The 57,671-nt window shown below is 63.8% G+C and carries 51 protein-coding genes (2 of these 51 only partly in view); 19 read left to right on the top strand and 32 right to left on the bottom strand.

Going from position 1 to position 57,671, the window contains the following annotated elements:
* Window positions 1-55: the 3' portion of a thiamine pyrophosphate-binding protein gene (locus KUW18_RS04850; protein ID WP_315900645.1), read on the top strand. It extends 1,640 nt beyond the left edge of the window; the window shows 55 of its 1,695 coding nt (coding positions 1,641-1,695); the start codon falls outside the window, past its left edge; its stop codon occupies window positions 53-55.
* A gap of 36 nt (window positions 56-91) precedes the next feature.
* Here KUW18_RS04850 and KUW18_RS04845 read toward each other — a convergent pair whose 3' ends face one another.
* Entirely contained in the window at window positions 92-1,099 is a 1,008-nt protein-coding gene (locus KUW18_RS04845; RefSeq protein WP_222484146.1) for a LysR family transcriptional regulator, read from the bottom strand.
* Window positions 1,100-1,487: 388 nt separating this feature from the next.
* Here KUW18_RS04845 and dctP point away from each other — a divergent pair, with 388 nt between their 5' ends.
* The 4 genes from dctP to KUW18_RS04825 all read left to right on the top strand — a co-directional run bounded on the left by dctP (window position 1,488) and on the right by KUW18_RS04825 (window position 5,107).
* Complete coding sequence (gene dctP, locus KUW18_RS04840) at window positions 1,488-2,501, top strand: TRAP transporter substrate-binding protein DctP (RefSeq protein ID WP_206941931.1); 1,014 nt, start codon at window positions 1,488-1,490, stop codon at window positions 2,499-2,501.
* Window positions 2,502-2,514: 13 nt separating this feature from the next.
* Complete coding sequence (locus KUW18_RS04835; protein WP_206941929.1) at window positions 2,515-3,042, top strand: TRAP transporter small permease; 528 nt, start codon at window positions 2,515-2,517, stop codon at window positions 3,040-3,042.
* A 3-nt stretch (window positions 3,043-3,045) separates the two neighbouring features.
* Window positions 3,046-4,350, top strand: a complete 1,305-nt coding sequence (locus tag KUW18_RS04830) for a TRAP transporter large permease subunit (protein WP_206942559.1) — start codon at window positions 3,046-3,048, stop codon at window positions 4,348-4,350.
* Between the two features lie 94 nt (window positions 4,351-4,444).
* Window positions 4,445-5,107: an RraA family protein gene (locus tag KUW18_RS04825; RefSeq protein ID WP_206941927.1), complete on the top strand. Its 663-nt coding sequence runs from the start codon at window positions 4,445-4,447 to the stop codon at window positions 5,105-5,107.
* A gap of 236 nt (window positions 5,108-5,343) precedes the next feature.
* Here the strand turns inward: KUW18_RS04825 and ahpF are convergent, their stop codons facing one another.
* The 27 genes from ahpF to KUW18_RS04690 form a co-directional block, all read right to left on the bottom strand.
* Complete coding sequence (gene ahpF, locus KUW18_RS04820) at window positions 5,344-6,900, bottom strand: alkyl hydroperoxide reductase subunit F (RefSeq protein WP_222560923.1); 1,557 nt, start codon at window positions 6,898-6,900, stop codon at window positions 5,344-5,346.
* 264 nt (window positions 6,901-7,164) lie between these two features.
* Window positions 7,165-7,728 carry an alkyl hydroperoxide reductase subunit C gene (gene ahpC, locus KUW18_RS04815; RefSeq protein ID WP_206941923.1) on the bottom strand — a complete coding sequence of 188 codons (564 nt, stop codon included), beginning with the start codon at window positions 7,726-7,728 and terminating at the stop codon, window positions 7,165-7,167.
* A gap of 181 nt (window positions 7,729-7,909) precedes the next feature.
* Window positions 7,910-8,611, bottom strand: a complete 702-nt coding sequence (locus tag KUW18_RS04810; protein ID WP_206941922.1) for an RNA polymerase sigma factor FliA — start codon at window positions 8,609-8,611, stop codon at window positions 7,910-7,912.
* Window positions 8,612-8,633: 22 nt separating this feature from the next.
* The gene (locus KUW18_RS04805) at window positions 8,634-9,044 is read right to left on the bottom strand and encodes a flagellar protein FlhE (protein WP_206941920.1); all 411 of its coding nucleotides are present in this window, start codon (window positions 9,042-9,044) and stop codon (window positions 8,634-8,636) included.
* Entirely contained in the window at window positions 9,041-11,122 is a 2,082-nt protein-coding gene (gene flhA, locus KUW18_RS04800; RefSeq protein WP_222484132.1) for a flagellar biosynthesis protein FlhA, read from the bottom strand. Before flhA ends, KUW18_RS04805 begins: the two co-directional genes overlap by 4 nt.
* 43 nt (window positions 11,123-11,165) lie before the next feature.
* Window positions 11,166-12,344 carry a flagellar biosynthesis protein FlhB gene (gene flhB, locus KUW18_RS04795; protein ID WP_206941916.1) on the bottom strand — a complete coding sequence of 393 codons (1,179 nt, stop codon included), beginning with the start codon at window positions 12,342-12,344 and terminating at the stop codon, window positions 11,166-11,168.
* A 229-nt stretch (window positions 12,345-12,573) separates the two neighbouring features.
* The gene (gene cheZ / locus KUW18_RS04790; RefSeq protein ID WP_206941914.1) at window positions 12,574-13,230 is read right to left on the bottom strand and encodes a protein phosphatase CheZ; all 657 of its coding nucleotides are present in this window, start codon (window positions 13,228-13,230) and stop codon (window positions 12,574-12,576) included.
* Between the two features lie 26 nt (window positions 13,231-13,256).
* Window positions 13,257-13,646, bottom strand: coding sequence for a chemotaxis response regulator CheY (gene cheY, locus KUW18_RS04785; protein WP_206941913.1), 390 nt, complete (start codon window positions 13,644-13,646; stop codon window positions 13,257-13,259).
* Window positions 13,647-13,685: 39 nt separating this feature from the next.
* Window positions 13,686-15,377, bottom strand: a complete 1,692-nt coding sequence (locus tag KUW18_RS19875) for a methyl-accepting chemotaxis protein (RefSeq protein ID WP_222560922.1) — start codon at window positions 15,375-15,377, stop codon at window positions 13,686-13,688.
* Between the two features lie 42 nt (window positions 15,378-15,419).
* On the bottom strand, window positions 15,420-16,478 hold the full coding sequence (locus KUW18_RS04775) for a chemotaxis response regulator protein-glutamate methylesterase (protein WP_224907888.1): 1,059 nt from the start codon (window positions 16,476-16,478) through the stop codon (window positions 15,420-15,422).
* A 55-nt stretch (window positions 16,479-16,533) separates the two neighbouring features.
* On the bottom strand, window positions 16,534-17,370 hold the full coding sequence (locus KUW18_RS04770; protein ID WP_222238046.1) for a CheR family methyltransferase: 837 nt from the start codon (window positions 17,368-17,370) through the stop codon (window positions 16,534-16,536).
* Between the two features lie 44 nt (window positions 17,371-17,414).
* Window positions 17,415-19,565: a methyl-accepting chemotaxis protein gene (locus tag KUW18_RS04765; RefSeq protein ID WP_222486861.1), complete on the bottom strand. Its 2,151-nt coding sequence runs from the start codon at window positions 19,563-19,565 to the stop codon at window positions 17,415-17,417.
* Between the two features lie 92 nt (window positions 19,566-19,657).
* Window positions 19,658-21,397 (bottom strand): methyl-accepting chemotaxis protein, encoded by a 1,740-nt coding sequence (locus tag KUW18_RS04760; protein ID WP_315900644.1) that lies wholly within the window; start codon window positions 21,395-21,397, stop codon window positions 19,658-19,660.
* Between the two features lie 65 nt (window positions 21,398-21,462).
* Entirely contained in the window at window positions 21,463-21,966 is a 504-nt protein-coding gene (gene cheW / locus KUW18_RS04755) for a chemotaxis protein CheW (protein WP_206941909.1), read from the bottom strand.
* Window positions 21,963-24,122, bottom strand: coding sequence for a chemotaxis protein CheA (gene cheA, locus KUW18_RS04750; RefSeq protein ID WP_222560921.1), 2,160 nt, complete (start codon window positions 24,120-24,122; stop codon window positions 21,963-21,965). The genes cheW and cheA overlap by 4 nt, the downstream gene beginning before the upstream one ends.
* Before the next feature lie 17 nt (window positions 24,123-24,139).
* Window positions 24,140-25,111 (bottom strand): flagellar motor protein MotB, encoded by a 972-nt coding sequence (motB, locus tag KUW18_RS04745; RefSeq protein WP_206941907.1) that lies wholly within the window; start codon window positions 25,109-25,111, stop codon window positions 24,140-24,142.
* Window positions 25,108-25,980 (bottom strand): flagellar motor stator protein MotA, encoded by an 873-nt coding sequence (gene motA / locus KUW18_RS04740; protein ID WP_206941906.1) that lies wholly within the window; start codon window positions 25,978-25,980, stop codon window positions 25,108-25,110. The genes motB and motA overlap by 4 nt, the downstream gene beginning before the upstream one ends.
* 285 nt (window positions 25,981-26,265) lie before the next feature.
* Window positions 26,266-26,844 carry a flagellar transcriptional regulator FlhC gene (gene flhC / locus KUW18_RS04735; RefSeq protein WP_222486859.1) on the bottom strand — a complete coding sequence of 193 codons (579 nt, stop codon included), beginning with the start codon at window positions 26,842-26,844 and terminating at the stop codon, window positions 26,266-26,268.
* Window positions 26,845-26,846: 2 nt separating this feature from the next.
* Window positions 26,847-27,167, bottom strand: coding sequence for a flagellar transcriptional regulator FlhD (locus KUW18_RS04730; protein WP_206941902.1), 321 nt, complete (start codon window positions 27,165-27,167; stop codon window positions 26,847-26,849).
* A gap of 293 nt (window positions 27,168-27,460) precedes the next feature.
* Window positions 27,461-27,745, bottom strand: a complete 285-nt coding sequence (locus KUW18_RS04725; RefSeq protein ID WP_222560920.1) for an EscU/YscU/HrcU family type III secretion system export apparatus switch protein — start codon at window positions 27,743-27,745, stop codon at window positions 27,461-27,463.
* On the bottom strand, window positions 27,735-29,024 hold the full coding sequence (locus KUW18_RS19870) for a flagellar hook-length control protein FliK (RefSeq protein ID WP_222486857.1): 1,290 nt from the start codon (window positions 29,022-29,024) through the stop codon (window positions 27,735-27,737). Before KUW18_RS19870 ends, KUW18_RS04725 begins: the two co-directional genes overlap by 11 nt.
* Window positions 29,021-29,419, bottom strand: coding sequence for a flagellar protein FliT (locus KUW18_RS04715; protein ID WP_261396422.1), 399 nt, complete (start codon window positions 29,417-29,419; stop codon window positions 29,021-29,023). Before KUW18_RS04715 ends, KUW18_RS19870 begins: the two co-directional genes overlap by 4 nt.
* A 16-nt stretch (window positions 29,420-29,435) precedes the next feature.
* Complete coding sequence (gene fliS / locus KUW18_RS04710; protein WP_206941896.1) at window positions 29,436-29,852, bottom strand: flagellar export chaperone FliS; 417 nt, start codon at window positions 29,850-29,852, stop codon at window positions 29,436-29,438.
* Between the two features lie 53 nt (window positions 29,853-29,905).
* The gene (fliD, locus tag KUW18_RS04705) at window positions 29,906-31,309 is read right to left on the bottom strand and encodes a flagellar filament capping protein FliD (RefSeq protein ID WP_222560919.1); all 1,404 of its coding nucleotides are present in this window, start codon (window positions 31,307-31,309) and stop codon (window positions 29,906-29,908) included.
* A gap of 126 nt (window positions 31,310-31,435) precedes the next feature.
* The gene (locus KUW18_RS04700) at window positions 31,436-33,187 is read right to left on the bottom strand and encodes an HD domain-containing phosphohydrolase (RefSeq protein ID WP_222560918.1); all 1,752 of its coding nucleotides are present in this window, start codon (window positions 33,185-33,187) and stop codon (window positions 31,436-31,438) included.
* A gap of 104 nt (window positions 33,188-33,291) precedes the next feature.
* Complete coding sequence (locus KUW18_RS04695) at window positions 33,292-37,278, bottom strand: bifunctional diguanylate cyclase/phosphodiesterase (protein WP_222560917.1); 3,987 nt, start codon at window positions 37,276-37,278, stop codon at window positions 33,292-33,294.
* 403 nt (window positions 37,279-37,681) lie between these two features.
* On the bottom strand, window positions 37,682-41,074 hold the full coding sequence (locus tag KUW18_RS04690; RefSeq protein ID WP_222560916.1) for a tetratricopeptide repeat protein: 3,393 nt from the start codon (window positions 41,072-41,074) through the stop codon (window positions 37,682-37,684).
* Between the two features lie 286 nt (window positions 41,075-41,360).
* Between KUW18_RS04690 and KUW18_RS04685 the strand changes: the two genes are divergently transcribed.
* Window positions 41,361-42,446: a FliC/FljB family flagellin gene (locus tag KUW18_RS04685; protein ID WP_222162344.1), complete on the top strand. Its 1,086-nt coding sequence runs from the start codon at window positions 41,361-41,363 to the stop codon at window positions 42,444-42,446.
* A 559-nt stretch (window positions 42,447-43,005) separates the two neighbouring features.
* The gene (gene fucP / locus KUW18_RS04680) at window positions 43,006-44,352 is read left to right on the top strand and encodes an L-fucose:H+ symporter permease (RefSeq protein WP_315900643.1); all 1,347 of its coding nucleotides are present in this window, start codon (window positions 43,006-43,008) and stop codon (window positions 44,350-44,352) included.
* Between the two features lie 219 nt (window positions 44,353-44,571).
* Here the strand turns inward: fucP and KUW18_RS04675 are convergent, their stop codons facing one another.
* The gene (locus KUW18_RS04675; RefSeq protein WP_222162345.1) at window positions 44,572-45,300 is read right to left on the bottom strand and encodes a FadR/GntR family transcriptional regulator; all 729 of its coding nucleotides are present in this window, start codon (window positions 45,298-45,300) and stop codon (window positions 44,572-44,574) included.
* A gap of 201 nt (window positions 45,301-45,501) precedes the next feature.
* Between KUW18_RS04675 and KUW18_RS04670 the strand changes: the two genes are divergently transcribed.
* From KUW18_RS04670 to KUW18_RS04655, 4 genes are all read left to right on the top strand, one after another.
* On the top strand, window positions 45,502-45,936 hold the full coding sequence (locus KUW18_RS04670) for an RbsD/FucU family protein (protein ID WP_222560915.1): 435 nt from the start codon (window positions 45,502-45,504) through the stop codon (window positions 45,934-45,936).
* Window positions 45,936-46,727, top strand: coding sequence for an amidohydrolase family protein (locus tag KUW18_RS04665; RefSeq protein WP_222560914.1), 792 nt, complete (start codon window positions 45,936-45,938; stop codon window positions 46,725-46,727). The genes KUW18_RS04670 and KUW18_RS04665 overlap by 1 nt, the downstream gene beginning before the upstream one ends.
* Window positions 46,724-47,722, top strand: coding sequence for an aldo/keto reductase (locus KUW18_RS04660; RefSeq protein ID WP_222560913.1), 999 nt, complete (start codon window positions 46,724-46,726; stop codon window positions 47,720-47,722). Before KUW18_RS04665 ends, KUW18_RS04660 begins: the two co-directional genes overlap by 4 nt.
* A 175-nt stretch (window positions 47,723-47,897) precedes the next feature.
* Window positions 47,898-49,673: an EAL domain-containing protein gene (locus tag KUW18_RS04655; RefSeq protein ID WP_222560912.1), complete on the top strand. Its 1,776-nt coding sequence runs from the start codon at window positions 47,898-47,900 to the stop codon at window positions 49,671-49,673.
* A gap of 139 nt (window positions 49,674-49,812) precedes the next feature.
* Here the strand turns inward: KUW18_RS04655 and KUW18_RS04650 are convergent, their stop codons facing one another.
* The 3 genes from KUW18_RS04650 to flgA form a co-directional block, all read right to left on the bottom strand.
* On the bottom strand, window positions 49,813-50,262 hold the full coding sequence (locus tag KUW18_RS04650) for a flagella synthesis protein FlgN (RefSeq protein ID WP_206941883.1): 450 nt from the start codon (window positions 50,260-50,262) through the stop codon (window positions 49,813-49,815).
* A complete protein-coding gene (gene flgM / locus KUW18_RS04645; protein WP_206941881.1) occupies window positions 50,259-50,561 on the bottom strand; it encodes a flagellar biosynthesis anti-sigma factor FlgM in 303 nt (100 codons plus the stop codon). The genes KUW18_RS04650 and flgM overlap by 4 nt, the downstream gene beginning before the upstream one ends.
* Window positions 50,562-50,713: 152 nt before the next feature.
* On the bottom strand, window positions 50,714-51,493 hold the full coding sequence (gene flgA, locus KUW18_RS04640; protein WP_222560911.1) for a flagellar basal body P-ring formation chaperone FlgA: 780 nt from the start codon (window positions 51,491-51,493) through the stop codon (window positions 50,714-50,716).
* Between the two features lie 192 nt (window positions 51,494-51,685).
* Between flgA and flgB the strand changes: the two genes are divergently transcribed.
* The 8 genes from flgB to KUW18_RS04600 all read left to right on the top strand — a co-directional run.
* Complete coding sequence (gene flgB, locus KUW18_RS04635; protein ID WP_222560910.1) at window positions 51,686-52,102, top strand: flagellar basal body rod protein FlgB; 417 nt, start codon at window positions 51,686-51,688, stop codon at window positions 52,100-52,102.
* A 39-nt stretch (window positions 52,103-52,141) separates the two neighbouring features.
* Entirely contained in the window at window positions 52,142-52,546 is a 405-nt protein-coding gene (gene flgC, locus KUW18_RS04630) for a flagellar basal body rod protein FlgC (protein WP_206941873.1), read from the top strand.
* A gap of 4 nt (window positions 52,547-52,550) precedes the next feature.
* The gene (gene flgD / locus KUW18_RS04625; RefSeq protein ID WP_206941871.1) at window positions 52,551-53,246 is read left to right on the top strand and encodes a flagellar hook assembly protein FlgD; all 696 of its coding nucleotides are present in this window, start codon (window positions 52,551-52,553) and stop codon (window positions 53,244-53,246) included.
* Window positions 53,247-53,366: 120 nt separating this feature from the next.
* Complete coding sequence (flgE, locus tag KUW18_RS04620; protein ID WP_222162353.1) at window positions 53,367-54,620, top strand: flagellar hook protein FlgE; 1,254 nt, start codon at window positions 53,367-53,369, stop codon at window positions 54,618-54,620.
* A 62-nt stretch (window positions 54,621-54,682) separates the two neighbouring features.
* Entirely contained in the window at window positions 54,683-55,438 is a 756-nt protein-coding gene (gene flgF / locus KUW18_RS04615; protein WP_206941867.1) for a flagellar basal-body rod protein FlgF, read from the top strand.
* A 60-nt stretch (window positions 55,439-55,498) separates the two neighbouring features.
* Entirely contained in the window at window positions 55,499-56,281 is a 783-nt protein-coding gene (gene flgG / locus KUW18_RS04610; protein WP_206941865.1) for a flagellar basal-body rod protein FlgG, read from the top strand.
* A 174-nt stretch (window positions 56,282-56,455) separates the two neighbouring features.
* A complete protein-coding gene (locus tag KUW18_RS04605; protein ID WP_224851953.1) occupies window positions 56,456-57,109 on the top strand; it encodes a flagellar basal body L-ring protein FlgH in 654 nt (217 codons plus the stop codon).
* A 10-nt stretch (window positions 57,110-57,119) separates the two neighbouring features.
* A protein-coding gene (locus KUW18_RS04600) for a flagellar basal body P-ring protein FlgI (protein ID WP_261396095.1) crosses the window boundary here: on the top strand, window positions 57,120-57,671 show its beginning. The gene runs 588 nt beyond the window's last position; the window shows 552 of its 1,140 coding nt (coding positions 1-552); the start codon lies at window positions 57,120-57,122; the stop codon falls past the right edge of the window.

Raw genomic sequence — 57,671 nt, 5'->3', positions numbered from 1 at the left:
CATCGCCCCCGGCAAACGGCTAAGCGCGATTCGCGAGGCGGCCCTGAGCCGGTGATAGCCCCGCTTATCGCCCCGCTTATCGCGCAGATGGCTAGCCTGGCTCGTCGGGGCTGAGCGAGGCGGCGAGCGGAGCCAAAGCGGCATCGGCCATGTCGATACCGGTCGTCAGCCGAGCTTCCATCGGCACCTTGGCCATGCAGGTCTGAAAGAACTCGATGAAGGTCGTCTCGGCAACACTGGCGCGACCTTCACGATGCCACATCACGTGCAGGTCGATGTCGGCCACGCCGGCGTAGGGCGGCAATGGCCACAGGTCGCCGTCCGCGACCTCTCGGGCGACCAGGTGTTCCGGCAGACAGCCGATGCCCCATCCCGCCATGACCATGCGTTCGATCTCCTGCAGGCGACTGGACTGGCCTACCACCGGGCCCTTGAGACCGTGCTGGGCGCGAAACACGGCCAGCGGCGACAGCACTCCGTCGAGCTGTTCGCTACCGAAGGATACGTAGGCCTCACGCTGGAGTTCGTCCATCGGCAGGTTGTCCCTGCCGAACAGCCGATGGCTGCGGCCACAGAACAGGCGATAGCGCTGACGGGCCAGAATCTGGCTGTCGAGATTATCCGGGCAGCCCTGGGCCAGACAAATGCCCAGGGCGCTCTGGCGCTGGGACAGCACATGCTGCACCTCCTGACTGGACATGTCCTCGATCTCGAAGGTGATCTGCGGATAGCGACGATGGAAGGCGGCCAGCACGCTGTCGAGAAAGCGACATTGAATGCCGGTGATAAACGCCAGTGAGACGTGGCCGGCGACCTCGGGATCCGCCTCTCCCACCGATGCCGCCAGGCGCGCTACGTTGGCGTAGATATCCACCGCCTCGCGATACACCAGCTGGCCCGCCTGGGTCACCCGAAAGCGATGGCTGTCGCGCTCGATCAGCTTTTGCCCGAGCCGCTCCTCCAGGCGTTTCAGCGACAGGCTGACCGCCGGCTGCGACAGATACAGGCGCACGGCGGCCTTGCTGACGCTTTCTTCCTGCACGATGACGATGAAGGTACGTAGCAGATTCCAGTCCAGAGTATCGTGAATCGGCCGCATCGCTGGCTCCTTTCGCTATGGTGGGCGTTGTTGTTGATATTGGGCTTGTCATCGCTGCTGGCATCGCTGTTGTTGCTGTTGTGAGCGATGCCGAGGGCACGGACACCAGGCGTGGCATGACGCCCTGGCGCATCGGTTGCACCTTTTTGGTGATTTTTCCGCTGTGGCTCAGCTTAAAATGCGCCGTTACTTCTAGCGAGTTTATGTGTGTATTTTTTTGCATAAATCACATAAATTCTAAGTATTAAAAATCGAAAAACTCCGTGGCCTGATAGTCGTTGACCCTGGCGTCGTGCCCTGACTAGATTGAAAAGGTATCCAGGAACCTTTTGCCAGGCACCTCCCGCCTCGGCCACGGATGATAACAACCATAATCGCGAGGAAACCCATGAATCGCTCCCTGTCCCGACTCTCCCGCTCTCTGCTGACCGTGTCAGCGCTGTCGCTTTCAAGCCTGACCCTGTCCGCCGTTTCGACGCCTGCCGAGGCGACCGACCTGCGTATGCTGTCGAGCTATGATCTGACGTCGGCCTACACCCGTGAAGTCGCCCAGCGCTACATCGACAAGGTCCAGAGCGCCAGCGATGGCGACGTCAACATTGCCCTCAATGGACCCGATGTGGTGCCGCCCTTCGAACAGCTGCAGCCGGTCTCGGCAGGGGTGTTCGACCTGCTCTACACCCATGGCGCCTACCACACGAACACCACTGGCGTCGGTGCCGCCATGGACGGTGTCTTCGTCGACCCTGCCAAGACTCGTGAATCCGGGCTGTGGGACTTTATCGACAGCGAATACAACGCGTTGGGCCTGAAGCTGCTGGCCATTCCCCCGCTGGGCTCCAGTGGCTTCCAGTACATCCTCAAGGATCCCATCGATGGCACGCCGGGCCTGGAAGGGCGACGCCTGCGCGGCAGCCCCACCTACACCAACGTGACCCAGGGCCTGGGGGGCACCCCGGTACTGATGTCCAGTGGTGACGTCTATTCCTCCCTGGACCGTAACGTCATCGACGGTGCTGCCTGGGGTCTCAACGGCGTCGAGGACCTGGGCTGGCATGAAGTGGCGGGGTATTTCTCCAAGCCGACCTTCGGCCAGACCTACACCTACCTGCTGATGAACCTCGATACCTTCAACGGACTCGACGACGCTGAGCAAAGCGTGCTGCTGGCCCAGGGCGAAGCGCTCGAGGCTGAGATCGCCGGAATCCTCGACCAGCTGGCCGTGGAAGAGTGGGAGCGCCTGAAGGAGCTGGGCATGCAGGAGACCGAGTTTGCGCCGGAAGACGCCGAGCGGCTCGACGCCCTGGTGACCGAAGGCATTTGGCAGCTCGGACTCGACAAGTCCCCCGAAGCGGTCGCCAAGATGCGTGAGATCGCTGAAAGCAACGACATGACCCCCTAAGCGGATGGCACCCATGCTGGCTACCCTTGCCCGTTGGCACGATGGCCTCACGCGATTCGGCTTTTACCTCGGCGGTGCCACCTTGTGTGGCATCGTCGTGTGCTTCTGGATCGAAGTGGTGGCCCGCTACTTTTTCAATGCTCCGACCCTGTGGTCGAGTTCCATCGTCGCCTACTGCCTGTGTCTTTCCGCCAGCCTGGCCATGCCTGAGCTAGCTCGCACTCGCGGTCATATCGCGATCAGCGTCGTTCAGGACAGCCTGCCGGCGGCGCGCCAGCAGGGCTTCGAGCGCGTGACGGCGCTGCTGACCGCTGCGGTCTGTGGACTGGCGGCGTGGATGCTGATCAGCGAAAGCGCCCGCCAGCTGGCGAGTGGCACCACCACGGCCATGGGGCTCGACATCCCCAAGGTCTGGGTATCGAGCTTTATCGGCTACGGCTTCACCAACACGGCGCTGCATTTTCTGCGACGCGCGGTGTTTCCCGCCACCGTCGAGTGGCCCAGCGACACCCACGGCGACAGCCCACAGCAGGAGAGCTAGGTGATGGAGTGGTATGTGACCCTGGGCGTGGCCATCGCCCTGCTGATGGGATTGTTTGCCTTGGGCGTGCCGGTCTTCGTGGCGTTTCTGGCGATCAATGTGGCCGGCACGTTCTGGCTGATGGGCAGCGCCGGCTTCGGCATGTTCGCCAACAGTGTGTACGACACCGTCACTTCGGAGACGCTGACGACCATCGCACTGTTTGTGTTGATGGGGGAGCTGCTGTTTCGTTCAGGCTCCATAGACGTCATCTTTGACTCGCTGGACACCCTGATGGGGCGCATTAAGGGACGTCTCTATTTCTTTGTCGTGGCACTGTCCACCTTGTTTGGTGCCCTGTCGGGGTCGGCCCTGGCGGTGACGGCCATGCTCAGCCGTTCAGCGCTGCCGACGATGCAGCAGCGCGGCTATGACGACCGCCTGTCGATCGGCCTGATTCTAGGAGGGGCCGGCCTTGCACCGATCATTCCGCCGAGCCTGCTGGTCATCATCATTGGCTCCATGGTCGATGTTTCCATCGCGCGTCTGCTGATCGCTGGCATCATCCCGGGGATGCTGCTGGCCGGGCTGTTCGTCACCTATGTGGTCGTGCGCATGCTGCTGGACCCGTCGCGGGCCCCCGCGGTGGATGACTCAGGTGGCGGTAACTGGCGACAGCGAGGGCGTGCCCTGGCCAACATGGCGCCGTTCTCGATCATCATCTTCTCGGTGCTGGGGCTGATGATGCTGGGGGTGGCGACACCTTCTGAGTCCGCTGCCACGGGGGTGCTCGGTGCCATTGTGGTGGCCATCTACTACCGCAAGTTCAGTCTCAAGATGGCGGGCCAGGCGTTGCTGTCGTCGTTGTCCATCAGCGCCATGATCATCACGATCCTGGCCTGCTCCAAGCTGTTCAGTCAGCTGTTGTCCTTTACCGGGGCAACCTCGGGACTTGTCGCCGCGGCGACCGCCATGGACCTGAATGCCGGACTGATGCTGCTGCTGTTGATGCTGATCCCGTTGATCGCCTGCATGTTCATCGACCAGATCGCCTTCATGATGGTGGTGATTCCCATCTATGCACCGCTGGTCAAGGCCTATGGCTTCGATCCGGTATGGTTCTGGACGCTGTTCTTGATCAATCTGGCGGTGGGCAGCCTGACACCTCCCTTTGGCTACAACCTGTTTGCGGTCAAGGGCGGGGCGCCATCGGTGTCGATGCCGACCATCTATGCTGCTGCCTGGCCCATCGTGCTGTGCTTCCTGCTGGGCATGTTGCTGCTCTATTGGGTGCCGGCGTTGATCACCTGGTTGCCCAGCTTGATCTGATTCTGGCGTTACCTACTGAACCGGCCTCAGCGATCCTCAATCATCATTGCAAGCCGTTATCGTGCTAGTTACGTAATGGCATTACGGGAGTTACATGTACACCATTGCTGATCTTCCTGCCCCATTGGAGGCAGCCCGTCACGAGCGCCTGCTGATGTGCGAGACCGCCACCATCGGCCATTTCCGCGAGAGCGGCTTTATCGATCCCGAGATACGCTGTCAGCTCGATGAGGTGCGTGTTGCCGGCGTGGCCGTCACCCTGTCACTGCCACCAGGGGATGGCACCCTGCTCAACCATGCGATGCGTCTGCTGCGCCCGGGAGACGTCCTGGTGATTGACCGTCAGGGCGACCGACATCACGCCTGCTGGGGTGGCGTACTGACCGAGGTTGGCTCTCGTCTGGGACTGGCCGGGGTGATCATCGATGGCACCGCCACGGACCTTGCGACCATAAGGGCCAAGCGCTTTCCGGTGTGGAGTCGCGGTGTCTCGTCGTTGACCACCAAGCTTGCCAACCAGGGCGGCGCGATGAATCTGCCGGTCAGCGTCGGCGGTGTAGTGGTGTCAGCGGGAGATGTGGTACTGGCCGACGAGAATGGCGTGGTGGTCATCCCCCCCTCGGAGGTCGATGCAGTGATCGATCACACCCTGGAGTTACAGCGGCAGGAAGAGATCATCCTGGAACGTCTGGCCGCGGGCGAGTGCCTGCCAGATATCAGCGGTGCTTCTGCCCTGGTGAATGCCGCCACGGTGTGATGGGCGGCTATTGCTCTGGAGCGCATAAAAAAGCCGCCCCGGAGGGCGGCAGGCTAGTCACGACCTTCCAGGTCGTGGACATCGCAGGGGCAAGGGGGCCTTGCGATGTCGTCAGGGAACGTCGTTACGTCTCGATGCCGGCGATTTCCTTACTCGAACACTGCATAGATGCCTGCGTGGTCGAGTCGCTGCACGGCGGGCGCCAGGCACCGCTGGGCTCATGTATTCAGTGCTTGCTACTGCCGGATCAGGTAGTCAAAGGCACCGAGAGCAGCGGTGGCGCCTTCACCGACGGCAATGACGATCTGCTTGTACGGCACGGTAGTGACGTCGCCAGCAGCAAAGATGCCCGGCACTGAGGTCATGGCGTGGGCGTCGGTCACGATCTCGCCGCGCTCAGACAGTTCGATCGGAGAATCCTTCAGCCACTCGGTGTTGGGTACCAGGCCGATCTGCACGAAGACACCTTCCAGCTCGACCGTCTTGAGTTCGCCGCTGGAGCGCTCTTCGTAGCTGAGGCCGGTGACGCGATTGCCGTCGCCGTTGATCTCGGTGGTGCGAGCCCCGGAAATGATCTCGACATTGGGCAGGCTGCGCAGTTTCTTCTGCAGCACGGCATCGGCACGCAGCTCGTCCATGAACTCGAACAAGGTCACGTGGGAGACGATGCCCGCGAGGTCGATGGCAGCCTCGACGCCGGAGTTGCCACCGCCGATGACCGCAACCCGCTTGCCCTTGTACAGGGGGCCATCGCAATGGGGGCAATAGGCGACGCCGCGATTGCGGTACTCGGACTCGCCGGGCACGTTCATTTCGCGCCAGCGGGCACCGGTGGCCAGGATCAGGGTCTTGGAGCGCAGGCTGGCACCTGAGGCGAAGCGGACCTCATGCTCGCCGCCCGGGGTGCTGGCCGGTACCAGTTCCACAGCCCGCTGCAGATTCATGATATCCACATCGTACTGCTTGACGTGTTCTTCCAGCGCCGTGGCGAGCTTGGGACCCTCGGTCTCCTGCACCGAGATGAAGTTCTCGATGGCCATGGTGTCGAGTACCTGACCGCCAAAGCGGTCTGCCGCCACACCAGTGCGAATGCCCTTGCGCGCCGCGTAGATCGAGGCGGCGGCTCCGGCGGGGCCACCACCGATGGTCAGCACATCGAAGGCCTGCTTGGCGGACAGCTTCTCGGCTTCGCGCTGTTCCGCGCCGGTGTCGACCTTGGCCAGAATCTGTTCGAGTGTCATGCGGCCCTGGTCGAAGGGCTGCCCGTTCAGATAGACACTGGGCACCGACATGATCTCGCGAGATGCCACTTCGTCCTGGAACAGCGCGCCGTCGATGGCATCGTGGGAGATGCGCGGATTCAGGATAGCCATCAGGTTCAGCGCCTGGACCACGTCCGGGCAGTTCTGGCACGACAGCGAGAAGTAGGTCTCGAAGTGCATGTCCGCATCGAGGGACGTGATCTGTTCGATCACTTCTTCGCTGGCCTTGGGCGGATGGCCACCCACCTGCAGCAGTGCCAGCACCAGCGACGTGAATTCGTGGCCCATCGGGATACCGGCAAACACCACCCCGGTAGGGGCTCCGTCGCGATGCAGGGCAAAGGAGGGCGCGCGCTGGTCCTGGCCGTCGGTGGACAGGCTGATATGGTCACTGAGTGCGGCAATATCGCTCAGCAGACCGTGGAGTTCCTTGGACTTGTCGCCGTCATCCAGAGTGGCGACAAGCTCGAAGGGGCGAGTGACGCGTTCGAGATAGGCTTTCAGCTGTTGCTTGAGAGAGTCGTCCAACATGACAGCGGCAATCCTGGTATCTATGGGAAAGTAAAACTCTGCGGCGGACTCGGCTTCACTCGGTCACGCGCTCGAGCGCAAGCTGCGTGGGCGTTGAGCAGACCGCAGAATCCCCACCGAACCCCTCCAAACCCGCAGGGACCCGATCTCGCTTGCGCGACTGGTAGGATGATCGGGACGAGGAGCCCGGTGGGGAAAAGGGAGATCATCCCAGCGGGATGACAGGCGCCTCGCAGGAGGCGCCGTACTGCATATCGGCGAGGTTTAGATCTTGCCGACCAGGTCCAGAGACGGAGCGAGAGTCTCTTCGCCTTCCTTCCACTTCGCCGGGCACACTTCGTTCGGGTGAGCGGCGACGTACTGAGCAGCCTTGACCTTGCGCAGCAGCTCTTCGGCATTACGGCCGATGTTGCCAGCGTTGATCTCGACGATCTGGATCTTGCCTTCCGGATCGATGACGAAGGTGCCACGCTCGGCCAGACCGTCTTCTTCGATCAGTACTTCAAAGTTGCGCGAAATGGTCAGAGTCGGGTCGGCAATCATCGGGAACTGCAGCTTGCCGATAGTCTCGGAGCTGTCATGCCACGCCTTGTGGGTGAAGTGGGTGTCGGTGGAAACGCTGTAGATTTCCACGCCCAGCTTCTTGAACTCTTCGTAGTTGTCCGCCAGATCACCAAGCTCGGTCGGGCAGACGAAGGTGAAGTCGGCCGGATAGAAGAAGACGACGCTCCACTGGCCCTTCAGGTTGTCGCTGGTGACGTCGACAAACTCGCCATTGTGGTAAGCGGTGGCCTTGAACGGCTTGACTTCGGTGTTGATCAGGGACATTCCCGTCTCCTTTGAGCGATGGGTGTGTTGTCTGAAGACAGGGCATACCTTACGCAGATTCGGACGATAGGATAAATTGAATGGCCTGATGATCCTGATAAGAGCTGGCTATGTTTGAGCGCGGGTGAAAGCGTGACACTCTTGCCCACAGGGTGGCCTCAGAGGGCCTTGCACCAGCGCCTCAGTAGTCGGCGAGATAGCCCCGCAGACGGCTGACGGCCTGGCTGTGGAGCTGACACACCCGCGATTCGCTGACCCCCAGCACGGCGCCGATCTCCTTCAGGTTGAGCTCTTCCTGATAGTAGAGCCCCATCAACAGCTGCTCGCGCTCTGGCAGGGCGGCAATCGCTTCGACCAGGGCCTCGCGGCGCTCTCCGTCCAACAGGTCTGCCAGCGGCGCAGCAGCAATCTGGTCGCTGAAACGGTGCTCGTTGCCTTCGGCCAGCAGTTCTTCGAAGGGCATCAGCTGGCCGTTGTTGACGTCGCCGAGCAAGCGCCGATAGCTGACCAGATCCATATCAAGGGCGGCCGCTATTTCATGCTCTTCGGGGGCGCGGCCCAGGCGTTGCTGCAGCTCCCGGGTGGCTTGATCCAGGGCCCTCGCCTGGCGCCGAACACTGCGCGGCAGCCAGTCGCGACTGCGCAGTTCGTCCAGCATGGCCCCGCGTACGCGCTGGCTGGCAAAGGTCGAGAACTGGGCGCCCTGGCTGGCGTCAAAGCGCCCCAGGGCTTCCAGCAGACCGACGATGCCAGCCTGAATCAGGTCGTCCAGGTCCACCCCGGCGGGGAGTTTGACCTGCAGCGCCAGAGCCTGTCGGCGCACCATGGGAAGGTAGGCCTCAAGCTGGGATTGGTGCTCCATTCTGCCTTGAGCGGTGTACATGGCATTGTCCTCGGCGACAGCGTCAACGGTGATTGACGATCACGGTCATGCCCTCGACCGTCTGCGGTGGCGCACCCTCCGCCAGACGAAAACGAAAGACGAAGGGGCCGGCGGCGGCGAGCCCGGCAAAGGCCTCGGTGCTGCCACGCGCGGCGTTCAGGCGTACGCAGCGATGGCCATGGCACAGGCGTGCCAACAGGCCTGCGCCAGGGGCCTGGCGATAGCGCCAGACCACTCGCTCGACGACACCATCGGCGTGTCCGGCGGGCGGTGCCAGCGCCGCTGAATCACGCTCCAGTTGGCTGGAGGCGACGGACAGGCGCGGAGCGCTGGCGGTCCAGGCGCCCGGAAAGGCCACGGCGGTGGCACTTGCCAGCACGACCGCGATGGCCACAGCGGCAGCGCTAACGGTGCGACGCAGGAAGCGGTTCACATGCCCCCCACTTGATGAGTGACGCGCAGTAGCCTGTCGTCTGGAATTTCGGCCTGGGACATCACCACCAGGTGACGCAGGCGCCGACGCAGGAAGCGCGCCAGCACTGGACGCATGTTCGGCGATACCACCAGGACCGGCGGCTCGCCGGTCGCTTCGTGACGAGCCAGGGCGGCCTCGGTCTGGTCCATCAGGGTCTGGGCCAGCCCCGGTTCGAGCGCACCGTTGCCGTTCATCGCCTGATTCAGTACCTGCTCCAGCTGAGGTTCGAGGCCGATGACGTTGAGGGACGCCTGGCCGGCAAACCACTGCTCGGTGATGGCCCGGCCCAGGGCAATCCTCACCAGCGCCGTCAGCTCGGTGGGGTCCTGTTGATGGGGAGCGTGTTCTGCCAGGGTGTCGAGAATCGTGCGCAGGTCGCGGATCGACACATCCTCGTCCAGCAGCTGCTGTAATACCCGGGTGAACGCGGTCAGCGATAGCGCCTTGGGAACCACCTCTTCCACCAGTGACTTCTGTTCACTGCCCAGCTTGTCGAGCAGTTTCTGTACTTCCTGGCGACCCAGCATCTCGGACGCATGACGATGCAGCAGGTGATTGAGGTGGGTGGCCACTACGGTGCTAGCGTCGACCACGGTGTAGCCATAGACCTGAGCGCGCTCACGCTGGCTGGCATCGATCCAGATGGCAGGCAGGCCAAAGGCGGGGTCCTGGGTCGGTGTGCCTTCCAGCTCGCCGGACACCTGTCCAGGGTCGATGGCCAGCCAGCGGCCTGGCCAGGCTTCGGCGCGGCCGATCTCTGCCCCCTTAAGGGTGACGCGATAGGTCGAGGCGTCGAGCTCCAGGTTGTCGCGAATATGTACCACCGGCGGCAGAAAGCCGACTTCCTGGGCAAACTTCTTGCGCACACTCTTGATCCGCCCCAGCAGCTCACCCTGCTGGCGGGCATCGACCAGGGGAATCAAGCGATGTCCCACCTCAAGACCCAGGGTGTCGACCAGCTGCACATCATCCCAGCTGGCCTCCGGGGCTTCGGTGGGAGGTGCCGGCGTTGCGCTTTCCTGCTCTTCCACCAGGCGCTTCTCGGACTGCCGCGATAGCCACCAGGCAAGTCCTGCCAGCAGACCCGTGAACAGCAGGAAGACCAGGTTGGGCATGCCCGGCACAAGACCGAGCAGGCCCATCACCCCAGCGGCCAGCAGCAGCACCTTGGGATTGACGAACAGCTGGCTGATCATCTGCTGGCCCACATCCTGGTCGGTGTTGACCCGGGAGACCGTGACGCCGGCGGCGGTGGAGATGACCAAGGCCGGGATCTGAGCCACCAGACCGTCGCCAATGGTCAGTAGGATGTAAGTGCGAGCGGCGTCGGAAAAGGCCATGTCGTACTGCATCAGGCCGATCATCAGGCCGCCAAGGACGTTGACCACCATGATCACCAGGCCCGCCATGGCGTCGCCGCGTACGAACTTGCTGGCACCATCCATGGAACCGTAGAAGTCGGCTTCCTGGGCCACTTCGGCACGCCGACGCTTGGCGTCTTCCTCGCCGATCAAGCCGGCGTTGAGGTCGGCGTCGATGGCCATCTGCTTGCCGGGCATGGCATCCAGCATGAAGCGAGCGCCCACTTCGGCGATGCGCCCCGCGCCCTTGGTGATGACCATGAAATTGATGATCACCAGGATCAGGAAGACCACCAGCCCCACGGCGAAATTGCCGCCGACCAGGAACTGGCCGAAGGCCTCGATTACCTTGCCCGCGGCGTCGCCACCTTCATGGCCGTTCATCAGCACGACCCGGGTCGAGGCGACGTTGAGTGACAGCCTGAGCAGGGTGGTGAACAGCAGCACCGCCGGGAAGGCAGCGAAGTCCAGCGGCTTCTCGGTGAACATGCTGACCAGCAGCACCATCACCGCCAGGGCGATGTTGAAGGTGAAGAACAGATCCAGCGCGAAGGGCGGCAGCGGCAGGATCATCATCGACAGGATCATGATGATCAGCAGCGGCCCGGCCAGCACCTTCATTGGCACCTCGGCCATCCAGTCGCGGCGCGTCAGATACTGGGAAAACGACTTCATCCGCCTGCTCCGTCAAGCCTGGATCGGGTGCTGGTGTCAGCGGTCATGGCTGTCTCTCATCGGTAGTCACGTCCTGTTCGGGCGCATCGGCGGCCACGGCCAGCTCGTCGGGAACGGCGATGGCCGTGGGGGCAGGGGGCGGGGCCTCGCCCTCGCTGGCGGCTCGCTTGAGGCCGAAGGCCCAGGCCAGCACCTCAGCCACGGCGGTATACAGCGCCATGGGAATCTCGCGATCGAGATCCACGTGGCGGTAGAGCGTTCTTGCCAGTGGCGGCGCCTCCAGCAGCGGCACCCCAGCCTCCTGGGCCAGGTCGCGGATGCGGGCGGCCACCGCGTCGGCTCCCTTGGCCACCACCCGCGGCGCCCCCATGTTGCCCTCGCGGTAACTCAAGGCCACGGCGAAGTGGGTGGGGTTGGTCACGACCACATCGGCCTCGGGCACCTTGCTCATCATGCGCCCGCGGGCCATGGCCTGCTGCTGCTGACGAATGCGGCCCTTGACCTGGGGGTCGCCCTCGGATTCCTTGTGTTCCTGCTTGATCTCTTCCTTGCTCATGCGCAGCTTCTTGGCGTGGCTCCAGAGCTGATACGGCACGTCGATCAGGATCACCACCACCAGGGTCAGCACCATCAAGGCGCTGGCTTCGGCCGCCATGCGCATCGCTGCGGCCAGGGCGGCGGCGATCGGCATCTCCATCAGGCCCAGCGCATCGCCCTTATGCAGATAGACGTAGCCCAGGCCGACGCCGCCGACCAGTACCGACTTGGCAATGGCCTTGGCCAGCTCTGCCAGGGCGTGGGTCGAGAACATCCGCTTGAGCCCCTTGGCGGGGTTGAGCTTGGACAGCTGCGGCTTGAGCGACTTGGCCGACACCAGCCAGCCTCCCAGCAGCGCCGGCGCCACCAGCGCGATCAGTGTCAGCAGCAGGAACAGGGGAATCAGGCTGATCAGGGTGCGGCTACCCAGGTCGAGGGCCTGGGACAGCATCGGCATGGTTTCCATGGCCTCGCGCCGCTCGAACAGGAAGGCCTGCTCCATGACCGAACCTAGCTGACCGTAAAGCATGGCACCCATCGACCACAGCCCGACCACACCGCCCAGCAGCAGCATAAAGGTGGCCAGCTCGCGGGAACGGGCTACCTGGCCCTCCTCCCTGGCCTTCTCCAGGCGTCGGGGGGTGGCCTCTTCGGTCTTTTCCTGATCGCTCGCGCTATCGGCCATGGGCAGTCAATGGGCACAGATTCTGGTATGACCCATTGTCGCCGCTGTTAGCCAGATCAAAGGCTCGAAAAGATGACGAGAACGCAGGCTTACCCCCGGATGGAGGTAAGCCCAGAGACATTCCCGGGGAGAGCAGTCAGACGCCGCTTCAGCGCCGCAGCCGAACGATGTCGTCGGCGATCACGCGCACGGCAGGCCTGTCACCAGGCGTATGGACAACGGCGTGAGCTTAGAAGCCAAGCTCGTCCAGCAGATCGTCGACCTGGTCCTGACTGGCCACCACGTCGCTGCTTTCCGGCTTGATCTGCGGGCCGTTGAGCAGCGAGTCCTCGTTGCGCCGCCGCAGGCTGTCGCGGGCATCCGTATCAGGCACATTGTCGATGAGCACCTGCACCAGCTGGTCCTCGATCTCACGGATGACGTCCATCATGCGCTTGATCACCTGGCCAGTGAGGTCCTGAAAATCCTGTGCCATCAAGATTTCCAGCAGCTCCTTCTGGGTGGCCTGGGTGTTTTCCGGCACCATCGCCAGATAGGCGCGAGTGTCGCTGACCAGGTCGCGGGCGTCGTCCAGCTCCTTGGGAGCGTCGAACCAGGCCTGCCAGCGCTCGTCCAGGGCCTGGGCATGCTCGCTCAGGCTATCCTGCAGAGGCTGGGCGCGATCGATGGCGTTGAGTGAACGTTCTGCGGCCTGTTCCGTCATGCTGGCCACGTAGCTGAGACGATCACGAGCGTCGGGGATGGCCTCTGCGGCCTTTTCGATCTCCTTGTCCAGGCCCAGCTCACGCATGCTTTCGCGCAGCATGCGGGTCAGCTGGCCAATGCGCTGGACCAGGTCGTCGCCTTGTGCACCGGAGTTGGCGCTGGCGATCTGCGGGTGTGTCATCGTTGTCTCCTGGTGACGCCTTGGCGTCACATGCCGAGCTTTTCGAAGATCTTGTTCAGCTTTTCTTCCAGGGTGGCGGCGGTGAAGGGCTTGACCACATAGCCGTTGGCGCCAGCCTGGGCCGCGGCAATGATGTTTTCCTTCTTGGCCTCGGCGGTCACCATCAACACCGGCAGTGCCTTCAGACTGTCGTCGCCGCGGATGGTCTTGAGCATCTCGAGGCCGTCCAGGTTCGGCATGTTCCAGTCGGAGACGACAAAGTCGTAGCCGCCTTCACGCAGCTTGTTGAGCCCGTCCTGTCCGTCCTCGGCTTCCTCTACATTGGTGAAGCCCAGTTCCTTGAGCAGGCTGCGCACGATACGTCGCATGGTGGGAAAATCGTCCACCACCAGAATGCGCATGTTCTTGTCGGCCATGAATCAGGTTCCTCATCGTTCGCTTGGGGAGGAGGGGGCCTAGAAGGCCTCCCATTCGGTTTCTTCGTGTCGTTGTGCGGTGCGTGTCGCGGGGGGCGCCGACTCGTCGTTGCGCGGTCTTGCGTCAGCAAGCGTTGGCGCGTCCGCGGCCGGTTCCGGGGCACGCTGAGAAAGCGCGGCGTTGCTATCGTCGGGCAGCTGGAAGATGGCTACCGTCGTGGCCAGCTGGCGGGCCTGGATGGCCAGGTCTTCGGCGGCGCGGGATACCTGCTGTACCAGCGCTGCATTTTGCTGGGTGGTCTGGTCGAGCTGGGTGACGGCCTGTCCGATCTGGCCGATACCCTCGCTCTGCTCGCGGGAGGCCACGGCGATCTCGTCGACAATGTCGTGGACCCGGCGCACGGCGTTGACCACCTCGGCCATGGTGTCACCGGCCTGGCGTGCCAGCTGGGTGCCCCCGTCGATACGCTGGGTGGATGTCTCGATCAGCGTCTTGATACGTCCTGCCGCCTCGGCGCTGCGGCTGGCCAGGCTGCGCACCTCGCCGGCGACGACCGCGAAGCCACGGCCTTGCTCGCCGGCCCTGGCGGCTTCCACCGAGGCATTCAGCGCCAGGATGTTGGTCTGGAAGGCAATGGCGTCGATCATCCCGGTGATATCGCTGATCTGACGGGAATCCTGGCTGATGGTCTCCATCGTCTCGACCACTCGCCCGACCACGTCTCCGCCCTGCTCGGCGGTGGTCGAGGCCTGGCTCGCCAGATGTCGCGCCTGGCCTGCGTTATCGGCATTCTGGGCGACGGTGGTGGTCAGTTCGTCCATGCTGGCGGCGGTCTGTTCGATCGATGCCGCCTGCTGTTCGGTGCGTGCCGACAGGTCGACATTGCCAGCGGCGATCTCGCGACTGGCGTCGGCCATGCGAGTGCCGCCGTGGCGTACCTCGCTGACGGTCTGGCCCAGTTTGGCCTGCATCTGGTGCATGGCGGTGAACAGCTGGCTGATCTCGTTGTTGCCGCGCACCTCGATGGGCTGGGAGAGGTCGGCGTGGGCGATCGCGTCCAGGGTATTCACCGCGCGCTTGAGCGGTTTGATCACCAGGCTTCGCAGCAGCAGGTAGGCGCCCAGCACCGCCAGCAGGATCATCACCAGGGCAGCGATCTCGAGCAGGCGGTCCGTGGCCACCTGGCGTTCGAAGTCGGCCTTGATGACATCGCCACGGCGGTCGGCGTAGTGACTGAAGTCGTCGAGCACGTCGTTGAGGGCGTCAAGCTGCGGTGCCAGTTGACGGCTGCCCGCGGTGAAGCGCGTCATGTCGCCGGCTTCCAGCGCGTCGATCAGTGTCATCGCGCCCTCGATGACCTGGGGATAGCGGTCTTCGATCAACTGCCCCGTGGCGTCTCCCTGGGCGGTGCGTGGCACGGCGGCAAAGCGTTCGAAGTGGGTCCTGGCGCGTTCGACCAGTTCCCTGGCATGGCCAAGTCCGGACACCAGTTCCTGATTGACGCCGCCTGATGCCACTTCCACTTCCAGCAGGGCCTCATTGAGCAGCGCGTCACCGCGGCTGACGGCGTTGAGCTGCTCGACGTTGATACGATTGAGCAGAGACAGGGTCTGGGCGGCCTTGTGACTGCTCAGCATGCCGATCCCGAGGCCGACAATGGCCGCCACGAGCAGGCTGGCGAGCATCGCCACCATCAGGGTGTGCAGGCGAATATGATGAAGTCTTGCCACGGTAGAGTCCTCTAGCTGACGGCGCCCTGCCCAGGGCGATGATCAAACACGTTGGGCGCGCCCTGCTGCGGCCACCAGCGCCAGGATGCGCGGCGCGACGTCGGGCAATGCAATCACTTCCGTGGCGCCGCCCAGGGCGATGGCTTCCCGCGGCATGCCGAACACCACACAGCTGGCTTCGTCCTGGGCGAGGGTCTTGGCGCCGGCCTCGCGCATGCGCAACAGGCCCGCCGCACCGTCCTTGCCCATGCCGGTCAGCAGCACGCCGACGGCATTGGCACCCGCCAGGCGTGCCACGGAGTCGAACATCACGTCCACCGAGGGGCGGTGACGGTTGACCGGTGGGCCTGCGTGAAGTCGCGCGATGTAGTTGGCACCGCTGCGGGCGAGTTCCAGGTGATGATCGCCGGGGGCGATATAGGCATGGCCCGGCAACAGGCGCTCGCCGTCGCTGGCTTCCTTGACGGCGATTTGGCACAGCCGGTCGAGGCGTTCTGCGAAGGAACGGGTAAAGCCCCCAGGCATGTGCTGGGTGATGATGATCGCCGGGCTGGCGGCAGGCAGTGGCTCTAGCACCTGCCGAATGGCTTCGGTGCCGCCGGTGGAGGCCCCGATGGCGACCAGCTTTTCACTGCCGATGATGGGTGCCGAAAGGCGCTGTGGTGGGGCTTCCCGAGGCTTGGTCTGACGCGGCCGAGAGCGCGCAGCAGCGCGTATCTTGTCGGCAATGTCATTGGCGTAGTCGAGCATGCCGTCGCGGATGCCAAGGGTCGGCTTGGCCACAAAATCCAGCGCGCCAAGCTCAAGCGCCCGCAGGGTGATGTCCGAGCCGGCCTGGGTCAGTGACGACACCATCAGCACGGGCATCGGTCGCAGCCGCATCAGTCGCTCAAGGAAGTCGAGCCCGTCCATGCGCGGCATTTCCACGTCCAGCGTCAGCACGTCCGGGTCGTGGCGCTTGATCAAATCGCGCGCCACCAGGGGATCCGGCGCCACTGCCACCACTTCCATATCCGGCTGGGATTGGATGATTTCCTTGAGCAGGTTGCGAATCAGTGCCGAATCATCGACGCACAACACCTTGATCTTGGGGGCACTCAAGCCGCTCTCCTCTGGGTGGTCCATGCCAGGATTATCGGCAGGCGCGCGCCGATCTTTAGGCGTCTGTCAGGGCGCCTGGCAACTGGTAGACCGTCTGCCCGCGCAGGCGGAAGGCGGCGGTGATCTGGGAAAAGTTCTCGGAATGTCCGGCGAACAGCAGACCGTCAGGCTTGAGCAGGGGGGCAAATCGCTCGAGGATGCGCTTTTGGGTCGGCTTGTCGAAATAAATCATGACGTTACGACAGAAGATGGCGTCAAAACGCCCCTCCAGCCCCCAGCTGGGCGAGAGCAGGTTGAGGGCGTTGAAGCTGACCCGACGGCTGAGCTCGGGATGGACTCGAGCCATACCCTCCTGACGTCCCTTTCCCCGCAGGAAGTGGCGCCTCAGCAGGGCCGGGTCAAGCCGCGACAGCTGCTCGATGCTGTAGACCCCGGCCCGGGCGCGGGCCAGGGCCTCGGTATCGATATCGGTGGCGATGACCTCCAGATTGGCGGTGTTGCCGCCAAGGGCATCGCTCAAGGTCATGGCGATGGAGTAGGGCTCCTCGCCGGTAGAGGCGGCGGCGCTCCAGACGCGGTAGCCGCCGGAGCGCTGACGAGCGTGCTCTGCCAGCAAGGGAAAATGGTGGGCCTCACGGAAGAAGGCCGTGAGGTTGGTGGTCAGGGCGTTGGTGAAGGCTTCCCATTCCCTGGCGTCCGGGCGCTGTTCGAGCCGCTCCAGGTAGTCACTGAAGCGTACCAGGCCGTGATGGCGCAGGCGCTTGGCCAGACGGCTGTAGACCATCTCGCGCTTGTGCTCGGCCAGCACGATACCGGCCCGCTCGTAGATCAGCTGACGAATGCGAGAAAAGTCTCGTTCGGTCAACAGCAGGTCGCGCTCGAGCGAGGCCATGGCCTCGCTCGGATGACCGCTGATAGAGGCTGCCAGGGGGTCGTTCAAAAGGCTTCCCACTCCTCGTGGTGTGATGATGGGGCCGCAGGAGCTGCGCGGGAGGGCGCTGGCTCGTTGGCAGCCGGGCGGCGCGTGGTGTCGGGCTGTTCACTGACCTCTTCGCGCACGGCGCCCTTGAGACGGAAGGCGCGGATAGCGAACGACAGCGCCTCACTGTGATCCCGCAAGCGCATGGCGGCAGCGGCAGACGTCTGCACCCGAGCGGCGTTCTGCTGGGTGACCTGGTCCATTTCGGCGACGGCCTGATTGATTTGCACGATGCCGTTGCTCTGCTCGTTGGACGCTGCGGTTATCTCCGCCATGATGTCATTAACCCGGGTGGTGGCTTCCATGACCTCGGTCATGGATGCCTCGGCTTGACGTACCAGAGCGGCACCGCCATCCACGCGCTGGTTGGCATCGTCGATCAGTGCCCGAATTTCGCTGGCGGCATCGGCGGAGCGCCCGGCCAGGGTGCGCACCTCTCCGGCCACCACCGCAAAGCCACGGCCTTGCTCACCGGCACGGGCGGCTTCGACCGAGGCGTTCAGTGCCAGGATGTTGGTCTGGAAGGCGATGGCATCGATGGTCGAGATGATCTCGGCCATCTTGCGTGACCCTTCGGTGATCTCCCCCATGTTGCCGACCAGGCGCTGCATCAGCTCGCCGGTGGCCTGGGTCCGTTCAGCGTTGTCAGAGGCCAGGCCGCTGGCCTGACGGGCGTTGTCGCTGTTATGGGCCACCGTGGTGGTCATCTCTTCCATGCTGGCGGCGGTCTGCTGCAACGACGACGCCTGCTGTTCGGTACGTGCCGACAGGTCTTCGTTGCCACGCGCGATCTCACCCACCGCAGGCGTGACCTGGGCGATGGCGCGGTTGACGTCGCCGACGATGCTGCCGAGGCTCTTGCGCATGACGTCGAGGCCAGAGACGACCTGGCCAAACTCATCGCGGCGGGCACGCGGGACCTGGGCACCGAGATTGCCGGAGGCGATCTGCAGGCTGAAGCGCTGCACATCGCGCAGTGGCTTGAGCATGGCGCGCAGGGTCAGGGTGCCAATCAGCACCAACAGCAACAGGCCTGCGCCGAGAACGCCGGCGAGCACCATCAGCATATTTTGCTGCATCTGGTTGGCCTGCATGGCCAGGGCATTGGCGGACGCCTGCTTGTCCTGGATCAGACTGGTAACGCGATTCGACAGCGCCTTGCCCTGGGCCTCCACACCGCCGATATGATTGGGCAGGGCCACAAACACTTCGTAGCTGTCATCACCGGACAGGATATCAATGGAGGCGCCGAGGCCTTCTTCCAGATAGTCGTTCAACTGGGTGTCGAAGGCGTCCGCCAGCGCGGTCTGGTTGACCTCACGGGCGTGATAGCCGTCCCATAGCTTCGTTAGGCTTTCCTGAATGCCCGCCAGGTTGGCGGCATGCTCTTCGCGCTTGTCCATCAGCGCCATGCGTTCCTTGCCGACCAGCGACTGGTAGCCCTGGGTGATCAGCTGATCCATGCGCTGCAGCCGGGCCACGTCCTGCAGACCATCCTGGTGAATGGCGGCCAGGTGGCTTTCCGCCTGACGCTCGGCGTACAGACCCACCGCGCCGCTGGTGGCCAGCAGCAGCACGGCGACGCCGATCAGGCCGATCAGGCGGGCCTTCATGCTGGTCAGGTTCAGGCGGCCCAGGGCGCCCAGCAGGCCACGTCGCTTCAGCTCACCCTGGCGCAGGACGAAGCGAGGGCGACGCTTGCCCGCGTGGTAGTCCGCGTAGGCGCGCTCGGCAAGCGCCACCTCATCGGCAGAGGCTTTGGTACGGACAGAGGCGTACCCCACGACCTCACCGCCTTCTTCCAGCGGAGATACGCTGGCCTTGACCCAGTAGAAGTCGCCATTCTTGCGCCGGTTCTTGACCAGGCCTTGCCAGTTGCGCCCAGCCTTCAGGGTCTTCCACAGATCGGCAAAGGCCGCTGGCGGCATGTCCGGATGGCGCACCAGGTTGTGATGGGCGCCGACCAGCTCGTCACGGCTGAAGCCGCTGACCTCGACGAACGCCGGGTTGGCGTAGGTGATACGGCCCTGAAGGTCGGTACGGGAGATCAGGAAGTGCTCGTCGTCGAGGACGAACTCTCGTTGTGTCGTGGGTTGATTGTTGCGCATCATGCCCCCTGCGTGGCGGTGTTCTTATGTGTTTCTTTTTGGGCTCCGCGCTGGGTGTTTAGGGGCACGCCAGCGCGGTTCTGGTCAGGGCGTCAGAACGACTCCCACTCCTCTTCACTCGCATTGCCGTCTGCGCGGCTGGTGGTACTGCTGGCGTGTTCGTTGCGTTGTTGCGCGTGACGGCTGGCGTCGGCATCGCGCTGACTCGAGCGCAGCGCCGGCATCCAGCGGGTCAGGTCGTCCTGGCGCTGGCGCTCACCGCTTTCGACAAGCTGGAAGCGGCTCATGGTGGCGGTCAGGCGGCTGGCCTCGGCCTCAAGCTGATTGGAGGCCGATGCTGCCTGCTGCACCAGCTGGGCGTTCTGCTGGGTGACCTGTTCCATCTGGGTGATGGCGTCGTTGACCTGGCCGATGCCGTGGCTCTGTTCGGTGGTGGCAGAGGCGATTTCGTCCATGATGTCGCTGACCCGCGTCACCGCCTTCACCAGCTCGCGCATGACCCCGCCGGCTTCATCGACCAGCTCGGAGCCGGAGCCGACCTGGCTCAAGGAGGCGTCGATCAGCTCGCGAATTTCGCGGGCCGCCTCGGAGGAGCGGCTGGCCAGCTTGCGCACTTCCTCGGCGACCACGGCGAAGCCGCGGCCATGTTCACCGGCACGGGCGGCTTCCACCGACGCATTCAGCGCCAGGATGTTGGTCTGGAAGGCGATGGCATCGATGGTGCCGACGATGTCCGCTACCCGGTGGGAGCCAGAGCGGATGTCATGCATGGTGGTGACGACCGATTCCATCACGTCGCCGCCACGGCCAGCGGCACTGCTGGCCTCATTGGCCAGCTGGCTGGCCTGGCGTGCGTTGTCGGCGTTCTGGCTGACCGTGGAGGACAGCTCTTCCATGCTCGAGGCGGTTTCTTCCAGGGCTGCCGCCTGCTGCTCGGTGCGCGCGGACAGGTCGTTGTTGCCGCTGGCGATATGCTGGGCGCCACGGTAGATCAGGTCGCCGCTGTCGCGCACGGCACCGACGGTACTGGCGAGCCCGGCCTGCATCTTGGCCAGGGAGGCGTAAAGACGGCCGATCTCGTTGTTGCCGCGCTGAGGAATCTGCTGGTCGAGGCGTCCTCCCTCCACGGCTTCGAAGTAGCCAACCAGCCTGCCCAACGGACGAATGACGTTGATGGTCACTCCCCACAGCACGCCAGCGATGGTCAGGGCAGCGATCACCAGTACCGCAATGATGGCCCATTGCAGCAGGCTCATGCGCTCGAGAAAGGTGTCGTACAGGGCATGACCGTTGTGCTCGGCCGTGACGAAGAAGTCGACCGCCGCGGTATAGAAGGCTGTGCTCAGGCCGATCAGGTTCTCGCGACCCTGGGTGAAGGCATCGGTATTGCCCGCTGCCAGCGCGGCCTGCTGCGGGGCCAGACCGTCATCGACCAGAGCATGAAAGCTGGCTTCGACAGCAGCGATCCGCTCCGCCTGTTCGGGCCGTGCCGGCAAGGCCATGAACTCGTCAAAGGTCTGTTTGAGCTGGACCAGCTGGGCGTCCAGCGCGGCGGCGGCGGCGGTCAGGGGGTCCCGCTCCTCAGGCCAGACGGCGTCGAGCAGTCCGGCTTGGATGTCGCGCAGCTCCACCTGTACGAAAAGCTGCTGGGAATTGACCCGATTGAGCGTCGACTGCTGATCGACATTGACTTCATTGAGTCGCTGGATCGAATTCTCACTAAGCGAGGTGATGTACAGGCCAAGGCCGCTGAGCACCAGTACCAGCAGCGCGAAGGTGCCGAGTACCAGGGTCCAGCTCAGTCTTACCGTCATGTCGTTGAGTCGCTTCACGTGCCATTCCTATTGGGGCGTCTTTTCTTGTCAGCCGTGGGGCGTTGGAGTCGTCAGGGGCGTGTTCAGGCGCTGGCGCCGGCGTGCTCGACCAGGGCCATTTCATCGCTGGTCAGCAGCTTGTCGATGTCCACCAGTACCAGCATGCGGTCATCGAGGCTGCCCAGACCGCTCAGGTAGTCCGACGACAGGGTCACGCCGAATTCCGGCGCTGGCTTGATCTGGTCCGGCGCCAGGGTCATGACGTCGGAGACCGCATCGACCACGATGCCGACCACCCGTGTGCCCACGTTGACCACGATGACCACGGTCTGGCCGCCGTACTCCACGCGTTCCAGGTGGAACTTGATGCGCAGGTCGACAATCGGAACGATCACGCCACGCAGGTTGGTGACACCCTTGATGAAGGCCGGAGCGTTGGCGATGCGGGTGACGTTCTCGTAGCCACGAATCTCCTGAACCTTGAGGATGTCGATGGCGTATTCCTCGTCACCGAGGGAAAACACCAGAAATTCACGATGGCTCAGGTCGGTGGCGGCCTGTGCCGCCAGATCGGTGTGCTGGTTCATGCTGAAAGGTCCTCCGTCAGGGAGTGAGAGGCGGTCTGGCTAGCGAGGTCGCGGGGCTTGCGCTGGCGCTTCTCCCGATGCAGCCGGTGCAGATCGGCGATATCGAGGATCAGCGCCACGCTGCCATCACCGAGGATGGTGGCGGCAGAGACACCGGGGACTCGCCGGTAGTTGGTCTCGAGATTCTTCACCACGACCTGCTGCTGGCCGATCAGGTCGTCCACCAGCAGGGCATAGCGGCGGCCCTCGCCCTGGACGATGACCGCGATGGTCTCGGTGATCTCGGTTCGGGCATTGGCGACATCCAGCGCTTCGTGTACCGCCACCACCGGCAGGTATTCGTCGCGAACCTGCAGCACCTGGTCATCGCCGGCCATGGAATAGAGGTGCTCCCTGGACGGCTGCAGCGACTCCAGCACCGCCGACAGGGGCAGGATGAAGGTTTCGTCGCCGACCCTGATCGACATGCCGTCGAGGATGGCCAGGGTCAGCGGCAGCACGATGCGGGTGGTGGTGCCCTGGCCCTGGCGCGACAGAATTTCCACGTGACCGCCCATGGCCTGGATGTTGCGTTTGACCACGTCCATGCCGACTCCGCGGCCAGACACGTCGCTGACCTGGGCGGCGGTCGAGAAGCCCGGTGCGAAGATCAGCTGCCAGACCTCGTCATCGCTCATGCTGTCGGACACGCTGAGGCCGCTGTCTCTGGCCTTGGCCAGGATGCGTTCACGGTCGAGTCCGGCACCGTCGTCGATCACCTCGATCAGAATGTTGCCGCCCTGGTGCTGGGCCGACAGGGTCAGGCGTCCGGTGGCGGGCTTGCCGGCGGCCAGGCGGGTCTGGGGAGACTCGATACCGTGATCCAGGCTGTTGCGAACCAGGTGCGTCAGGGGGTCGATGATGCGTTCGGTCAGGCTCTTGTCGAGCTCGGTGGACTCGCCTTCGGTGGTCAGCTCCACTTCCTTGTCGAGCTTGCCGGCCAGGTCCCGAACCAGTCTGGGGTAGCGGCTGAAGACATAGTCCATGGGCACCATGCGCACCGACATCACGGCTTCCTGCAGGTCCCGGGCATTGCGCTGCAGCAGGTTCATCCCGTTGAGCAGGCGCGGATCGGCGGCGCCGTCCAGCTCGCTGACCGTCTGATCGAGCATGGACTGGGTGATGATCAGCTCACCGACCAGGTTGATGATCTGGTCGACCTTGTCCACCGACACCCTGATGGAGCTGTTTTCCTTGGCCGGTTTCGCGCTGGTCTTGCGCTCGGCACCAGCCGCCGCCTTGGCAGGAGGCGTAGAGGCAGGGGGCGTCGAAGCAGGGGGCGTCGAGTCAGGCTGCGATGTGGACGGAGAGTCGGTGGAAGCAGAGCCCTGTGAAGAAGCGCCCTGTGAAGAAGCCTCCGGCTCGCTGCCTGTTGCCTGCGCGTGCACGTCAGCGGCCGCGTTGGATGAGGCTGCGGTGCTTATCGCTACCTGCTCTGGTTCGGCGATAAAGCACATCACCGCCTCGATATCTTCGGCGCTGACGCTGGTGGACAGCACCACTTCGTAGCGCTCGGCATCGCCGCGCTGTTCCACCACCTCGCCCAGCTGGGCCAGCTCTTCCACCAGCAGTTCCCGGTCCTTGTCGCCGACGCCGATCAGCGCGACTAGCAGTCGGTCTCCTGCGCTCGGGAGGGTGGGCGCGTCCTCGGCCGGGGCGGCCTCAGGCTCTGGTGGCGTGACGGGCGTTGGCGCTGGTGCTGCCTCATGGCCGCCATCCAGAGACTGGCCGATCTCTTCCAGGGCCAGCGTCCTCAGGGTCTGGCAGATGCGCTCGTAGGCCTCTTGATCCGGCGCCTGTTCGTTGCGATAGGCGTCCAGCTGGTCGTTGAGCATGTCCTTGGTTTCCAGAAAGATATCGACGATGTCGGGGCGCAGGCGCAGCTCCCCCCGGCGGGTATGGTCGAGCAGGTTCTCGAAGAGGTGTGTGGTGCGTTGCAACACGTCGAAGCCGAACGTGCCGGCGCCGCCCTTGATGGAGTGGGCGGCACGAAAGATGGCGTTGAGCTGCTCGGTGTCCGGCGCCGCCGGGTCAAGCTCCAGCAGATGGCGCTCCATGTCTGCCAACAGTTCTTCGGCTTCCTCGAAGAAGGTGTCGTAGAAATCGGTGATATCCATGCGTGTGTCACCCGGGGTCAGTGGGGCTCGTCGGACGGCGCTGTCGTGGCATTGGCCAGGGCGCCCTGGAAGCGCGCTTCGATGTTCTCGAGGGGGCCTGCCATCAGTGCCCTGTTGTCATTGCTGGTGGGGGGCGTGGAGCGCGGATCCAGCGTGCCGGGATGACGGATCAGCTCGGCCACACTGGGAAACAGCACCACCAGCTCGATGCGGCGGTTTATCGGGTCGTCGGCCTGGGTGTCGGGCATGACGACCTGGTCGGCCAGACCGGCCACGCGCAGCAGCTTGCCACTGTCGAGGCCGCCGCCGATCAGCTCGCGGCGCGACGCATTGGCGCGGTCCGAGGACAGCTCCCAGTTGCTGTAGCTACCGTTGCTGTTGAGGTAGGCCAGGCTATCGGTGTGGCCGCTGATGCTGAGGTCGTTGGGCAGGTCATTGAGCAGGGGAGCCATGGTACGCAGCAGGTCCCGCAGGTAGGGCGCCACCCGATCGCTTCCCAGCGCGAACATCGGACGCTGCTCATCGTCCAGGAGCTGAATACGCAGGCCTTCCTGGGTCATGTCAAAACGCAGTTGATCGCGCAGGCCACGCAGCTTGGGGTCCTGCTGGATGGCCAGCTCGATACGCTGCTGCAGGTTGCGAAAGGCCCGGCGCTGTTGCTCGCTGGGCCGGGTCTGGCGCTTCAGGTCGATGCGCATGCGCTCGCCCTGCTGGCTGGTCACGTCGGGTCCGCCTCCAGGAATGACCTGGGGGCTCATGGCGACGCTGTCACCGTTGGTCATCGACGCCAGCAGCGGCATGCTGAAGTAGTCGGCGACCCCCTCGCGGGTCTCGCGGCTGGAGGATGACAGGATCCACATCACCAGAAACAGCGCCATCAGTGCGGTCATGAAGTCGGCCAGGGCGATCTTCCAACTGCCTCCATGGTGACGATGCACCACTTTCTTGCGGCGGATGATGATGGGGCGACGCTGGTCGGCGCTGCTCATGCCGCCCCCGCGCCAGCCTTGGCGTCACGCACGTGATCTTCCAGCTCCTTGAAGCTGGGGCGCTCGCTGGTGTGCAACGCCTTGCGGCCGAATTCCACCGCCAGCTGCGGCGGGTAGCCATGCAGGCTGGCCAGCATAGTGACACGCAGGCATTGCAGCATCTTCACCGACTCGCCTGTCTGACGCTCGATGCGGCTGGCCAGTGGGCTGATAAAGCCATATCCCAGCAGAATCCCGAGGAAGGTGCCGACCAGAGCGTGGGCAATCATCACGCCCATCTCGGAAGGGTCGGCGGCGGAAGCGCTGAGCGCCTTCACCACGCCCATGACCGCGGCCACGATCCCGAAGGCCGGCATGGCGTCGCCGACCTTGGCGATGGCATCGGCGGGGATATGCGCTTCCTGTTCGAACATCTCGATCTCATGGAGCATCAGTTCGTCGATCTCCATGGGATCCATGCTGCCGGCGACCATCAGGCGCAGGTAGTCGGTCAGAAAGTTCATGATCATGGGGTCGGCGAGCACCTTGGGATACTCGCTGAACAGCGCGCTCTCGGCGGGGTTGTCGATATCCCGCTCGATCCCGAGCATGCCGTCGCGCCGGACCTTGGCCAGAATCCGGTAGAGCAGCGCCATCAGCTCCATGTACATGGCCTTGTCATAACGCTTGGAGCGTTTCAGGCGCGGGAAGATGCGGAAGGTCGCCTTGAGCGCCTTGCCGTGGTTGGAGGCGATGAAAGCACCGAGACCGGCACCACCGATCATCAGCAGTTCGGTCGGCTGGAACAGCGGGCCCAGGCTGCCGCCGGAGAGCACGAAGCCTCCGAACACCGACAGCAGCACGACCGCGAATCCGATGGGTATCAGCACGACGACTATCCTTTGCTGGGACGTGGAAGACGTTCTGCTGGTGTTATCGGCCTGGTCACGCAGGACTTGAGCGTGAAATCAGCGTTCATGGAAAAAAAGTGCCTGTTCGCGGCGGGCCGGGGTTTGCACCGGCTCCATCGTGGTCGCGAAGAGCGCCAAGCTATTCCAACGGCGGTGCTGGGCTGGGCGGCGAGGATCGGGCCGCTGAGGTGAGCTGAATCGGAGCGAGAGAGGCAGGAACCACCACGCCGGGGCTTGCTGCGAAGCCCACGGCGCGGGGCTGGATCAGGCTTGGTGCTTGACCGGTCGGGCGATCGGCTCGGCGCTGACGCCGTCCTGTGTCAGCGCCTGGCGACGGCGGGTCTTGCCGGCACGGGATGGGGGTTGGCAGATGCCGCACACATAGTCATGGCTGGGGGAGTGGGCATGGGCCACGAAATGTCCCTGGCACCGGGTGCAGGCGTTCAGCTGCAGCAGGTCGCTTTCGAAGAAGCGGATCAGGGTCCAGGCGCGGGTCAGGCCCAGCACCGGCTCGGCGGCGTCGATGTCGACCTGCTCGGTATACAGCCGGTACGCCTTGACGAACGCCTCCATGCGCTCGCAGTCCTGCTCCAGCAGGCGCTGGTAGTAGGCATAGAACAGCGAGGAATGGATGTTGGGCAGCCAGGTGATGAACCAGTCCGTGGAGAACGGCAGCATGCCCTTGGGCGGAGACATGCCGCGAACTTCCTTGAACAGGCGAATCAGGCGCGCCCGGCTCAGGTCGGTTTCCGTTTCGAGTACCTGAAGACGAGCGCCCAGCTCGATCAAATCGATCGCAAGCTGAACCTGGTGCATCTCCTCGACCAGACTCTTGGTGCTCATGGTCATGCCCCTCCGGCGCGAGCCGAGTTGCAGGCCATCAGCAGGGAAGAATGAAGATGGGCAAGTCCCTGCTCCCGCGGGTTGTCCACGACTTGGCGCAGCTGGTCGGTGGAACCGATGCCAAGCTGGCACAGCAGCTGGTTGGTGCGGGACAGGCGGGTCAATTGGCGTGCGTTGAAGCTCTCGAGAAGATCCGCCTGTTCCTCACTGATGTTCAGGCGTAGCCTGGCAGTGGTGCGGTCTTCGGCCAGCAAGCGCTGCGCCAGCAAAAGATAGGCAAGATTCAATTCCTGAATCTCGTCGATCAGTGAGTGACTGCTCATAGGTTCCCTGCCTTGATCGTTTTCTTTTTTGCTGATCATCGCCAGCTTTAGATAAAACTGTTACACCCCTGGGGATGCGGACGAAGAGTATCGCCACTGTGTGACGTTTACGTGTTCGTCTTCACTCCTTCGTCCGGGGTATTGTCGATCAGTAACAGTGTGGCGCAAGGCAAGAGTGCCGCCAACGCATCAACGCTGGTTGGCTGATATGTATCAAGAAAAATGAATGTTCATAGAAAACCGACGCTTACGACGCCATAAAAATCCAAGTAAACTTAGCGTCGTACATTTATTTACCTTTTTGTTTCATTGCTTACATCATTCAGCTCGCCAATCCATACCAGCAGCTCGGCAATGACCTGGTAAAGCGCAGGCGGGATCTGTTCATCCAGATTCAACTGCATCAGCAGACCCACCAGGGCGGGTTCGTCGTGGACGTGGATGCCCTGCTGGCGCGCCTGGTCGATGATCCGGGCAGCAATGTCCCCATAGCCCTTGGCGATCACCCTGGGCGCACTGTCTCCCTCGCCGTAAGCCAGGGCAACGGCCTGGCGCCGTGAAGGCGTGTCATCCGTCATTGTCGGCGCCTCGCTGGATGGTCATGCTCACCTCGCCAACGCCATGGCCGCTCAGGCGTTGGATCAGGGTTGCGCGGCCCTGTTCCAGCTGCTGCCTGAGGGGTTCGCTGGCGGTGGCAAGAATCAGTTTGAGGTGCTGTTGTCCGACCACGGCAGTGACGCTGAGCGTGCCGTGGTCGGGCAATGTGAGCTGGATGTCCGTGCGCCAGGCACCCTCGTCGCCAGGCTCCTCTCCGCGTTGCTGGCCCCCTTCGCGCCGATCGGGTTCGCGTTGAGGCGGATGGATGGCCAGGGCCATGAACAGCCCGCTCCAGACATCGCCTTCCCAGCGCAGGACGGGGGCGGCGAGCAGCTCTAGCTGATGGCGAACCAGCGGCGCCAGGCTCTCGTGAACGCCGGTCGGCTGCGCGGGTTCCTGGCGCCCTGCGGGCCGCTCGCCCGCTTCGACCAGGACATCGCCCCGAGGATGGGCCACCGGTGCCAGGCTGGGCAGGAAGCCGGCGGGTTGGGTGGTTCGCCAGGGCGCCTGTAGTGCCGATGGGCTCGAAGGCGCCACGCTGGGATCGCTGAGGGGGCGGAAGACCAGGGGGCGCCACATCTGTGGCTCCCGAGCGAGTTGGGCGCGATCCAGCTCGCCACCCAGCCAGCGTCCCAGGTGGGATTCGTAGAACAGGCCACTGTCACGCACGCTGGAGCCAAGGCGCTCGGCCAACTGGGCCACTGCTGGGGTCGAAGGGCCAGCCAGAGGTGCGCCTGCAACGGGTGAGCCAGCCACAGGCGCACTAGCAACAGGCGCACTCGCAGGCGGTCGGCTAGCAAGGGAGGCTGCGGCGGCAGAGCTGGCCGCGGTTGCTGCCGGCGGAGGTGGCGAGCTTGCGGCTGGCGACAGCGTTGCGGGGGATGGCTGGGCAGCCGCTGCAGGCCCTGGTGGTGTTGCCAGCAGCGGACGTGACGGCGACAACGCCGAAGGCGGTGCTGGAAATCGCGCCAGCAGCTCAGCGATACGTGCTCCCGGAGCGCTGAGCTGGGTGATGGTCGAGGCGGGTCGGTCAGCGCTTGGTGCAGTGTCCCCACCGGCTGAAGCAGGCGCGGAGGTGGTGACACTGCTGTGAGCGGTACGTCTAGCGTCCAGCCGCGAGTCGCTGTGCACGGCGCCCGGCCCGCGACCTGGGTCGATCGGCTTGACCGGGGCGTTGGGGTCCTTGGCGGGGGGCACATCGACACGCTTGCCCAGCACCTGGTGGAGCAGGGTGTCGATCAGCGGAGTGATGCCGCTCACGGCGTCTCACGACGGAAGCGAGCGCCGGCGTTCACCACGCGACCGCCGGTGTAGGCACGGTGCAGATCCTGCTGGTTACGAGAGACGTTGAGCAGTTCGCCCAGCTCGTTTCGCCGTTCGACCAGACGTTCACGCAATACCAGGTCATTGTGCAGGATGGCCTCGAGCAGCTCACCCAGACGCTGGCGCTGGGTATCGCTCATGCCGTCTGCGGGCAAGGGGCCCTGAAGCGCCGTGACCTGGGTCACGTAGTCCGTTTCCAGACGCACCAGACCGTCCCAGTCATGCTCGCTGGCCATGGCCAGCATCTGCTCGGTCAGCGCTAGCAGCGCTTCGTAGCGAGTCAGCAGCAGGGTCGCGGTGTCGGTACTGTGGTACTCGGCAAGCGGGGGCATGGAGAACCTCGGGCGCTCAGGGGTGATTAGGGGTGCCGATCTCGCGCCAGGCCGAGGCGACTTCCTCGATCAGGCGTTCGGCTTCGTCGAGGCCAGCGACATCGTTGCGCAGGTTGGCATCGAGCAGACGGCGGGCGATGTAGTCATAGAGGCTATCCAGCTGGATCGCCACCTCCCCACCCTTGTCGCCATCCAGAACAGCACGCAGGCCGCTGTTGATGATGTCGAGAGCCTTGGAAATGGCGGCGCCCTTGGCCGCGATGTTGCCGTCTTCCAGGTGTAGCCTGGCGGCGCGAATCGAGGCCTGGGCGCCGTCGAACAGCATCACGATCAATTGATGCGGACTGGCCGACATCACGCCGCTTTCTACTCCCATGCGCGCATAGGCGCCGGCGCCGCGGCCGCGGCCGTAAGTGGCCTGTGCCTGGTTCATCTCACTCTTCCTCTTGTCGTGGGGCTGACGACATCATCGTTGTGGACGCAACGTCATTGATTCAACTGAGCATTGAGGGCATCGAACTGCTGGGTCAGATAGCTGCTGGTCTGGTTCATGCTGGCGATCATGCTGTCCAGCTGGCCGAACTGAGTGCGGTAGCGACTGACGGTGGCATCGATGCTTTTCTCGGTACGTTCGTACTGGCGCTCGAGGCTCTCCATGCGGGTCTCGAGGCCGCTGGTGGCATTGTCGAGCAGGCCACCGTCATCCAGGATGGCGGCCAGGGTGTCATCGAGACTGTCGGCCAGGCCGACACCGTCCTCACCACCGGTGAAGAAGCTGGCAAGATCGTTGCGCTGGGTGGTGATGACCTCGTTCAGGCGGTCTTCATCCAGCTCCAGGGTGCCGTCCAGCTGCAGGGTGATGCCGATATCGGTCAGGCTGCGGAATTCGCCCTGGGCGACGCCGCCCGTCAGGGTGCCGCGCAGCCGCGACTCGATGCTGCGCAGGGTGGCATCGCCCAGCAGCTCGCCGGAGGCGCCAGTCTCGGCATCGAAGCTGGTCAGGGTGCCCATGGTGCCCTTGAGCTCGTTGTAGCTCTTGACGAATCCGCTGACCGCCTCGCGCAGGGCCAGGTTGTTGTATTCGACCTTTACGGTGGTGTCGCCGGTCTCGGTCAACGACAGCTCGACCCCTTCGATGGCGTCCTTGACCGTGTTGGAGGCACTGGTGATGGCGATCCCGTTGACGCTGAGCTCGGCGTTGGCGCCGGCCACGGACTGGTGCATGCCAGCGCCGGTGTCGTCGGGGTCGGGGGTGGCGATATCGAAGGCCAGCTTGGTATCCAGATCGCTGGTGACCCCGGCATCAGGGGTGAAGCTCATGGCGCTGATGGAGGCGTCCACGCCGGTCTCGCTGGTGGAGAGTACCAGGCGATAAGGATTGTCGGCGTCGCCGGTATCGATGATCGAGGCGCTGACGCCGGCCTCGGCGTCATTGATGGCATCGCGCAGGCCTTCCAGGGTGCTGTCTTCCTGGCTGAGGGTAATACTGATGTCTTCGCCACCCACGGTCAGTGACAGGGTGCCGGCGCCAAGCTCGCTATCCTTGGTCGCGAAACCGTCACTGGCCAGGCTCTGGGCCCGGGCCAGCTGGGTCACCGATACGTCGTAGCGCCCGGGGCTTGCGGCCTGGCTGGCGCTGGCAGTGATGCCTTCACCGGAGACACTGCTCGACAGGCTCTGGTAGAGCGTCGGGTCTCCCAGTTTGTCGACCGCTTCCTTGAAGCTCTCGAGCGATCCTTCCAGGGTGCCGTAGGCGGAAATCTTGGCCTCATAGCTCTGCTGCTGGGCCACGATGGGTTCCAGCTGCTTGCGTTCCGCCGCCTCGAGCTGGTCGAGCAGCCCATTGAGGTCGAGGCCGGAGCCTATGCCGAGCGATGAAATCGAGGCCATGTCGTGATTCCTGTGTAGTGTGACCAGTGTGACAGAACGCCAGAGGGCCCGTGGCTCGAACAGGCGTCCTTGTGCTTGGTATATCGTCTTATCGGCGGTGTGATTGGCAACTTGAGCCAGCCTGCATCAGGCGCCGATGATCACTTCTCCCTGAATGGCGCCGAGCGCCGCCAGGGCCTCGCCCTCGACCCGGGGCCCGTCGAGCGGGGCGCGGGGCACTTGGCTGGGGGGCTTGCCCGTCGTACGTTGCACGCAGGCCGGTCGGCCCTGGTCGTCCAGGGCCAGAATCCAGCCCAGGGAGTCATCGCTGAAGCGCACCAGGGCGCCGATCGGGTACAGGCCGAAGCGCTGGATGAAGCGCTTGACCCAGACGCTGTCGAACTTTTCAGGATGATCGAGCAGGTAGCGGTAGATCGCGGCGATACGCCAGGGCGGTCGATCCGGACGCTGGGCGCGCATGGCATCGATGGCGTCGACCACCGCGCTGGCCCGGGCCAGTTCCCGCAGATCGGCATCCTGCATGCCCAGGGGGTAGCCGCTGCCGTCGAGGCGTTCATTGATCTGACAGGCCACGGCTTCGAACACCGAGGCGTTGATCCAGGCGCAGTGACTGAGTCGCTCTTTCAACCAGCCCACGTGCTGGATCAGTCGGCTGCGCTCGGCGTCACCAAAGGTCGGCGTCAGCCGCAGGGGGGCCGGCAGCAGTACCTTGCCCAGGTCATGGATCATGGCGCTGGCGGTGATGGACTTGCGCAGCTCCGCTGGCAGGCTGTCGGCCAGCAGGTCAACCAGCAGGATGGCCACTGACAGTCCATGGCGCACCGGCCAGGATTCCCGGGTCAGGAAGCGCAACGCAAATATCAGGCCGTTGCGGTCTTCATCGTAGAGCGCCAGTAGCTGATCGGTCTGGCGAGACAGGCGCGGGCCATGGATGCAGCCTCCTTGGGCAAGCTCCAGGGCCTGGGCATGCAGGTAGCCGGCGATGCGCGACAGGCGTCGGGTCATGTCGGTGGGATAGGTTTCTGCCTCGCGTCGGCCAAGGCGAGGCCCGCGCCGCCCCTGGCTGGGCTGGAACAGGGCTGAAGGCGGTCGCCGCGAATCGACCCCCTCGGCGATACGCGCAGACTCTCGCTCGATCTCTCTCACCAGCTGCCACAGGGTGCGCTCCTGGTGGGCGCGTACAGCGGTGAAGTGAAAGCCCGCCTCGACCAGCCGACGCTCCGGATCGAAGCGGTGATGCTGGACGCAGGCCTTTAGCGTCAGCCGCGAGCCGTCAGGAAAGCCCAGCTCCAGGGGGATGGCAGCGCCGCCGTTGCCCAGCAGTGCCGCGGCGGTGTGGGGCAGATCGAGGCGACAGCCGTCGATGGACAGGTCGATCAGGTCACCGGAAAAGCGCTGTCCGTCGCTATCGTGCAGAATCGCTTCGGCGGCCATGCCCAGGCGCAGCCTGGCCCGGAAACTGCGACGGCGCTGCAGTCGTTCCAGCGTTTCCGGGTAGGGACAGCGCCACAGCTGGCGCGGTGGCACTCCGCTGCCCCGAGGGCGAGCGGCCTCCGCGGCCTGGGCCGTTGCACTGAGTGCGGTGACGACCTCGCCCTGACTGGCTTCAAGAACTGAGGTGCGGGTGATCATGCCTTCGCAGTAGCCCATCAGCCGGAAGGGCTGCCCTTGCTTGAGGCGCCTGCCCAGATCGCCGGCGGCGGTAATATCCAGGGTGATCGACTCGCCGGGCAGCAGCTCCACCAGAACCACTGGCGCCGGAGTTCCCGCACTGTTCTCCCACACCAGACCGGCGCCTTGCGGCCCACTCAGGCAGTCCAGCAGTTGGGCCACTTCTTGGGGGTGACGGATGGTTTCGAATTCTTGTTGGTCTGCCACCTGCGGGGCTCCTCGACGACGCCTGTTCACTCGTGCACAGGTTATCGGCGGGGAGCGGTGGATCTTTAGCCGGCATATGACGCTCGCGAGGGGGCGAGAGCGTATCAGCCGGGCAAGGACTGGCGCTTGCGTGAGCGGGCCATGACCTCTCCCTGGGTGGCCAGCGGGTGTTCGCCCAGGAACTGTTCAAGCTGGTCAAAGGGCATCGGGCGTGCCAGGTGAAAGCCCTGGAAAGCATCGCAGTGATGCTGGTTAAGAAACTGCCACTGTGCCTCGTGTTCGATGCCCTCTGCCACCACCATCAAGCCCAGGTGATGGGCCATGGCGATGATGCCCTGAAGGATGGCGCCATCCTCGTGGTTGTCAGGCAGGCCTTTGACGAAGGTGCGGTCGATCTTCACGGTGCTGACCGGCAGATGCTTGAGATAGCCAAGGCTCGAGAAGCCGGTGCCAAAGTCGTCGATGGCGACTTCCACCCCCATGTCCCGCAGTGACTGGAGGGTCTCGATGGCACTGTTGGTGTCATGCATCAGGATGCCCTCGGTCAGTTCCAGGACCAGCTGCTGGGCGTCGATGCCGGTGCGATTGAGCGTGTCGCGCACGGTTTCGAGGAAGTTGGCCCGTCGGAACTGCAGGGGCGACAGGTTGATCGCCACCGCCAGGCCGCGTAGCCCTGACTCATTGAGCAGTTGCAGGTCGCTGCAGGCCCGGGTCAGGACCCAGTGGTTGATGGCGATGACTTGTCCGGTCTCCTCGGCCAGCGCAATGAAGTCCTGGGGCGGCACCTGACCGCGCACCGGATGCTCCCAGCGCAGCAGCGCCTCGACGCCGATGATCGCCCTGTGGCTGTCGAATACCGGCTGGTAGTGCAGGCGCAGCTGGTCGTTGTCGATGGCGGCCTGCAGGTCGTGACGCATGGCCACGCGCTCCGACATGCCCCAGTGGATGTCCTGGCTGAAATGCTGCAAGGCATTGCGGCCCTGGTGCTTGGCCCGATACATGGCCATGTCGGATTGTTGCAGCAGTTGCATGGGCTCCAGGGTCGAGTCGTCGGAGACCGCGATGCCGATGCTGGCGGTGATGTGCAGTTCGTGCTCGCCGACCCGGTAGGCCCGTGCCACCGTGGGCAGCAGGCGTTCGGCCAGGCTGACCGCCTGTTCCGGCTGTTCCAGGTCCGGCAGCAGCACCACGAACTCGTCACCGCCAAAGCGTGCCACCGTGTCACCGGGACGCAGCGCGTCGGTCAGGCGCTGGGCCACCTGCACCAGCACCTTGTCACCGACGTCGTGGCCGAGACTGTCGTTGATCGGCTTGAATTCGTCGAGATCGATGAACAGTACGCCAAGGTGATGGTGCTGACGCTTGGCCAGGGCAAAGTCGTGGCGCAGGCGATCCTCGAACAGCGCGCGATTGGCAAGCCCGGTGAGCGCGTCATGGCTGGCGTGGTAGGCCAGACTTTCCTCGTAGGCCTTGTGCTCGGAAATATCGTGCTGTACCCCGACAAAGTGGGTGATGTCGCCGTCGGCATCCGTCACTGGAGAGATGTACAAGTCGTTCCAGAAAGCCTCGCCATTCTTGCGGTAGTTGCGCAGGGTGGCGCGCACCTCACTGCGATTGGCCAGCTGCCGACGGATGCGCTCCACCACCTGGGGGTCGCTTTCCCCCCCTTGTAGAAAACGGCAGTTGCGGCCCAGCACTTCATCTTCGGGATAGCCGGTCATCCGCATGAATGCCGGATTGGCGTAGATGATGGGGAAGTCCGGCAGGCGCGCATCGGCAATCACGATGCCGTTGATGCTGGCCTCGACGCTGCGCTGCAGGATACGCAGCTGGGTTTCCTGGGTGTGGCGCTCGGTGACGTCCTTGGCGATGCCGAAGGTGCCGCGAATGTCCCCTTCGATCATGATCGGCAGGTTGGTGATATCCATCACCCGCTTGCCCAGCGGGGTGGTGATGTTCAGGGTGTAGTGAGTGACTTCCCCCTTGAGGGTCTTGCGCACCGCCTCTCTGACCCAGCCGCGGTCCCGGTCCTTGACGAACATGTCGTAGTGACGGCCGAGGATATCGTCCAGCGGCACGCCGGTGAGGGTCGAGCAGGTGGTGTTGGCGGCGATGAAGATGCCTTCATGATCCAGCGAGTAGATGGCATCCGGGTTGTAGGTGAACAGCGAGCGGTAGCGCTGCTCACTCTGGATCAGGGCCTGGCGGTCCTGGTCGCGCTCCACCGCCAGGGCGATCAGCTCCAGGCAGCGCTCGATCCGGCGACTGTGTGTCTCTTCCAGGGTGGCCGGCGAGTGAAAGAACAGGCTGACCACACCCAGCAGGCGGTCGTCGCTGGCGGTCACCGCGAAGGCCCAGCAGGCTTTCAGTTCGCTGTCCAGGAGGCGTGGATGAATGCCGGCGCAGGTCGGGTCGTGGCTGATGTCTTCGCTGACGCGGGTGGCCTTGTCCCTGGCGGCGATGGCCCAGGTACCAAAGGTGTCGCCGATGGGCGTGCGCTCCAGCAGGGGGGCAAGGTCGGCGGGTAGACCACGGCCGGCGACCAGGCTCAAGGTCTCGTTACCTTCGTCGACCGTCAGGACGGTGGCGATGGCATCCGGCAGCTGGCCTTCGACCAGTCGGCAGCAGGCTTCCAGGGTTTCCGCCAGCGGCGCCTCGCGGGCGATCATCGACTGAATGCCCTGATAGCTTTCCAGCTGGTCCTGGGTGGCGACCAGGCTATGGGTCTGCCATAGCAGGGTGCGCATCAACGACAGCGTCAGGGCCAGGCTGTAGGACATCACGAGCCCGATCAGGGTGATCAGCGCCGGCAGGCTACCGGCCAGCCACCAAGGGCTGGCCGGGCCGGGCAGGGCGCGCATGCTCAGGGTGCGCCCGTCCAGTGACAGGGAGAGTTCCGCCAGCCGCGGAATGGTGGGGTCCTTGACCTCGATGCTGTCCTGACCGAAGCCGCACCACCAGTCGCCATCGACATCCTGCATGGCCAGGATAATGGTGTCGTCAGCCACCGCAGGAGCCAGGGTCCCGGGAAGGTCGATGCAGGCAATCAGCCTGAGCTGCCCATCGGCCAGGGTTCTGACCATGCGTGCCGGTGCCGACAAGGGGTTGTCGGGAAGCTCCAGTTCAAGGCTTCCGCCAGCGGGCAGGTTCAGCGGAGTGCTGGCGTGGCAGATGGCGGGCTGGGCGCGCCGGGAGCGTTGCCACAGGCGCTCTTCGCCGCGATATAGGGACAGGCTTTCCAGGCTTTGCACATCGCGCAGGTAGAAGGTGATCATCCCGGCCAGGGTTTCCACGTCGCTGCTCTGGTCGCCGATTCGATTGGCCAGGCGGTCGAGCCAGCGACGATGCAGCGCCATCTGGTCGTGGCCGCGCTGTTCGATGCTGGTCAGGGTGTGTTCGGCTTCCAGCTTGACGTGGCTCTGGCGCACATGATTCAGCGACAGCCAGGCCAGGCTGCTGAGCAGCACGCCAGCGCAGGCCACCGCGACGCTGGCCCGTTGCAGGTGCAGTGGTCGTGTGGGCGGACGAGAGGCCAGCACCAGCGATGCCGGGCCGGCCAGCAGGTAGAGCAGACAGACCGCCATCGGTGAGGTGCTGCGAGTCACCTGCCAGATCTGCGGAGCTTGCCCGGGAATCAGCAGCCAGACCGTGAACAGCAGGCCGATCAGCAGCAGCAGGGTGCCGGAAAGGCGCCACCAGAAGCGCCCGTGACGGTGTTCCACGCCAACGATCAAGGCGACGCAGCCCGGCAGCATCGAGATGCCGGCCCAGCTGGTCATGCGCGGCCCTCCCGTCAGCAGCGAGAAGACGTCCATGGGGCCGCTGGCGACCAGGTCGTGGACGATAGCGTATAGCGCCAGCAGTAGTGTCAAGGCACCACAGAGCATGCGCCCCTTGGCGTAACCCAGCACTTGCAGCAGCACACCGCCACCGCCTGCCAGGCTGGCCAACGCGACATCGGGCACCAGCAATGGCTGGCCCCCCGGCTGAATCAGCCAGGCAGCGAGGCCTGCCGCTCCCACCATCAACATCCCGCAGGAGGCCATCAGCAGCCAGGTGTCTTCTGCTACATCACGAAGTCTGAACGGCATCCTACCTTCGACCTCCCTCGCGCCGGTGATGCGTGGCGCTCGCGTTTCCTTGGTACTGTGCTGCTTCGATACCACGCTTCCAGCATGGCAGGTGCCAGCGTTGATAGATGCCTGTGGCAGCGTCTTGCCGCCGCCATCGAAGGCAACTTCGGATCGCGGGGCACGACACGCGATGTCACCACGTTCCGCGTGGTGGCATATCTCCCCTCAACATACCTGAATGGCTCTGATTCGCTAACCTGTATCGACGATGTAAGGCAACGGCTGCGGCCGATCCGATCAAGAGAGGTGGACAAGAGTCCAGTATTGATCGCGCAAGAACAACCGCATCGCGCATGCCTCAGCGATTGGGCATAGAGAGGAGCGATACTGGCGGCCAGTACCGCCCCTCGGACATCATGCGTCAGGCGGGGTCATGCTTGAAGACGTGCCATTGCTGTTCGAGCCTGTCCAGCGACAGGCCTTCTTTAATGCGGAAGATGCCGGCAGTGTCCACCCGTTTTTCTTCCTCCAGGAACTCCAGCACGCTGTGGTAGTGGGGACGATCCCAGAAGTCATGCAAAAAGAGGCGAGTGTCCCGTGGACGGTCGGCATTCCGCATGGTGTGGATAATGCTTTGCAGCGTACAGGCGACGCGGAAGCGACCGTCGATGAGAATGAGGTCAAACGCGTCGGCCATGTCGTGAATGGCTAGACTATAGGCCTCAAAGCGTTCGTCTGGCCTGGTGTCGACGGGGAATCCCCATTCGCGGGTGCTGCCGATATCGACGCTGCGAACCTTGCACGTCTCGCCGCAGGCTTCGCGTAGCGCCTGAACCCAGTTGGCATCGCTTTCGACGCCATGGACGCTGATGCCTTCGCGAGTTGCCCATATCGTCGAGCCACCCGAGCCGAACTCGAAATAGCGCTGCGTCTTGCGTAGTGCGTCCAGGAACAGCTGTTGCTCGGACACCGTCATGTGGGGGGCATCTGGTAGACGAACGGCGCTGTCCTCTGGCTCTTCGGTGGCAGGTGAGTCCGTGATATCACCGGTGGTGATAGAGGCCGATTCGGCTTCCAGGTAGCCTGCCTCTCTGCCAGCCCTGTGCAATAGCTGCCAGGCCAGATCCTTGGCATGAAAGATGGTGTGTGCCACGAAGGCAAGCTTGGTTATCCGGTTGGGTGCAAGGCTTGCCATGCGCGGCTCGTCGGGAATGAAGAGCGCATCCGCTGATAGCCACTCACTGGCGCCAAGCGAGGCCGAGAGCTGGGCTGCTGGGGCCTGCTGAACCGTATTGAAACGATAGAACCGAAAGCCATGGCGGTGGGCCCAGTGGCTAACCTGGGCGAAGTCGGGCTGACCTTCATAGAGTGGCTGAAAGGGCACCTGAACCTGCAGCAAGAGTGCGTCCTGCAGCGCTTTTTCCCCATGTTCCAGAATGGCCATGGTATCTCCCGAGAGATCCAGGGATAGCCAGTCGATGGTGGGTAGGCCCTCGATGCTGTCCAGGGCAATGGTGCTGATCGGCAGCCGAGTCAGACACTGCATGGGTTGAGCGCATGTCTCCTGGAGTCGCGTCGCGGGCTCCGGCGGCAAAAGCGAGCTGTGCTTTGCATCCAGGGTGGCGTGCAGCTCACCGGGCGTGCCATCGCCAAGGCAGGCGTGGGCAAACAGATCGACGTCGTCTCGGGTCTTGAGAAACTCGGGCTTTTTCACCTGGCTTGCCGGGTCGAAGGCCACCACACCAAAGGCGTCGAGATCGAGAAATGCGCGTGGATTCGGCGTCTTCAGCAGTCGCGCCCCGTTGTCCACGACGATGATGCGGCCCTCGAAGTTCCAGCGGAAGCCGTCGTCGGTAGTGGCCTTGTCGAGGGGCTCGACAGGTACGATCTCGACGGGGGCGCTGTCGCCTTCGAAGGTGGCCTTGCCTTCCTTGTCGAACGTCAGCGCGGCGGGGGCCTTGTGCTCGCAATGGCGTTGCCAGATTGCCCGGACAGCGTGGGTGAAGTGACGGGCAAAGCGCTTGGCGTCGCACACGGGAGAACCCAGCAGCACTTCACGCAGGTGACGGCGAATGGTGGCCAGACTATCGAGATCCGATGCCAATTCGATGACGCGCTCACGATATTCGTCCCAGCTCGAGACCACCAGCTCCGGCATGCCGGCATTGATCAGGTGGGTGGCGCTGTGGCGACCAGCGAAGGTAGGGCCAGGCAAGCTGACCACCGGCACCCCCATGGTGAAGGCCTCACAGGTCGTCAGCCCCCCGGAGTAGGGCCAGGGATCCAGCGCGATGTCGACTCGGTGATAGGTCTTGAGCAGCTCGCCATGGGGAGAGGGGCCCTCGATCATTATCCGCTCTTTGGAAATTCCCTGTTCGGCCATAAAGGCGGTAATGCTGGCGGCCCGTTCGGCTCCCTTGAATTGCTGGCTCTTCAGCAGTAAGCGTGATTCTGGCAGCTGCTTCATCAAGGTGGCCCACTCCGTCAGCAGAACGTCGTTGAGCTTGGTGCCATTGTTGAAGCAGCCGAGGGTGATATAGCCGTTGGCCTTCGCCGGCAAGGCATTGACCTCCGGCGTATAGGGGGGCGCTTCGTAGCAGATATAGTCGTCCGGCAGTCGGATCAGCTTCTCGACGTAGTCATCGTCGCAGCCCGGCGGCGTCTCGATGGCATCGCTCAAGAGGTAGTCAATGGCCTCGACGCCGGTGGTGTTGATCAGCCCCCCTACCCACTTCACGATCAGCGGGGCGGGTTTCATGGTCATGGCCTGCATCCTGGTCCCGGCGTTGTGACCGGCCAGGTCAAACAGGATATCGATGCGATCGTCGCGCACGCGCTGTGCAAAGGCCTCGTTGCCAAGGTGCTTGACCTCGACCCAGTCTGTCGCAAGGGCCTTCAGGCGACGGGTGTAGGCATCTTCCCAGAGGCTAGTGCTGTAGAGAGTGAACGCGAGGTTGGACGTGTCCACCTTCTCCAATGCGGCGGTGATCATGCGTGCTACCGGGTGCCCACGGAAGCCGTCGGACAGCATGCCGATACGCAGCGCTCTGTCGGGGGTTCGCGGTGTGTCGGCCGTGAGTGGCGTAGACGCGGAAAAACGCTCACTCCACTGTCGAGCAAGCGCCAGGATCTGCGACTGCTGGTAGGCAGGATGATAGTGCAGCGTGGTAATCAGGTTGGAAAATGGCAGCGGCGCCTCTGGTTCGATCTTGTGGGCTTTGCGATAAGCGGTGATCGCCGCATCCAGGTGGCCCAATTGGCTTTCCACGCCCCCTAAGTTGTTGTAGGGAAGGTAACTTGAAGGATCTTGCCTGGCCGCCCGGTGATACAGCTCGCGCGCGCGCTCTAGCTCGAACCCTGAGGCCAGACTGGCGGCGAGTGTGGAGAGACAAGCGGCATCGTCAGGAGACATGGCCAAGGCTTGCTCCGCCTCTGCGCGTGCGCGGGCTTTATGGCCCTGGGTGTCATAGACGTGGCTCAGAAGGCGGTGGCCCTCGGCACTCGCCTGACAACCGAGTGAACGTACCAGCGCCTGCTCTGCCGCGGCAAAATTGCCGATACGAATTTCCAGCTTGCCCAGTTCCAGGTGGTAGTGAGCGTCATTCGGTGCGAGTGCAATGGCTCGCTGATAGGCGTCGTGAGCCTCTTGCAGGCGTCCCAGGCGACGCTGAACGGCCCCCAGTTGCTGCCACGCTTCAGGGTCATTTGGGCGCTCGCTTACCTGCCGTAGGGCCTTCTCTACATCGATCTTGATGAGCTTGGCCCCCCTTTGAGGTGTGGCGTGGCGTTTTGGTGGACGCTGGAGTTGGCTCATGACGGTTTCCTCAGGGAGTGGGGAGCGCTGTCATGGTAGGTCGGCCGTTGACAGGTCAAAGCGTCGAACAGCCCTCATATTCGGGTGTTATCGGTGCGTTGATGCCAACCAGGGACCCTGCGTAGCCCGTTGCGAGCCATTCAGGAAGGTGCAGGAAAGTTTTTTCGTCTTCGTCCTAAAGCTTTTGGAAATTCATCCGATAGAGAGAGTAACGGCCAACGGCGCCGTTGCGGCAGGCCCAGACGGTCCGCCAATGGAGCCCAACCCTTTAAGGAAGGATGACACCATGTCCGTGATCAACACCAATATCACTTCCATGATCGGTCAGCAGAACCTGAACCGTTCCCAGAACGCCCTGGCCACTTCCATGGAGCGTCTGTCTTCCGGTCTGCGTATCAACAGCGCCAAGGACGACGCCGCGGGTCAGGCCATCGCCAACCGCATGTCAGCCCAGATCACTGGTCTGTCCCAGGCCCAGCGTAATGCCAACGACGGCATCTCTGTTGCCCAGACCGCAGAAGGCGCCCTGAACCAGGTCAACGACAACCTGCAGCGTATTCGTGAGCTGTCGGTACAGGCTCAGAATGACACCAATTCTGCCGACGACCTGAACTCCATTCAGAAGGAAATCGATCAGCGTCTGACAGAAATTGATCGCATCTCCGACGAGACCAGCTTCAATGGCGTCAAGGTCCTGGCCAAGGATCAGGATCTGACCATCCAGGTGGGCGCCAACGACAACGAGACCATCACCATTGATCTCGACGAAATCAATTCCGAGACGCTGAGTCTGGATAGCTTCAACGTCAATGGTACTGCTGGTACTCCTGCTGCTGGTGCGGCCACTACTCTGGCCACCGACTTTGACCTGGATACCTCTGGTACTACGACTGCTGCCTCCTTCACCGGCCTGGCCACTGGCCAGAGCGTGGTCAAGGACAGCGATGGCGACTACTACCTGCAGGTAGCGGCTACTGGCGGCAACCCGACGACCTTCTACGCACTGGACGAGAACGACGTGTCCATCAATGCGGCTGACAACAAGATCAGCATCACTCTGGACACCTCAAAGGCGACAGGTGTTACCCAGGCGGCGACTACCGATCCGCTGGAGCAGCTCGACTCTGCTCTGAGCCAGGTCGACACGCTGCGCTCTGACCTGGGTGCCATCCAGAACCGCTTCGAGTCTGCGATTACCAACCTGTCCACGACCGAGACCAACCTGTCTGCCGCTCGTTCGCGTATCGAAGACGCTGACTACGCGGTGGAAGTGGCCAACATGACACGCGCCCAGATCCTGCAGCAGGCCGGTACCTCCGTGCTAGCCCAGGCCAACCAGGTGCCTCAGGGCGTGCTGTCCCTGCTGGGCTAAGGCCTGGTGTCAGCCGTTGGCTGACGTGTTCCTCCCAGGGCCATGTTCTTGGCCCTCCCCCAACAGGCGCCTTCTGGCGCCTGTTGGCGTTTCTGGCCTGATGTACTGAGCTCGGGCGTTCTGGGCGCACAGGCTGTCCCTTGTCGGCTTATCGCCCTGTGGCTGCATTGCCATGTCTCGTTGGCTGCTCTGGCCACTTCCTGCGATTCGCTGCTCGTTGGCTTGCGCAGTCTGACGGCAACATCGCATCGGTGCAGGATGCCTGGTGGTGGAACTACAGCTGCTCAGGTCATCCTATCTATCCTCGTCGTACCGCTAGGCGTTTGGCTCTCATCATGGAGCGATTTTCTCCGCTCTTAATGCGAAGCGGCTTGACGCTGTTATCGCTGTTTTATTAACACTCTGTTTTATAAAAAATTATTTCTTCTTATTGCTGTCAGGCTAAGACGATTGTCTTAGCGTCGGCGTCTTGTCTTTCCTTGTCCCATCAACTAGTTTCACTCTGATAAATTCAATTCATCTGATCAATTGTCTCAATAATCATTATAAGGAGTCACTTGTGGATGCATCCTCTGTCGCCACGGCGGGGCCATCGCCCTCGACCGAGCCGTCCTCGTTTCTGCATCAAGGCATGCTCCTGCCCTTTATCCTGATCGTCACCTGCTTTGCCGCCTGGGGGCTTGCCGGCAATCTGACAGACCCCTTGGTCTCTGTGTTTGGCTCTGTGTTCTCGATGAGTGCGCTGCAGGCATCGTTGGTGCAATTTGCCTACTACGGTGCCTACTTCGCGCTGGCGATTCCCGCTGCCTGGATCAATTCGCGCCTGGGATACAAGGGCGGCGTGCTGATCGGGCTGTTGCTGGCGGCCACCGGAGGGCTTCTGTTTCTGCCCGCCTCCCAGATGATGACCTATTCGATGTTCCTCGTGGCGCTGTTCACGCTGGCGGCGGGGCTGTCGATTCTCGAGACCTCGGCCAACCCTTATGTCATGGCCATGGGGCCGCGGCACAACGCGACAAGGCGATTGAACTTTGCGCAATCCTTCAACCCGGTGGGGTCCAATCTGGGGGTGCTGCTGGCGGCGCTGTTTATTCTTCCCAACGTCAACCCGGCTACGGCTGAACAGCGTGCCTCACTGACCCGGGATGCCCTGGCGGAGATGCAGTCGGCTGAGCTGCAGGCGGTCATGGGTCCCTACATCACACTGGCCCTGGTGTATGTGGTGATCGCCATTGCCATCGCCATGGTGCGCGTCCCCCCTCACAAGGCCCTGATGGCGGACCAGCCCGGGGAGAAGACGAGACTACCAGGCAGCCGTTTCGGGCGGCTGATTCGTAACCGCCGGTATGCCTTCGGGGTCGTCGCACAGTTCTTCAATGTAGCGGCCCAGACGTGTACCTGGACCTTCACGATTCATTACGTGACCCAGACGCTGGGAGTCAGCGATGACGTGGCGGGTTATTGGCTGCAGGCGTCGTTGCTGGTGTTTCTGGTGTCGCGCTTTGTCATGGTCGGTGTCATGGGGCGCGTTGATCCACGTCGACTGATGACCTGGATGTGCTCGCTGGGGGTTGTCCTGTGCCTGGTGGCGGTGATCAGCGGCAACCTGCTCGGCGCCGTGGCGATTGTCCTGCTCAGCGCCTGCATTTCTCTGCTGTTCCCGACCATCTACGGGATTTCTCTGGAAGGGCTGGGGCAGGACACCAAGTACGGCGCGGCGGGACTGGTGATGGCCATCGTAGGGGGAGCCTTGATGCCTTTGCTGCAGGGCTGGTTGATCGACATCACCTCCGCCCAGACCAGCTATGTGGTCGTGGCGGCGTGCTTTGCCGTGATCGTCGCATTCGGCATCTACGTACAGCGTCACCCCCGCGATAAGGAGGCCAGTGAAGGCGACCTGGCTTAGGACCTGACTCAGGAGTTGGCATGGTACTTGGCTTAGCACTTGGCTTAGCACTTGGCTTAGCACTTGGCACAGCACGCCGCACTGACTTCACCAGTGGCGCGCAGGGCTTTTCCTGAGCGTTACATTGCCAGAGCGCTACATTGTCAGTGCAGTACGTCGCCAGTGCAGTACATCGCCAGTGAAGCAGAGCTTTAGTGCAGTGAGTCATGGCGTGTTGGCTCAGGCGCTGTGGGTGGTGTCGTGCAAGACAACAGCCACCTGTGCGAGATGGGTCTGCATGGCGGCATGGGCGCTTCTCGGATCGCCGGCGACCACGGCATTAAGAATGGCGAGGTGTTCCTGATGGGTAATCGCCAGCCGTCCGCTCAGGTGGATCGATTGCCACAGGCGCATCCTCAGCGTGGGTCGAGAGAGTGCCTCGAGCAAGGCGATCAACACGGGGTTGCGGGAAATCCTTGCCAGGGTCAGGTGGAACTCCAGATCAGCGGCCATCGCCGCCTCGTGGTCGAGCTCGCGGATGGCGGGTTCCGCCTTGGCCAGCACCGCATGCAAGGAGGCAATGTCTGCGTCTGTTCGGCGTTCAGCCGCGACCGCTGCGGCTTCGACTTCAAGGGCCTGGCGCACGCCGTGAAGGTCGCGGGAGGAGGTGCCGGCCTGGATGCCTGCCCAAAACTCCAGGGGCTTCAGCAGGAGTCCGGGATCGAGCGATGTGACGGTGGTGCCGGATCCCTGGCGGGTTTCGAGGATGCCCATCGCGACCAATGCCCTGACGCCTTCGCGCAGCGAGCTGCGCGATACACCGAAGCGGGACGCCAGGCTTGACTCGACAGGCAGGCGATCGCCGGAGGTGATCTCGCCACACACGATCATCTCCTGAATGCCCTGAACCACCACTTCATATTGGGAGGGGCGGCGCTGGTCGCTGCCGGGCGATGGAGGTGACGTCATGGTGCAGGTCTCCGGCTCGGTAGAGGGGGGAACCCGGCCAGTCTAGCGGAAAGTCCAGAGCGCTTAATACATCTGATGAATCAGGAGCTCATATATGCCGATCCTCACCCACGCCAGAGCTGTAGAGCTGCGCGCCCCTGTCTTCGCCGGCTGGTGGCCTGGCGCAGGCATTGACGGTACGTCCGCCTGGGTGCCCGCAACATGATCAAGGGGCCGCTACTGCATCCGCCGCTATTACATGCTCTTGCGTCAGCGGGCCACGGTGCCAGGGTGCTGGTGGCCGATGCGCTCTATCCGCACTCGACCGGGGCCCCGCCATCCGCGAGCCGGGTCTACCTCAACCTGTGCGAGGGCATGGTGCCAGCGTTGTCCGTCATGGAGGCGCTGGCCCAGGCGGTGTTTATAGAACAGGTCACCTACATGGCCAACGCCGAGGGCGACGCCGCAGAGTGCGTGCTCGAGTGCCAGCAGCGGCTGGCCGGACACCGTCATGGCGGAGGTCAGCAGCTTGACTGGTCGGGCCTGGATCGCTGGGCCTTCTATGACGCCTGCCAACGCCCCGATGTGTGCCTGGTGGTCGCCACCGGCGAGTGCCGCCCCTATTCCAACTTTCTACTGACGATAGGTGTCCCGTGATGATCGATACCCACCTTCACGTCTGGGACACCGAGGTGGTGCGGATTCCCTGGCTCACTGCTGCGGGCCTGCCCCCCATGGCGGCGATTCCTGATGGCCAGGACCGTCGCTACGTGCTGGTCGAGGCCGACGCCCACGACCCCGCCGAGGAAGCCAGCTGGCTGATCGCGCTGGCCGAGCGTGACCCTCGGGTCCACGGTGTGGTCGCCAGCGTCGCGCTGGAGCTGCCGCAGGCCGAGCGGGTGTTGGCGAATCTGGCCGAGGTGCCTCAGGTGGTCGGCGTCAGGCGTCTGCTGCAGGACCGGGAGCTGTTTGACTCGACCTCCCTGGTCGACGGCCTGAAGCGTTTGGCCGGCCGAGGCCTGCCCTTCGATGCCTGTGTCAGGGACCACGAGCTGCCGCGACTTCTGGCGTTGCTCGAGCGGGTGCCAGAGTTGACGGTGGTGCTCGACCATATGGGCAAGCCGAACCCGCGTGACGGCGTCGCCCGTGACGCCTGGCAGCGCAATCTGGCGCGCCTGGCCGAACTCGACCGGGTTCACTGCAAGCTATCCGGGCTGCCGGCAGAGTGTCACGGCATCGATGAGTTGGAGCGTCATGCACCGGACATGATCGACCTGGCGCTTGAGACCTTCGGCGCCGAGCGCTGCCTGGTCGGTAGCGACAGCCCCGTGAGCCAGGATCCTGAGGACTGGTGCGAGCGGGTGCTGGCGCAGGTGCCCGCGGAAAAGCGTCAGGCCGTTGCCGAGGACAACGCCTTGAACATCTACCACAGGAGGGATACCGGATGACGACATCGCCGATCGCCAGCCGTCTGCCGCCCAAGCTGCGCCGTGCCTTCGAAGGCCTAGGTGTTGGTGCGGCGCAGTTCGGCAACATGGGCAAGGTGACATCCGCAGAGGACTGCCTTGCCGCAGTGGACTGCGCCTGGGAGCTGGGGCTCAGGTTCTACGATACGGCCCCTCACTACGGACTTGGGCTATCCGAGCGGCGACTGGGACAGGCCCTCAAGGGACGCTCGCCGGATGACGTCGTCATTTCCACCAAGGTGGGGCGGCTGCTGGAGCCTAACCCTGCTCCGCGGGGCAGCGATGAGGCTAACGGCTTCCTGGTGGCCGATGAGCTGATCCGTCGGCGCGACTATACCGCCGAGGGCGTCCGCCAGAGCCTGGAGGCCTCGCTTGCGCGCCTCGATATGGCGTCGGTGGACGTCCTCTGGATCCATGATCCGGAAGAGCCCACGGATCGCTTCGAGGAGGCCTTGGAGGGAGCGGTCCCTGAGCTTGAACGTCTGCGTGAGCAGGGCAAGATCGCTGCCTGGGGAGTAGGCTCCAAGGATGCCGGCATGCTCAAGCGCTTCGTTGATCAGGCCAGGCCCGACCTGATCATGCTGGCCGGGCGCTATACCTTGCTGGAGCAGGAGCAGGCAGGACTGATGGACGCCTGCCTGGAGCGCCAGGTGGGCGTCGTGGCGGTTGGTGTGTTCAATTCGGGCCTGCTGGCACGTGATGAGCCTCCCGCCGATGCCTGGTACGAGTACGGGCCGGCGCCGGAGGCCATGCTCCAGCGTGCCCGCGATCTTGCCGCGGTGGCTCGCGCCCATGGTGTCAGCCTGCCAGCGGCGGCGCTGGCCTTCCCGTGGCGTCACCCTGCCGTGGTCAATGTCATGGCCGGGATGCGCTCGCCGGAGCAGGTGACGCGAAATCATTCGCTATCCGTGCGGTCGATTCCCGAGGCCTTCTGGAGCGAGCTGCGTGAGCGGGACCTGCTGATGAAAGAGAGATAGGACGGATGCATTGAGTTGTCGTCTGTCTCGAGCAGCAAATGCCCCTGTCTGTGCAAAAACTGCCCGTCCGAAGGCTAAAGAGTGCACTTTGCCAGCCGATAATGACTATATTAGGTAATGCGCACCGCTTACCTTTTTCTGGGCAGGGCACATGGCTAAGGATCGACGAGGAGACATGGGCCCAAGGTCGCTGTCGCAGGCAGGTGGCGGCGGCACTGTGACGCGCCACCCGTCGGTGGTGGCGGGGCTGGTATTGGACCGGGCGCCGGTCGGTATGGCACTGATTGACGCCAACGACAGGCTGGTATGGGTCAACACGGCCCTGACGGTGCTGGCATGCCCCACCGGCGGAGAGCTGATCGGGCGTAATCTCAACGAGTTGTTTCGCCCCTTCGTCAACCTGCTGGGAGAGCGCGGCAGCTATCACACCCTGTCACCCGGTGAGGAATGGCAGCAGGCCTGGCTGCTGGTAGATGACAGCGCCAATGCTCGCCTGGGCCTGATGTCCTGTGTTTCCTTCGATCGCGACGCGGGCGAGGCGGACTCGCCGGCAGAACCGCTGATGTGGCTGGTCACCTTTATCGACCTCAACGCTGACGCCGAGTCGGTGCTCGAGCGCCGCCATGCGGATATCGGCAGCGTGGCCAGCGCCTGGATCTTCGAAGATCGTCTGTCCCACGCCTTCGAACGTGCCGACCGGTTGGGCCAGCGCCTTGGGGTCATGCTGGTCGAGCTGCATGGTATTTCACGTTTGATGGTGGAGCATGGCGCCGAGGTGGCGTCACGTGTGTCACGCCGCGCTGGCCGCCGCCTGGTCAATACCCTGCGACGCGAAGACAGTGTGGTGCAGCTCGACCGGGAGCGCTGGGGTATCCTGCTGGAGCATCCGATGTCCCCCGAGACCCTCCAGGTGATCGCCGACCGCTGCCTGGAGGCGCTGGAACCCCCGTTTACCCTGTCCGGCTACTCGCCTGCGCTGATCGAGCCGCGCATCGGTATTGCGCTATGCCCTGAGGATGGAGAAGAGGCGGGCGAGCTGCTGGCCCATGCGGAAAAGGCGCTGGAAGAGGCGCCGCTGGGTAGCTTTGCCTTCTATGACGGCAGCCTTCAGCAGTTGATGGAAATCCAGCAGTGCTTCCGTCAGGAGCTGCAGGAAGCGCTGATGTTTCCCGATCAGCAGCTGTACCTGGTGTTTCAACCCCAGTTCGATCTGTCCTCGCGACATTGCTGCGGGCTCGAGGCGCTGGTGCGCTGGCGCCATCCCCGCCGCGGGGATATCGCCCCGGAGGAGTTTCTGGGGCTGGCGGCGGAGATGCAGCTGATCGATCGGCTGGACCGCTGGGTGTTGAAAGAGGTCATGGCCCAGCGCCGGCGTTGGCGCGAAGCAGGGCTGGTGCTGGGGGACTGGGATGTGGCGGTGAACATTCATCCCTGCCTGCTCGATCAGGTCAGCTTTGATGGCCGGGCGCTGGACCTGTATCTCCGTCAGCTGTGCAGTGCAGACAGTGGTGGCGACGAGCGTCTTGACTGGCTGAGCCTGGAGGTCGATGGCACCGGTCTGTTCGAGGTGGGCTACCGCCAGTCTCACCTGCTGCGGCGGCTGGTGGCGCTGGGCATACGACTGGGGGTGGACCGGCTGGGCCAGTCCCCGGTGGACCTGTTCGGCATGGCCTCGCTGCCGGTCTCCCTCGGTAAATTGGGGCCCGATACCCTGCGCGCGCTGGCCGAACCCTCATCGAGTGCACGCCAGAGCGTCGCGGCGCTGATTCGCTGCTTCGAGACCCTGGAGTTCACCGCGGTGGCCGTTGGAGTAGAAACCGCCAGCCAGCTCGAAACGGTACGAGCGCTGGGGCTGATGCGGGCTCAGGGGCATTTGCTGGGGGCGCCGTTGGAAGCTCACGCACTGCTGGCCTGGGTGGCGGCGGGAGCGAGGCCGGCGGCACCGCTGTAGTCATATGTGTCACTCGGCCACTGCCCGTCTGTCGGCGCTGGCTGGGCAGCCGCAGTGTGGGTAACTGCAGTATGGGTAACAGCGGTGGGAGTCACTGACGTGTGGAAAACTGCAGTGGCTGGCGGAGAGTTGCCGCGGCTCAGGCCGAGACGTTCAGGCGCGAGGGTTGCAGGCGGGTACGCCCGTCTGGCCGATAGACGCTGGCGTTGGCGATGCGGTGAATCTCGTCGAGCATCTGTTGGTTGTGCTGCATACGCAGGCCGAGCAATTCCCCGCAGCGCAGGTTGGCGCGGGAGACGTCCCTGGCCATCGCCATGGTGGAGTCCCACTGCGCGATACAACCTGCATCCATGGCGGCCTGGCGCGCTCCCTCGCGGTCGTCGGCGTAGCCCAGGCGGCACTGCACCTGGCGACGTCGCGCCTCGGTCTCGGCAAGTTGCTGCTGAATCTCCGACTTGCGCGTGGCCAATCCTACCAGGGCCTCGGTGTCGACCTGGCCTTGCACCAGGCACTCCTGCTCCTGCTGCAGCAGTCCCAGCAGATCGCTCAGGCGGATGTGTTGCTGATCCAGCAGGCGGGTGAGGCTCATGACGGATCGCGTCCGTTGCCGGCCGCCGGCTCGTCCAGCATGCTGCGAATACTGTCGATCAGCCCGTCGGCGATCCGCTCCGGATTGATCTCCAGGCGACCTTCACGAATGGCGTCGCGAATCTCTTCTACCCGTGCCATGTCGATGTCCTGGCTGGCATCGGCCGCCGGACGGCTGAGGTGGGTCTGGGCGCCGGCTTCCGCCGATGACGAGGTGCCAGCGGGCGTCGGTTTTTCGCTCTGCTGAGGCCCTTCGCTCTGGGCGGGGCGGGTCAGCGGCTGTTGCGAATCGATTTTCACGGGCATGGCCTCACAAGATTGGCGCTAGAAGCAGGCGCGGCTGTCGTGCCTGACTCGGTAACTAGAAAGGGTATCGGCAGCGCTGCGCCAAACTTTAGGCCAGCAGGGTCTGGATGACCAGTGGTGGGCGCTGCAAGCATGAAGGCAAGCGGCTAGAAGGCCACGGCCAAGCGTCCGCGATCGACCACCCTGGCCTCGAGCACCTGGCGCCGATCCACTCTGACGCGCACCCTGTCCCCCATTCCTCCAGCCTCCAGGGCTTCGCCTTGGCGGCTAATGCGAAAGCCGCGTCCGCTGGCTTCCACCGCGACCTGTTCGCCTCGTCTGACGAGTTTCGGAGCGCTGAGCTGGTGGCTGGCCAGGGCCTGCCCCTGTCGGATGCCGCGCCGGGCGACCTGGCCGATGGCGCTGGCAGGGTCGCTCAATGCCTGGGAGGACAGCCGGGCCAGGTCGACCCGCTCACGGCTCAGCATGTCGTCGCTCAGACGTTCCCCGGGAGCAATATCGCGAGCCGCCACCAGCTGCCAACCCATGCGGGTGATGTCAGCCTGCAGATAGCGCGTGCGGTGCGACTCCCCGGCGCAGCGCAGCCCGACCGATACCCGTCCGGCCAGGCGCGTACCAGCGCGAGGCAGAAAGGGCTCTGCTGCCTGGCAGTCCGTCAGGTCTGCCGCCGGTGCAAAGACCTCGATCTGCAGGTCTTGTGGCGAGGCGCCGTCGGCCAGCGCCTGTTCGAACAGAAACCCCTCGACCCGATCAAGCAACGCGGTGTGCTGCGGTTCATCCGCGGCCTGTGCTGTGCAGGCAATGGTCAGCAGGGACGTGGCCAGCAGGAGAATGACCAGCAGCAGTCGCGCCAGCGGCGCAAGGCTTGAGCGTCGCTGCGGGTCCAGCAAGGAAAGGGTGTCTAGGCGCTGCGAGCGCTGTGGCATGGCGGGTACCTGTCGCCGAAAACATGGCCTGGGATGGCGTATGGCACACCAGTCTAGCCTTGGCGCGGCGCCGGTATGGATCGAAATGGGCACGCTTATGACGGCTGTTCACGGCTTTGTGCTGACACCGGGCTGGGTATTCTTCATCGTCGAAACCTTTGTCTTTGTTCCCTGCCTACGGAGCGCACTGGGATGATCGATCAGCTCGAAGCCTCTCTGGCCTTTCATCAGCAGGCCTTGTCGCTGCGACAGGAGCGCCAGAAGGTGCTGGCCAGCAATATCGCCAATGCGGATACCCCTGGCTACAAGGCCCGCGACATGGATTTCGCCCAGGCGCTGGAATCCGCTACCCGCGGCATGTCCCAGCCGGGGCTGTCGCTGTCGCGGACCTCTGGCCATCACCTGTCGGGGCACGGCAGCGCGCTGTCCCTGGGCGGCAGTGAACTCAAGTATCGCGTGCCGGAACAGGCAAGCCTCGATGGCAACACCGTGGACATGGATCGTGAGCGGGCGGCGTTTACCGACAACTCGGTGCGCTATCAGGCTGCGCTGACCATCCTCAACAGCCGCATCCAGGGCCTCAAGCAGGCCATGCAGCCAGAGCAATAAGCCCAGGCCACCATTTATTCCACGCAGGGAGAGCGCTCCATGTCGATGTTCTCGATCTTTGATATTTCCGCCTCGGCGATGACCGCCCAGGCTCAGCGCATGAACGTCACCGCCAGCAATATGGCCAACGCCGACAGCGTGGCCGGCCCCGACGGCGAGGCCTACCGAGCGCGTCAGGCGGTGTTTGAATCGCGCGCCGCCAGCGACGGCATCGGCGGTGTGGCGGTGCGCGAGGTGGTCGAGGATCCCTCTCCGCTGCGTCAGGAGTACCGCCCCGAGCACCCGCTGGCGGACGATGCCGGCTACGTGTCGATGCCCAACGTCGACCCGGTGGGCGAGATGGTCAACATGATCTCCGCCTCCCGCTCCTATCAAGCCAACGTCGAGGTCATGAACACCAGCAAGCAGCTGATGCTCAAGACGCTGACCCTGGGCGAGGGCTGAGCCGATGGCCACTACCATTGATCCCAGCGTCTATAACGCCGTCAATGCCGCGACTGCTCAGGCCAGCTCCAAGCAGGCCTCCGATGAGCTCGGCGACAACTTCATGACGATGCTGGTGACGCAGCTGCAGAACCAGGATCCACTCAACCCCATGGACAACAGCGAGATGACCTCGCAGTTGGCTCAGATCAATACCGTATCCGGCATCGAGGATCTCAACGAGACCATGTCGTCGATCACTGGCCAGATCAATGCCGGCCAGGCGCTGCAGGCAACCTCGCTGATCGGTAAGGGCGTGCTGGTGCCCGGAGATCGCATCGTCATGGCCCACAACGACGACGGTACACCGGTATCCACGCCCTTTGGTGTCGAGCTGGATAGTCCCGCTGCCGAGGTCAAGGTGACCATCACCAACGAGTCCGGTGAAGTCATCAACAGCTACAACCTGGGCCCGGCATCGGCGGGGAGCGAGTCGTTCCAGTGGGATGGCATGACTGCGGAGGGTGTGGCCGCCCCTGAAGGTGCCTATCGCGTCAGCATCGATGCCACCGGTGTCGAGGGTGAGGCGCTGTCGGTCACCGCCTTGAACTATGCCCAGGTGGGGGGTGTGTCCCCGGCCACGGACAGCGGCCAGGTCATGCTCGACCTTGGCGCGGTCTACGGCCAGGTGGCGCTCAATGATATTCGCCAGATTCTGTAGGGCGAGACGAGAGGTCGCTGGCGACGTCCAGGCTGTGCCGACGAGGCTGCCGTGCGCCGCTGAAGGTCGAGAACATGATCGTCGAGTCATCGACGCAGGGAACTATCTAAGGAGTGTGACATGGGCTTTTCACAAGCGCTTAGCGGCCTGAATGCCGCCGCCGACAGCCTGGATGTGCTGGGCAACAACATCGCCAACTCGCAGACCGTGGGCTACAAGAGTGGCAGCGCCCAGTTCGCCGACGTCTTCGCCAATTCCCAGATCGGCCTGGGCACCAAGGTCTCCACGGTGCTGCAGGACTTCAGCGGCGGCAACCTGGAATCCACCAATCGTCCCCTGGACCTGGGCATCAGCGGCGATGGCTTCTTCCGCATGGAGCAGAACGGCCAGGTGGTGTACAGCCGCAATGGCCAGCTGACGATGACCCCGGATGGCTACCTGCAGAACGCCCAGGGCGCCCGCATCATGGGCTACGGCGTCAACGCTGCCGGTCAGGTGCAGGTCGGCGGTCAGCCCGAAGTGCTGCAGGTTGAGGCCGATGAAATGCCGGCCAGCGCCACCACCGAGGTGGCCACCACCTTCAATCTGGACTCGCGCAAGGAAGTGGGTGTCGACACCAACAGCGTGACCCTGGCCGGGTCTGGTGGCGCCACCAATGTGCAGGTGGATTATCACTACTCCAACAACTTCACCGCCTATGACTCCCTCGGCAACCCGCGCAACGTGACGGTCTACTACGAGAAGACCGGGCCGAATACCTGGACGGGCACCATGGCGATGGACGGCAAGGTGCTGATGGATGGGGCGACGCCCAGTGCCCCCCAGACCATGGCCATGGAATTTGATGAAAATGGTCAGCTGACCGCGCCGGCCAACGGCCAGTTTGCGATGTCCTTTGCCTCCGCCGACTACTTCGACGGCGCCGCCACGGACATGGACCTGACCTTCGATATCTCCGGCTCCACCCAGTTCGGTAACAGCGCCAGCACCACGGCACTGAACCAGAACGGCTATACCTCCGGCGCCCTGGTCGGTATCAGCATCCAGGACGACGGCACCGTGGTGCGCAGCTATTCCAACGAGCAGACCCGTCCGGCCGGTCAGATCGCTCTGGCCAACTTCCGTAATCCGGAAGGCCTGTCCCCTGCCGGTGACAACACCTGGGCGGCGACGGACGCCTCTGGCCAGGAGCTGGTAGGCGCACCGGGCACCGGCCTGCTGGGTGGCATCCAGTCCGGCGCCATCGAAACGTCCAACGTCGACATGGCCAAGGAGCTGGTCAGCATGATCGTCACCCAGCGGGCGTATCAGGCCAACTCCCAGACCATCAAGACCCAGGACGAAGTGCTGCAGACCGCCATCAACCTGCGCTGATGATGACCGCCCCGGCCGCTGCCGCAGGCAGTGGCCTCCCAGACGCCCCAGAGGGATAGCCGATGGATCGCATGCTCTATACCGCCATGAGTGGCGCCCGCCAGACCATGGAACAGCAGTCGGTGGTCAGCCACAACCTGGCCAATGCCTCCACCTCCGGGTTTCGGGCCCAGCTGCATGCCATGCGCGCGGTGCCGGTGGAAGGCGAAGCGCGTCTGGACACTCGGGTCTCTACCGCCGCCACCACGCCAGGCACCGACTTCACGCCAGGCGCGATTACCCGCACAGGGCGCACCCTGGACCTGGCCATCGACGGTGACGGCTTTCTGGCCGTGCAAGGTGATGATGGCGGCGAGGCCTACACCCGTCGGGGAGACCTGCAGGTCGATGCCAATGGCCTGCTGACGTCGATGGGGCGTCCGGTGATCGGCGAGGGCGGCCCGATTCAGATCCCGCTGGAGGCCGAGCTGTTTGTCGGCGCCGACGGCACCCTGAGCGCCATCGGCATGGGCCAGGACCCGGACGCCCTGGCGGAAGTGGGTCGACTCAAGCTGGTCGCTCCCGAGCCTGGCGAGCTGGAGCGTGGCGCAGACGGACTGTTCCGTGCGACGGGCGCCAACGGCCAGCCGGCTGAGCTGCCGGCGGCGGAGCAGGTCACGGTGGTCAGCGGAGCCCTGGAAGGCAGCAACGTCAATCCGGTGGAGGCCATGGTCTCGATGATCGATGTGGCGCGCCGCTATGAGCTGCAGACCAAGATGATCTCGAGCGCTGACGAAAACGCCCAGAAGGCCAACGGCCTGCTGTCGCTGAACGGCTGATACCACGGCCCCTGAATACAGGCCGGCGCTGGCAAGGCCCGGCACGAGGAGAGAAGCACCATGATCAAGTCGCTGTGGACGGCCAAGACCGGACTCGAATCGCAGCAGGTCCAGCTGGACGTGATTTCCAACAACCTGGCCAACGTCTCGACCAACGGGTTCAAGCAGTCCCGCGCCGTGTTCGAGGACCTGCTGTACCAGAACATGCGTCAGCCGGGGGCCCAGAACAACGTCCAGGATCGCCTGCCGTCCGGCATGCAGATCGGTTCCGGTGTGCGCCCGGTAGCTACCGAACGGCTGCATACCCAGGGTGGCCTGGAGTCGACCGAAAACTCCCGGGACCTGGCGATCAACGGCAAGGGGTTCTTCCAGGTACTGATGCCTGATGGCACCACCGCCTTTACCCGCGACGGCAGCTTCCAGCTCGACGAGAACGGCCAGATGGTGACCGCCAATGGCTATCCGCTGGAGCCGGCCATCATCATTCCTGACAACGCCCTGTCCGTGGACATCGGCGAGGACGGCATCGTCTCGGTGACCCAGCCCGGCACCAGTGAGTCCGACGAGGTCGGCCAGATCACCATCTCGACCTTCGTCAACGCCACTGGGCTTCAGTCCATCGGCGGCAACCTGTACGTGGAGACCAGCTCCTCGGGGCCGCGCAATGAGCTGATGCCTGGCATGAACGGTGCCGGTCGCTTGCTGCAGGGCTACGTCGAGACGTCCAACGTCAACGTGGTGGAAGAGATGGTCAGCATGATCGAGACCCAGCGCGCCTACGAGATCAATTCCAAGGCGGTGCAGACCAGCGACGAGATGCTGGCGCGCCTGGCGCAGCTGTGATCTCGGCCTGTCACTGACACGCCCCTGACCATCGACGTGCTGACACCCTGAATCACGTCCCTGATAGCGCTGGAGCCGGCCATGTACGCTGACACTCACTCTTCCCTGCGGCAGCCACGTACTGGCGTTGATGGGGGCTCTCATGCGGTGCTGGGGCCAGCGCTGCGCCTGGTGATGCTGGCCCTGGCGCTGGCCGTGCTGGCGCTGTCGGGCTGTGCCCAGATTCCTCATGCCTCGGTGGTCGGCGAGCAGGAGCAGATCGAGATCCCCGATCGCCCGTTGCCGGTGGCCAACGGCTCGATCTTCCAGAAGGCACGGGGCTACCAGCCGCTGTTCGAGGATCGTCGTCCGCGCAGCGTTGGCGACATTCTGACCATCGTGCTGGATGAAGAGGTCAGCGCCAGCAAGAACTCTCGCTCCAACGCTGATCGTGATGGCAGCTCCAGCCTGACCTTCTCCCAGGTGCCGGATGGTCTGGAAGACCTGCTGGACTATGGCTTCGAGATCGACGGTGACTCGGACTTTGCCGGCGGCGGCGGCTCCCAGGCCAACAACTCCTTTACCGGCACCATCACCGTATCGGTGATCGAAGTGATGAACAACGGCAACCTGAGAGTGCGCGGCGAGAAGCAGATCGCCATCAACCAGGGTACCGAGTTCATTCGCTTCGGTGGCGTCGTCAATCCGCGCTTCATCACCACCCAGAACACCGTGCCTTCCACGGCGGTGGCCGATGCCCGTATCGAGTACGTCGGCAATGGCTATATCAACGAGGCCCAGCACATGGGCTGGATGCAGCGCTTCTTCCTGAACGTTTCTCCCTTCTAGGCCTGGCATCATGAGACATCCTGTTTCCCGTCGCCCCATCCTGACCCTCGGCAGTCTGATGCTGGTGCTGCTGATCGGCCTGAGCGCCTGGTCGTCCCTGGCCCGCGCCGAGCAGGTCCGCGACCTGGCCACTTTTGCCGGTGTGCGCGACAACCAGCTGGTGGGGTATGGCCTGGTGGTGGGGCTGGATGGCACCGGCGACCAGACCATGCAGGCGCCGTTCACCGGCCAGAGTCTCAACAACATGCTGTCCCAGCTGGGTATCACGGTGCCGCCGGGGACCAACATGCAGTTGCGCAACGTGGCGGCGGTGATGGTGACCGCCGACCTGCCGCCCTTTGCTCAGCCAGGACATCGCCTGGATGTGGTGGTCTCGTCCATCGGTAATGCGCGGAGCCTGCGCGGCGGCAGCCTGCTGATGACCCCGTTGAAGGGGGCCGACGGAGACGTCTACGCGCTGGCCCAGGGCAATCTGCTGATCAACGGCGCTGGCGCGCAGTCCGCCGGTTCCAGCGTGCAGATCAGCCATCAGGCCGCGGGTCGCATCGCCGGTGGTGCGATG

Origin of the sequence: Halomonas sp. DP5Y7-2, from assembly GCF_019802025.1 — a bacterium.
Lineage (GTDB): Bacteria > Pseudomonadota > Gammaproteobacteria > Pseudomonadales > Halomonadaceae > Halomonas > Halomonas litopenaei_A.
This window is presented reverse-complemented; position numbering and strand designations above follow the sequence as displayed.

Coding starts and splice junctions, on each gene's coding strand:
- KUW18_RS04845 (WP_222484146.1), bottom strand. CDS start 1,099: ATGCGGCCGATTCACGATACTCTGGACTGGAATCTGCTACGTACCTTC.
- flhB (WP_206941916.1), bottom strand. CDS start 12,344: ATGGCCGATAGCGCGAGCGATCAGGAAAAGACCGAAGAGGCCACCCCC.
- fliS (WP_206941896.1), bottom strand. CDS start 29,852: ATGAACCAGGCACAGGCCACTTACGGCCGCGGCCGCGGCGCCGGCGCC.
- KUW18_RS04810 (WP_206941922.1), bottom strand. CDS start 8,611: ATGTACACCGCTCAAGGCAGAATGGAGCACCAATCCCAGCTTGAGGCC.
- KUW18_RS04605 (WP_224851953.1), top strand. CDS start 56,456: ATGCTGGCCCTGGCGCTGGCCGTGCTGGCGCTGTCGGGCTGTGCCCAG.
- flhA (WP_222484132.1), bottom strand. CDS start 11,122: ATGAAGTCGTTTTCCCAGTATCTGACGCGCCGCGACTGGATGGCCGAG.
- dctP (WP_206941931.1), top strand. CDS start 1,488: ATGAATCGCTCCCTGTCCCGACTCTCCCGCTCTCTGCTGACCGTGTCA.
- KUW18_RS04685 (WP_222162344.1), top strand. CDS start 41,361: ATGTCCGTGATCAACACCAATATCACTTCCATGATCGGTCAGCAGAAC.
- flgA (WP_222560911.1), bottom strand. CDS start 51,493: ATGCCACAGCGCTCGCAGCGCCTAGACACCCTTTCCTTGCTGGACCCG.
- cheW (WP_206941909.1), bottom strand. CDS start 21,966: ATGAACCAGCACACCGATCTGGCGGCACAGGCCGCCACCGACCTGAGC.
- KUW18_RS04655 (WP_222560912.1), top strand. CDS start 47,898: ATGGGCCCAAGGTCGCTGTCGCAGGCAGGTGGCGGCGGCACTGTGACG.
- flgF (WP_206941867.1), top strand. CDS start 54,683: ATGGATCGCATGCTCTATACCGCCATGAGTGGCGCCCGCCAGACCATG.
- ahpF (WP_222560923.1), bottom strand. CDS start 6,900: ATGTTGGACGACTCTCTCAAGCAACAGCTGAAAGCCTATCTCGAACGC.
- KUW18_RS04670 (WP_222560915.1), top strand. CDS start 45,502: ATGATCAAGGGGCCGCTACTGCATCCGCCGCTATTACATGCTCTTGCG.
- KUW18_RS04825 (WP_206941927.1), top strand. CDS start 4,445: ATGTACACCATTGCTGATCTTCCTGCCCCATTGGAGGCAGCCCGTCAC.
- flgB (WP_222560910.1), top strand. CDS start 51,686: ATGATCGATCAGCTCGAAGCCTCTCTGGCCTTTCATCAGCAGGCCTTG.
- KUW18_RS04770 (WP_222238046.1), bottom strand. CDS start 17,370: ATGGCCTCGCTCGAGCGCGACCTGCTGTTGACCGAACGAGACTTTTCT.
- KUW18_RS04725 (WP_222560920.1), bottom strand. CDS start 27,745: ATGACGGATGACACGCCTTCACGGCGCCAGGCCGTTGCCCTGGCTTAC.
- flgG (WP_206941865.1), top strand. CDS start 55,499: ATGATCAAGTCGCTGTGGACGGCCAAGACCGGACTCGAATCGCAGCAG.
- KUW18_RS04730 (WP_206941902.1), bottom strand. CDS start 27,167: ATGAGCAGTCACTCACTGATCGACGAGATTCAGGAATTGAATCTTGCC.
- KUW18_RS04715 (WP_261396422.1), bottom strand. CDS start 29,419: ATGCCCCCGCTTGCCGAGTACCACAGTACCGACACCGCGACCCTGCTG.
- fliD (WP_222560919.1), bottom strand. CDS start 31,309: ATGGCCTCGATTTCATCGCTCGGCATAGGCTCCGGCCTCGACCTCAAT.
- flgC (WP_206941873.1), top strand. CDS start 52,142: ATGTCGATGTTCTCGATCTTTGATATTTCCGCCTCGGCGATGACCGCC.
- KUW18_RS04765 (WP_222486861.1), bottom strand. CDS start 19,565: ATGCGCAACAATCAACCCACGACACAACGAGAGTTCGTCCTCGACGAC.
- KUW18_RS04660 (WP_222560913.1), top strand. CDS start 46,724: ATGACGACATCGCCGATCGCCAGCCGTCTGCCGCCCAAGCTGCGCCGT.
- motB (WP_206941907.1), bottom strand. CDS start 25,111: ATGAGCAGCGCCGACCAGCGTCGCCCCATCATCATCCGCCGCAAGAAA.
- KUW18_RS04650 (WP_206941883.1), bottom strand. CDS start 50,262: ATGAGCCTCACCCGCCTGCTGGATCAGCAACACATCCGCCTGAGCGAT.
- KUW18_RS04675 (WP_222162345.1), bottom strand. CDS start 45,300: ATGACGTCACCTCCATCGCCCGGCAGCGACCAGCGCCGCCCCTCCCAA.
- cheA (WP_222560921.1), bottom strand. CDS start 24,122: ATGGATATCACCGATTTCTACGACACCTTCTTCGAGGAAGCCGAAGAA.
- flgD (WP_206941871.1), top strand. CDS start 52,551: ATGGCCACTACCATTGATCCCAGCGTCTATAACGCCGTCAATGCCGCG.
- ahpC (WP_206941923.1), bottom strand. CDS start 7,728: ATGTCCCTGATCAACACCGAAGTCAAGCCGTTCAAGGCCACCGCTTAC.
- KUW18_RS04830 (WP_206942559.1), top strand. CDS start 3,046: ATGGAGTGGTATGTGACCCTGGGCGTGGCCATCGCCCTGCTGATGGGA.
- cheY (WP_206941913.1), bottom strand. CDS start 13,646: ATGGCCGACAAGAACATGCGCATTCTGGTGGTGGACGATTTTCCCACC.
- KUW18_RS04665 (WP_222560914.1), top strand. CDS start 45,936: ATGATCGATACCCACCTTCACGTCTGGGACACCGAGGTGGTGCGGATT.
- flgE (WP_222162353.1), top strand. CDS start 53,367: ATGGGCTTTTCACAAGCGCTTAGCGGCCTGAATGCCGCCGCCGACAGC.
- KUW18_RS04690 (WP_222560916.1), bottom strand. CDS start 41,074: ATGAGCCAACTCCAGCGTCCACCAAAACGCCACGCCACACCTCAAAGG.
- KUW18_RS04695 (WP_222560917.1), bottom strand. CDS start 37,278: ATGCCGTTCAGACTTCGTGATGTAGCAGAAGACACCTGGCTGCTGATG.
- flhC (WP_222486859.1), bottom strand. CDS start 26,844: ATGAGCACCAAGAGTCTGGTCGAGGAGATGCACCAGGTTCAGCTTGCG.
- cheZ (WP_206941914.1), bottom strand. CDS start 13,230: ATGACACACCCGCAGATCGCCAGCGCCAACTCCGGTGCACAAGGCGAC.
- KUW18_RS04835 (WP_206941929.1), top strand. CDS start 2,515: ATGCTGGCTACCCTTGCCCGTTGGCACGATGGCCTCACGCGATTCGGC.